This is a genomic window from Kluyvera sp. STS39-E, from assembly GCF_040932435.1.
GTDB lineage: Bacteria > Pseudomonadota > Gammaproteobacteria > Enterobacterales > Enterobacteriaceae > Kluyvera.
Window position 1 is genome coordinate 345,487 of record NZ_JBFQGA010000005.1, and the last position, 56,712, is coordinate 402,198.

Below are 56,712 nucleotides of genomic sequence, written 5' to 3' on the forward strand. Positions count from 1 at the left end.
AGTTGCCCACCCGCCGACGGATTCAGCGAAAATTCACTGGTTGAGAACTTCAGACTCAGCGTCGTATTACCGTTGCTGTCCGTGCCCGCGCTCAGTTGCCCGGCTGTTTTACCGCTCACCAGCGGCTGACCGTTGCTCATCGAAACGGTGTAGCCGCTACTGTCATCCGTCACTTTGACATCCGCCATCGAGCTCAGCTGCTTAACCAGCTCATCGCGCTGATCGCGCAGCACGCTGGCGTTGCCGCCGGTGGCTTCCATCTCAACGATTTTCTTGTTGTAGTCCGCGATACCGCCGCTCAGGGTATTTATCTGAGAGACCATCGCTCCGCGCTGGGTGGTGATGGACTCTTTTTGGCTGGAGATAAAATCATTCATGCTGTTGAAGCGGGTCGCCAACGATTTGGCCTGGTTCAACATCTGCTGACGCATGGCCTGTGATTCGGGCTGCTGCGTCAGGGCGCTCATCGCGCTAACAAAATCATCAAGGCCGGTGCCCAGGCTGCTCGTGTCGGTGCCAATTACCTTCTCCAGCGAGCTGATGTACTGGTTGCCCATGCTGTAATAGTTGGTCTTGGTGTTGGTCTGCCAAACTTGGTTCACCAGATACTGACTGGAAATACGGCGGATACTGTCAACGCGTACGCCGCTGCCGGGAGAAATTCCCGCTTCGCCCATCGGGCCAATCGCACTTTGAACGATACCCTGACGGCTGTAGCCAGACGTCAGGTAGTTGGCGGTATTCATCGACGTCACGTTCATGCCCATCTGGGCTGCCTGCAGACCACTGAAGGCAATATTAATCATACTCATGGCTTACTCCTGCCCTGCGGCTAACGGGGACGACGGGCGTTTTAAGTTCTTGCGGTTGTCCCTGTATAGCGGCCGCATCCGCTTCATTCTTAAGTGGCGTCGCGATTTGCGGTGAAAGCTGATTGATGATCATTTGGGCAATGCCGGTGCTGCGCTGAGAAGCCAGTTCGGACGCCATCTTGTCATCATAGAAATCACGCATCATGCGCTGCTGCTTGCTGTTAAACGGGTTATCTTCGCCCAACACATCAGCGGCTTTACGCATCTGTGAAAGCATGGAACGCAGCATCAGCGCCTCAAACTGCTCGGCGGCCTGTTCAAGGTTCTGCGCTTTGACCTGCCCGGTCATATCGCCGGGCAGAATAGCGGTTTGTCGATTAATCGCGTCTAGCATTACATCACCACCAATTCGGCATCGAGGGCACCGGCTTCGTGCAGCGCCTGCAAAATAGCCATCGTGTCATCCGGCGAAGCGCCTAGGCTGTTCAGGGTATTCACGATGCTGCGCAGGCTCGTTCCGGCGGCAATCGTCACCATCTGACCGCGGCCACGGTTAACGCTGACGTCGCTCTCCGGCGTCACCACCGTCTGGCCCTGACCGAAGGCGTTCGGCTGGCTGACGTTTGCGGACTCACGAATGGTGACGGTCAGGTTGCCGTGGGAAACCGCAGCGGCACGCACAATCACGCCGTCGCCGATAACCACCGTTCCGGTGCGGGCGTTAAACACCACCCGTGGCGCTTGCTTCGCAGCATTCACTTGGACATCTTCCAGCGCCGACATAAACGCCACGCGAGCACCGGCCCCCATCGGGGCACGCACCGCCACGTTGGTCGCACTCTGCGCGGTTGCCGTACCTGCACCAAATGCACTGTTCAGCGCAAGCGCCACGCTATTGGCCGTTTTAAAACTTGGCCGTTTGATGTTCAGCATCACCACCGGTTCTTGCTGGAAATCGCTGGCAATTTCACGTTCCACCGAACCACCGTTTGGCACACGCCCAACCGTCGGCGTGTTAATGGTCACGCTAGAGCCGCTGTTGCCTTCAGCTTTCACCCCGCCGACGACCACGTTGCCCTGCGCCAGCGCGTAAACCTCACCGTCGGCCCCGCGCAGCTGAGTTAATAGCAGCGTACCGCCGCGCAGGCTCTTGGCATCACCAATCGAGGAGACGGTCACATCAATGCTCTGCCCGAGCGAGTAGCCCGGCGGCAGCGTGGCACTAATCGCAACGGCTGCCACGTTCTTCACCTTCGGGTCAATTTTTGCCGGCAGTTGGACACCAAACTGGCGCAGCATATTGGTGACCGATTGGCTGGTGAACTTAACCTGATTTTTATCCCCGGTGCCGTCCAGACCGACCACCAGGCTGTAGCCGATAAGCTGGTTTCCACGAACCCCCTGAATATCCACCACATCGCGCAGCGGTTGCGCCGCCGCCACGGTGCTGCAAAGGCACAACAGCAACAAAATACGTTTAAACATCATGGCCTCCGTCAGATTGGGAACAGTGGATGGTTGAAGAAGCGCACCAGCCAGCCTGCGGCGTTCGCATCACTGAGCGCACCGCGTCCGGCGTAAGAAATACGGGCGTTAGCAATGCGCTGCGAGGAAACAGAGTTATCGCGTTCGATATCGTCAGCTCGCACAAGCCCGGTGACGCGCATATATTCGTCCCCCTGATTGAGGGTCAGCCACTTCTCGCCGCGGATCGCCAGCACGCCGTTGGGCAGCACTTTGTAAACGGCCACGGTAATGGCCCCACGCAGGCTGTTTTGCTGCTGCGATGTGGCGCTGCCGTTGAAGTTACGGCTGCCGTCAACCGATCCCGACAGCTTATCGACCGAATGGCCAAAGGCCTCCGGGATGCCCATCGAGACATCATTTTTCTTGCCGAAGTTGGTCCGCGCCTGCTTGCTTGCCTGAGTAGACTCATCGAGCTTCACGGTCAGAATGTCACCAATGCGATACGCACGGCGGTCTTGAATCAGCGACCAGTTATAGCCGCTGTTGTAGACGCCGCCGCCGCGCACTTTGGTATCCGGCATAGCGAAATCTTCCGGCGGCGCGTACGCTGCATCGTCCTTTTGCACCAGCAGTGCCGGGCTTTCACAGCCCGACAGTGCCAGCATCAGCAAACCTACTGCTACCTGCTTTTTCATCTCTTTCACTTCACTGCTCGGCCATTACATCGACTGCGTGACAAACTTCAGCATGTCGTCTGCGGCAGACACCATTTTGGCGTTCATTTCATAGGCACGTTGAACGGTGATCATGTCGACCATCTCTTCAACAACCTGCACGTTAGAGCCTTCCAACGACCCCTGTTCCAACTGACCAAACGCTTCTTCACCCGGTACGCCTTCTACCGCTTCACCGCTCGCCGCCGTTTCGAGATACAGGTTGCCGCCAATCGCTTCCAAACCGGCCGGATTGACGAAGTTCACCAGCGTCAGCTGTCCCAGTTCGACCGCATCAGTCTCCCCGGCGACGGTGGCGGTGATGGTGCCGTCTTTGCCGATTTGGATATCTTTGACGTTATCCGGCAGCTCGATTTGCGGGATAAGCGGCAGGCCCTGCGCGTTGGTCAGCACGCCTTCCGGCGTTTTCTGCAAATTGCCTGCGCGGGTATAGGCGATATCGCCCGTGGCGGTTTCGACCTGGAAAAAGCCCTGCCCGGAGATCGCCACATCCAGGCTCTGCCCGGTGTTTTGAATGCTCCCAACGGTGAACTCTTTTTGGGTGCCAACAATTTTGACGCCGGTTCCGTACTGAATACCGGTTGGCGAGACGTTGTTCTGATCAAGCTGGCCGCCGGGCGTCCGCTGATTCTGATAGAACAGATCGGCGAACATGGCGCGATCGCGTTTAAAACTAGTGGTGTTGACGTTCGCCAGGTTGTTGGAAATGGCGGTCATTTTGGCGTCCTGCGCCGCTAACCCAGTTTTGCTGATCCATAAAGCGGGATTCATCTGTGTTCCTTAATCGTTTTATCAGGAGCCGCGCATCAGGCGGTTACCGGCGGAGGCAAGGTCTTCCGCCGCCTTCATCATTTTGATCTGCGCTTCGAACTGGCGGTTTAATGCAATGCTGGAAACCATCTCATTGATGGCCGACACATTGGCCGACTCGAGATGCCCGGCAGCCACCGTGACATCTTCATCACGCGGATTGACCACAGCGTTGGTGACCAGGTAGCCCGCTTCGTTTTTGCTCAGCTCACTAGCGGGGATATTCACCAGCTTCACGCGGTCAACGTCCATCGGCGCGGCAATATCACCGTCATCAGGGACGATGGTGATAACACCATCCTCGCCAATCGCCACGGAGGAGAAAGGCGGCAGAACGATCGGGCCGTTATCACCTTCCAGCGGCAGACCATTTACCGACAGCTCACCGTCGGCGCTAACGTCAATCTGCCCGTTGCGGGTGTAGACCTCGCGGTTACCGCTACGCAGCGTAATCAGGCCATCGCCCTTAACCGCGATATCAAGGTCACGTCCGGTTTCCCGCACCGCGCCCTGGGCCATATTCACCGCACCCTGCGTTGGCTGAGCCAGGTAACGGGAGGCATAGCCTTCCCCGTTGACCTGCTGGGTTAGTGCGTTATCGAGATCGCTGCGAAACCCCTCGGTGTTGACGTTCGCCAAGTTGTTGGCATGGATCTCCTGCTGTGACAGGCTCCGCGATGCGCCGCTAACGGCGGTAAAGATGAGACGGTCCATTAATTACGCAGCCTGGAACAGCGCGTTCATCATGCTATCGTTGGTACTGATAACTTTGGTGTTCGCCTGGTAGTTACGCTGGGCGGTCATCAGGCCCACCAGCTCGGAGGTCAGATCGACGTTCGATGACTCCAGCGCCCCGGAAACGATAGAGCCCAGCAGGCCAGAACCCGGCGCGCCGGTCAGTGGGGTACCAGAGCTGGCGGTCTGCGCCCAAGTGGTGCCGTCTTGTGATTGCAGCCCATTAGGGTTGGTGAAGTTCGCTAGCACCAGCTGGCCCTGCAACAGACGTTCACCGTTAGAGAAGGTGGCGTAAACGCTGCCGTCTTCATCGATGGCCTGGCCGGTACGTTCGCCGGAAGCGTAACCATCACCTTTGTTTTTGCTCACCGAGAATTCAGAACCGTACTGGGTGGTGCCGTTGTAGGTCAGGTCGATAGTCATGGCATCGGCGCCAGGGATAGCAGCGTTCAGCGACACCGAACCGGTTGGCGCGGTGAGGATACCTTGGGTGTTGAAGGTTAGAGCCTGAGTCGAGCCTGGCACTTCCGCATCATCCATGTAGTAGTGCACTTCCCAGCTGTTATCGCCGGTTTTGACAAAGTATTGGTTTAGCGTGTGTTCGCGGCCCAGTGAGTCATAGATCTGGGTGGTGTAAGAGTTGTTGTAAGACGTATTGTCTTTCGGATCGAACGGTGAGGTTGCCGGAGTTTCTGCACGCGCATCCAGGTTAGCCGTAAAGTCGATGCTCTCGGTGGCTTTTGCCGGAATGGAGCCGCTGCTAATGCTCAGGTTGCCAATGCTGCCCACCTGCAGCGTTCCGTTGGCATCCACCGGATAGCCCTGCAGATACATGCCCTGATCGTTGACCAGATTACCGTTGCTGTCGGTACCGAAGTAGCCTGCACGCGTATAGGCGGTGGTGCCCGCGCTATCGCGAACCATAAAGAAGCCGTTACCGTTAATCGCCAAGTCCAGCGCGGTACCGGTGGAAGTGATGCTTCCCCCTTTGGTAATACTCTGCGTCACGCCGGTCACGCCCACGCCCAGCGGCTGGCTTTCGGCGTACAGCGCAGAGAATTGCGCGCGGCCAGATTTAAAACCCACGGTGCCGGAGTTGGCAATGTTGTTGGAGATAGCGTTCAGCTGTTCGGTAACGGCGTTCAGACCGGAAGTTGCAATACTAAAACTCATAAATCATTCCTGTTAAATTTTTATGCCTGATTCACTTCAAGCTTTATTTTTCGAGCCAGAGCCAAACTGGGTAATGTTGTTGTAGGCAATTTCGCCAAGGCCGCTGATGTTCAACACGGTGGAGCTGCCATCCAACGGAATACGCACGTTGTTGACCACGCCGCCGATTTCAATCGGCACGTTCTCTTCGCCGGTATCGGTGACGACGCTCAGGGTATATTTACCTTCGCTAAGGCCCATTTCTTCCGGGTCGATAGTGAAGTCAACCTGTCCCGCTTCCTGCTTGCCCAGCTCAATCTTGTGCTCAACGCCCGCAGAATCTTTCACGATGACCGTCACCACGTTAGCGGCGTGATCCAACGTCACGCGACCATCCAGCGAGGTTTCCCCATCGCTGTTAATGGTGTCGGTTTGCACCATGACGTGCTGCCCCACCAGATTGCCGGTGGTCAGCGTTTGCAGGTTGTCCATCAGCACGGAGCTATTTGCCATCAGCTGCGACATGGTTTCCATCGACTGCACCTGAGTCAGCTGCGCCAACTGGCTCACGTATTCCGTACCGTCGGTAGGGTTCAGCGGATCTTGGTTTTGGATCTGCGCCACCAACAGCTGCATAAACATTGTGTTCATACCTGAAGCCGTACTGTTGCTCGCGATGCCGCTAACTGAGCTACCGTTACGGCTGTCGTTATACGAATTGTCTACGTTCATGCTTATGCTTCTCCAAGTCGCAGCAGGCTCTGCTGCATGCTTTTAACGCTGTTGAGGACTTCCACGTTGGTTTCAAAACCACGTGATGCCGACATCATGTCGGCCATCTCTTCCACCACATTCACATCCGGGTAGTAGACGTAGCCATCATCGCCCGCCATCGGGTTGTTGGGTTCATAGCGCTGCACCGCTTCACCGGTTTCGACGACATCCATGACCTGAACGCGTGCGCCGGTCAGGGCACGGTCATTCATCAACTCATCGTTTTTATAAACCGCTGCGAATACCGGGCGACGGGCTTTATAGGTGCCGGTTTCAGTCGCGGAAGCGGTTTCCGCGTTAGCGAGGTTGCTGGCGATGGTGTTAAGACGAACGGTTTGCGCCGTCATCGCCGACCCTGAAACGCGGTAGATATCTGAAAAAGCCATATTCCGTGGTTACCTACGTCGATTACTTGCCTTCAATGGCCTGCTTCAGACCAGTGAATTTCATGTTTAAAAATGCCAGGCTCATCTGATAGTCCTGGGTGTTTTTCGCAAACTCGGCCTGTTCAACGTTCAACGAAACGGTGTTGCCGTCCGAGGAAGGTTGGTAAGGCACGCGATACATTTCTTCCGGTGCCGATGGCATCGCTCCCATTGAAAAACTCGAACGTGAACGTTGCATCTCGGAGGCAAAATCAATATCTTTAGCCTGGAAGTTGGGGGTATCTACGTTCGCCAAGTTCGCTGAAAGCAACTCTGCTCGGGAAAGTCGAAGTGCTACAGCCTGTGGATGAACGCCCAATGCTTTGTCAAAAGTAATACTCACAATTCACACCCTCGTGATGCTAAACCTGCATGATCTGCGATTTCTTATAGCAACATTCATGCCAAGGTTTTAATTACATGATTAATAACAATTTTGTGTCTTTTATTCGCGTCAGGGTGAAACGGTATTTCCGCTTTTTTATCGGCCTTTTCCTGCTCGTGTTATGCGCAACACCACCGGCATCCGCCAATGCCATCAATCCCGCCAGCGCACGTAAACAAATCTATGTTGCGGTTCAGCTTCACGCGGCAGACATCATCCGCCAGGAAGCCAAGCGCCGTCAGTGGCCTGACTACCAAGCGAAGATGAACTTATTTATTCCTTCCGAAGCGTCGCAATATGCCCCCTGCCAGCGGGAGCTTGCCGTGACGATCCCCGGCGGCGACCGTCTTGATGTCAACCGGCTGCGCTTTGATGTGCGCTGCGAAGCGACAAACGGCTGGGATATTTCCGTGACCGTCAAACCGGATATCTATTTGCCGGTCATCGTCGCCAGCAACACGCTCGAACGCGGGCAGGTGATTTCCGCCAACAGCGTCACGGTCAAAAAAATCAATATCAGCAGCATCCGGGGCGACTACATCACCCAACCAGACGAAGTGATTGGCATGACGGTAAAACGCCGCATCCGCGACAGGCAGCCGATTATGACCAACCAGCTCGACTCCCCAACGCTGGTCGACCGCGGGCAGCGGGTACTGATGATTGCTGAACAAAACGGCGTCGAAGCGCGCACGATGGGTGAAGCCATGAAGAAGGGCCGTAAAGGCGAGATAATTAAAGTGAAGAATGAGAGCAGCGGACGCATTGTGAGCGCTATCGTCGCCGATACCGGCGTGGTGAAAATGGTGTATGCCAGTGGTCAGTAAAAATCTTTCATCACCGTTTAAGTTGCCCGTATCTCTGGCCGCTCTTTACTGACAAGAGCATAGGAAGTCGGTCTTCCGCATGGCACGGTTCATACGCCACCACAACAAAATATGAGAACGAGGGCGAAGCGATGAAAGTAGCAGCAACACAGTACAACCTGACTACCGCGATTAATAAAGCCAGCAGCGCGGAGCAAACCCGCACCGTGGCACAGGAAGGTACCAGCGTGACGCGCAGCGCCGCCATCGATCCGGTTCTGGGCAATGCGCAGACCCAGCTAAGCATGTTGCCAGAAGTCGATATGGCACGCGTGGCCGAAATGAAAGACGCGATCGCCAGTGGCAAAATCGCCGTAAACATAGATTCGCTAACTGACGCGATGCAGAAGTATTTTCAGAGGTAATATATGACTAACGCCGCACAGCGCGTTAAAACCCTAATTCAGGATATGGCTGAAGATCGTAAGCACTACCATACCCTGGCTACGCTACTCGAAAAACAGCGCCATCACATTGTCGCCCGCGATGCGGCGGCGCTGGACGCCCTCAACGTGCAGCTAATGGCACTGTATCAGCAGTTGTCCCAAAGCAGCCAGCAGCGCTACCAAATTCTCAGTCAGTTGGGTATCGACGCCGATACTGAAGGCATGAAAACGCTTATCGCCCGCCTGCCAGACGCCCATCGACCTTCTATTTCCGCCCTGTGGCAAGGACTCCAGCAGCAGGCCGCAAATTGCCAAACCGCCAATGAATATAATGGCGCGCTGCTCAGCATGCAGCAGGATATTTTGAGCAATGTGCTTAACAGCAGTGAGCCGGAGAATTGGCTGTATCAGCAGGGGTAGTCTCTCTATCCGGCAACCCAATGCCGGATATGGATTCATCTTGTTGATTCTTTTATAAAAATATATATTTTTATGATTTATCATAGCTGATGCCCAGCTCTCTCGTATGAAAACATTTTTCATAGACTGGGCTATCACATCAATTTCATTAAATAAGGGCCATAAACTTTTACATTATTTTCCTGATCGCAAAACTTCTGTTTTCAATCGTTTCCGCGGTGATAAAAATCAACTCCCAATCAAAGGTCGCGCAGAACTGATGGACAGCCTCAATAACACCATAGCGATACCATTTTATAAAATTCCCCATATTATAATCGTGGCCAGTAATAATCCCACCAGCTTTTAGCTTTGGTGCATAAAGGCAAAGTTCACGAATCGTTGTCTCATAGGAATGATCGGTGTCGATATATATCCAGTCTAATGACCGATCGGCAAATTCACCTGCCATATCAATAGAGAGTCCCCTTTTAATTTCAAGCTTGTCACAATCAATTTCCTGGTGAAACCTATCGACAACCTGATTAAAAAGGCCATCATGGTAGCGTTCAGAGTGCCATGCATCAACTAAATAGAGCTTGCTTGGTGTACAAACATTGAGTATCTGTTCGCTAAAATCACCCTTATCAACCCCTATTTCTGCAACAATTGCATCTTTAGGTAAATTACCAAGTAACGCTTTCCGATCGAGCAAGATTTGACAATTCGCGATATTTTTTTGTTCTAATTTCATTTTTGGAATTGTTTGCTCATATTGCGACTTCTGTTGCTGAGCCATTGCCATATATTGCTCAACTATATTATTGATTAACTTTTGATTATCAGTAATCAAGATTCTCGCTCCTTTTTTTAGCGCAATTACACAGCACCAATGATGATTGAATAATTTTCATAATCCGGAGTTTCCGATATTTATTCAGTGCCTAATCCGTTTACTCTATTACCCGCCGAAAAATATAAAAATCGGCAAACGATGTATGACTTTGATTATGAATATCAAAAGGATATTTGTTAGGAATAAGATCGTGAAAATCCCAATTATCGGACACGTTACTGACAATCCAATCGGTAAATTTCCGGTGGCGGACATGCTTAACATGCCCACTAAGCAACTCATTCAATGCCTCATCATTAGAGCTATAAATAATGACGAATCGCTTTGCAGCGTCAAACAATGTTTCCATGTATTTATCAAAAACACTTTCTTCAATAAGGTGATAAAGAACATCGAGCGAAATCGCTAATTCAGCCTGTTGACCATCCCATTGACGCACAGAGTGAAAGTCTTTCGTTATATCGCTAGAGAACATCTCTATACAACGTTGTAATGCGTGTTCAGAAACATCAAAGCCAGTGTACCGCGGATATTTTGAGAGCGACAGTTGATTACCGTCCCCGCAGCCGAATTCGATTACCGATTGGACATTATTCGCAGCAACAAAATTATTTATGGTTTCTGCTTTAAAATCAGCAAGGCAACCATACGAGCCTGCACCAGAGTTTCCTTGTAAACGATAGCGATCGTCCCAATATTGTGCAGAATGTTCAAAGGTTAATGATTCATTTGTCATTATTCGTTCCGACTATTTAAAATTGAATGTGGCGGAAAGGAGCCGAAATATCGGCATCGTGTAGTACTTCATGTTTTAGAACAGAAATCAGCGCTGTGCTTGCTGAAGAGGTTTGTTGAAGTATAAATGCACGGTGATAAATACCTGGAAAACATTTATCCAGATAGCATCTTAGCTGTTTGCCATCAAGAGAGTCGGCAAGAAAAACAGGAAGACTGGAGAGAGGGAGTTCTTCTTTCGCCACCACCAGCGTGTTGAATTTTTTGTCATCTTGGATGCCTAGGACCTGGATCTGCTCAAGAAGAACATCCAGCGGTGAGTTTATTGCATCAATAATAATCGTCAAGCGATCAATCCCAGTGTCTGCATATAGCAACTTTCTGCGTTCTTGAACAAATATATCTATTTCTTTGCGCGTCTTCCCTGGGAATAATTTATCAAAGCGATAGCGTTTCAGAATATTTTCAAAAATACGATATTCATAGGTTGTATTGGTTGGTTTGCCCATGCCCGTAAGATTGTCGTCGTGCAAACGATAAGATATATTACAATACGGGGTAAATGTTATTTTGGCATTGCCCACCGCGCGTGACCAGAACTCATAGTCATGAGCGCGCAAATAGGTAATATCATATCCACCAACATCGTCATAAAGTGAACGACGAACACAACTTCCTGGATTAGCAATAAAATTACCATGAGGTAATTGAGAGAGCCAGTTCGCTGGCGCGTAATTATAAATAGAGTAATATTTCTTCTCACCATCAAGCGATTCCATTCCGCAAGAGATAACATCTGTTTTGGGGAAGCGCTGCAAAATTTCCCGATAGTGAGAAAGCGCATTTTCATGAAGAAGATCATCGCTGTCTAACCATACCAGAAACTCTCCGCGTGCTTCAGCAATACAATGATTACGTGTATCCGGAGCATTGGTATGCGGTTTAGTGACAATATGTAATCGGGGATCGCTAATGCTCGCCAGTAGCGCCAAACTAGTATCAGACGAACCATCATCAACAACGATAACTTCAAAATGATGATCGCGCTGATTAAGCGCTGAACTGACCGCCGAAAGAATATATCTTTCTCTGTTGTAACAGGGGATCACAATAGAAAAAAGTGGTGATGGCGTTTTTAACGGCTGCCATATTTTAATATATTCTTCTGGCAATTCTTGCCGGCATAACAGCGTTTGCGCCTCATGCACATAGGCATCTGGATTATTATTCCCTTCACTTATATAAGTGACCGCTTCATCAATAGATTTGAATAGATATTCAGCGGGTAAATACTCACTTAACCCACCTGGGGCATGGAAGGCAACGGGTTTTAATCCCGCGAGCATAGCCTCAAATATCCCCATTCCCTGAGATTCGTTATAACTTGTCGATAGCAAGAATGTCTTGTCTGAATACCACGCAGCCATCTCTAATGGTGCGATATCTCCACAAATAACAACGTTTTTCTTGAGGCCATAAATATCAATTAATTGACTAAAACTATCATACAGACATAGATCTTCAACCCGTCCAGCAATAAATAACTTGTAACGTAGATCCTCTTTTACCAGCTCTTGCAAAATAGGCAGGAGCATCACCAAGTTCTTTTGCGGTGCAAAACGGGCTACACAGGCAATGTAAAATGGATTACGTTTTTTGGATACCCGTGAAACAGGTTGATGATCCGTCAGGTTGGCGAGCACGGTTAATTTAAGATGCTGAGGAAGTTTTTCCCCTAATAGCGACTTAAAGCGTTTCTTCATTGCCTGGCTGACTAAAATAACTTCATCAACATTGTCCCAATTTGTCTGCACAACGGTATTGCCGTAAAGTTCATAACGATGGATTCGGCAAACAATTCGGCAATACTTAGGAAGTTTGCTGGCGGCAATGATCGCTGAATCGCCCCATTCAAACCACGCAATATCACAATGGCGTAATGCCTTAATTAACGCATCCTGGTTGAGATTCACGTTTGAAAGTTCGGTGACGACATGCCCATTTTCACGCATCAGTTGCATTACTGGCTGCATAAAATGGAAGTTATCATTGGTGGCATGAACCACAATGCGTTGTTTATCCGCACCTAATGCGACAAAAAGATGAGAGTGCGTTAATTCCCCAATACAAACATACCCTTTATTATTCAAATACCTTGAAATGATAGAAAACTTATCCGGGTCTGCGCCTTCAAGCGTCAATGGCCCCTTCTTTTCCGCATTCTCATCAATGATGGCGAGTATGGATTCGGTCGGCATGTCAGCCGTAATAACGCTTTGTAAACTCATAAACTTGGCCAGATTTTTATTTGCTAATAGATGATTATTGATACTTTTTATCTGTTCATTAGGCGTAGCCATGGCACGACGCGTCTCGCATTAAACGCATCGGGAAATGGCTACTGGACAAAGGTCAAAGCGATATTCCATCATATTCAAGATGGAGAAAACGTATGTCGGCAAAACTATTACAGCAGCGACAGTCCGCTCAGTAGGCTGTAATCCGAAGTATTTACCACCTCAGCGCTAAACGGATTTTGCTGTTGCCAGCCGCGCTTCGCGCTCACCAATAGCGCCACGTCATCCTCAGTTAACGCCCCTTGCTCGGCGCGAATCGCACACAGCATTTTTAGCTGGAAGAACTGACGCGCCAGACCCAGCAGCGCTTCACCGTAGTTTTGGCAATTCACGCCTGGGAAAACGTCGCTATACAGCTGATAAATCAAAATATTGCGCAGCGTATGCGGCTGTTCGTTAAACAGGGTGACGCCTGACCAGACTGATTCAAGCGTCTGTAAGCGCTCCGCTAGGCGGGCAGCCGGCATGATTGACAGTTCGCTCAATTTCAACGCCAGCCCCATTTTCTCCACCATCGGCAAATTCAGATTCAGGCGCATCGCCCCCATCTCTTTTAATGCGGCAATCCGACTCTCAACAATCGGTGGCAGCATCGCGAACTGTTGCTCCAAAACCCCTTGCTCAGCGAGTGCGGCAAGCTGCTCGGTCATGGCTATCAGCAACGCGGGGTCCGTTTCCCCGTTATCCAGATGCTGCTGCGCTTTGCTCAGCAGAATGCCGATAGCATAAAGGCTGACTTCAAGAGACAACGCCGGATGCACGGCCAGATTAATACACTGCTGATTCAGCACCTCGCTCCACATCGGCAGCAACTCTTCGCTCTGCGGCGCGGCCTGCTTAACGTGCAAAATGAACGCCTCAGGGTTGAACAGCACCTCTTTGGCTGCTGTTTCACAACCAATATCCAGGCTCTCACGCTGCTGGTTTTTCATCTTTACGCTCATGCGCGGCCATGCCTGCTCGGCACTCTGGCACGCCGGGCAAGCGCATGGCGTTTCGCGTGCATCAAAACGTGAAACGAATTCAGGTTGGTAATGTTCAATCAGTTCCATAAGGGTTCTCTTTAGGCAGCCGCTGGCCCACGGTTAGCGATTTTTCGGAAAAACCAGTGCGTACAATCGAAGTGTTCGCCGTTTTTCGGGTTCAGATACGTTTGCAGGAAGGCGAAGCTCGGGCTGAAGCCCAGCCACATCGCTGCGCGCTGATGCATCAGTGCAGTCCAACAGCGGTCAAGACTGACCGCCTGTTCGATAGCCTGGCGATAGCCATCCAACAACACGTCGTAATAGTTGGCATTCACCGCATAGGCGCACGCACAACCTGCATCATGAATACGCGCCACCCCTTGTAGCGCCTGGGTTGGCGTGAAGTTTTCGTAGCGCCCACCTAACAACAGCATCTGCCAACCCACCTGGTCTAGGCCGTTTAGCAGCTTGTTGATGTTATTGACCACGTTCTCTTTTTTGACGAAGCACAGCGCTGAATCCAGCAACAAGACGTTCTTCCAGCCCTGCGCTTTAGCCTGTGCAACCACCTGATGATGAGTGCTCACCGAGTCGACCGACGCGCTCGCTACCGGCCAGATTTGCCCGGCCTGTACGCCCAGCGCCAACAGCGCCTCACAGCGTGCAGCCAAGGTCGCCTCGTGTTGAGGCTCATAGATAACGGCGATTTTCTCAAATACCGACCAGTTCACCTGGACGCTCATCGGCGCGGTGCTCAGGCGGCGATAGTGCGCCAGCAGATTGGCATCGCTGACAAAGTCCTCCAGCGTTAAATCCACCGGCGTGGAGCTGTCGAGAATAAAATCCTTGTCGTAGGTGTTGCTGCTGTGCGAAATGCACAGAATGGTCTGTTTCGGGTCAATCTGCTGTACCGGCGTGGTGAATCCCTTCAGGAATCCCTCTTCTTCCGCCTTCGTGGCCTCATCGTCATAGCGATGTTTTTTCAACAGATTGCGATGGTAAGCAAAGGTACCGTTTAGCGCATGGCGCTCACCAAACGGGTGGGTCAGGTAGATTTTATCCAGATGGCTGTACCAGATATAAATCCGATCGCTCCCCGAAAACAGGGCGTTATTCACCTGCATCTCAGCCACCTGGTGGGAAATTTTATTCGACGCATAGTAGTCATCATCATCAAAACAGATGATGTATTCGCCGGTCGCTAGGTCGTTTAGCATGTTGCGCTTTTGCCCGAGCGCCAGCCGTTGTGGGCTATGGATGTAGCGCACGTTCGCCGCGGCAGGGTCGATCATCATCTCGATAATGTCGGCGTTGCTGGCTGGCGAATCGTCAACAATGATCAGCTCACGTTTATCCGCCGGGTAGTCTTGGTACTGCCAGATGTAGAGCAGATAAGGGAGAAACTCGCGGCGGTTATAGGTCGGGCAGACCACGCTGACAAACGGCGTCGGCAAGGGTTGCGCACGCTTCTGGCGTTGCAACAGGGCTGACATCAGCGAAGGTGGCGTTTTCTTTTGGGTCGTCTTCATAGCATCTATCGTTGGCGGGCGGCGGACAGCTGTTGGCGCAGCCAGCACTGTGCAGAAACAGAATCGGTCATCTTTTGCTCCCGGCGGTTTATCTCCATCCGGCGGTCGCTGCGTTTGACGTCCAGCACCAGTTCAAGGCTTTTCTCGCGCTTGGCTTCCGCCAGCAAATTGCCCTGAATCTTCTTTTCCTCCAAGCTGGCTAAAGCCTGCTCTTGCTTCTGCCAGTTGATAACGCGTTGAATATTTTGCTTATATTTTGACTGATTGATCATCATCACCGCGTTGTCAGCGGTCTGCGTCGCCAGGCCAGACGCCAGCGAAGTCAGCGCATCAATGTTCTTTTCAAAGCGCTGACAGACCTGCTTTTGCGAGGCCAGCTTCAGGCTGAGATCGTCCACTGCGCGGGTGCGCATCAGGTGAAGCTGTTCAAGTGTCGAAATGAGTTTGCTCATGGTGCATTACCCTGCTTGCGCTAACGTCCGCAGATCGTTAATGGTGGCATCAATCAACGCCGCGTCCTGAACTTCCTGTTGTAAGAACTGAGTCATTGCTGGAGAAAGGCGCACGGCTTTATCGGCCAGCGGATCGGCCCCGGCAACATAACCCCCCAGCGGGATCAGCGGTTTAATACTTTGGTATTCGGCATACAGCTGCTTTATGGTTCGCGCGGCAAGCTGATGCTCGCGGGCCGTAACTTGGCTCATGCAGCGGCTAATTGACTGGCCGATATCAATCGCCGGATAGTGCCCGGCTTCTGCCAAGTGGCGTGACAACACGATGTGGCCATCGAGAACCGCGCGCGCACAGTCCACTATCGGATCTTGCTGATCATCGCCTTCCGCTAGCACGGTATAAATCGCCGTCATCGATCCACTGCCTTCGCTGTTACCCGCGCTTTCCACGAGGCGAGGGATCATGCTGAACGCCGAGGGCGGATAGCCTTTGGTCGCCGGTGGCTCGCCTAAAGAGAGGGCAATTTCTCGCTGCGCCATGGCGTAACGCGTCAGGGAATCAACCAGCAGCAGGACGTCTTTGCCTTTATCGCGGTAGTAGCTGGCGATGGTGTGGCACAGTTCGGTGGCCTTAATGCGCATCAGTGGCGATTCGTCCGCCGGGGCGGCAACAATCACCGATTTCGCCAGACCAGCTTCCTGCAGTGAGTTCTCAATGAACTCCCTGACCTCGCGCCCACGCTCACCAATCAGCCCCACCACCACCACTTCGGCTTGGGTATAACGGGTTATCATGCCTAGCAGTACGCTTTTGCCCACGCCGCTACCCGCCATCAGACCCACACGCTGGCCTTTGCCGATGGTCAGCAAGCCGTTAATCGCGCGGACGCCCACGTCCAATGGTGCTTCCACCGGCTGGCGTTTGAGCGGATGTACCTGCGGCAGTTGCTGTGGCAGCAACGTGTCGCCGCCAAGTTTGCCTTTACCATCCAGCGGTTCGCCAAGGCCGTTAACCACGCGCCCCAGCCAACGATCGCCAATCATCACCCCTTCGCTTTTCCCCGCAGGAAACACGCGAGCGCCGGCAATCAGGCCGGACGGCTGCTTAAACGGCATCAGGTAGGTGACTTCACGGTCAAAGCCCACCACCTGAGCTTCCATCATCTCTTGTTCGATGCTTTCGACGTGGCACAGCTGGCCAATTGCCAGCCGACAGCCAACGCACTCCAGCAAAATGCCGTTCACTCGCACCAGGCGACCGGCGACGCGCGCCAAATCAATCTGTTCGATGGAGCGTAACGCCTGCTCGAAGTCGAGATTACTCATGGACATCTTCCGGCAGCAGAGTCTCTTTGAGCACCGCGACGCACTGGTCGAGTCGATGCTGACAGCCCACGTCCATCTCGGTGGTATCGGTCACCACGCGGCATTCACCCAGCGCCAACGCCGGGTCTGCGGACAAGCCCCATTCACGGGTTTTTTCCGGATCAGCCTCGCTAATACGGCGGAACTCCTCGCTGTTGAGCAACACGCGGATCTGTTCCGGCGGCTGCGGCAAGCTGGTCAGCGCTTCTTCAACCAAAGCCAGCAGCTGCGTTGGGTGCAGCGACAGCTCGCAGCGGATCACCTGCCGCGTCACTTTCTCTACCAGTTGCATCAGCTCTTCACGACGACGCTGCTCATAGCTTTCGAGAAAACGCTGCACATCGGCGGTCACACGCTCAAACGGCTCTGCGGCGTTGAGGAACTGCTGGCGCGCCTGCTGTTTTCCTTCGGCAAGCCCTTTGCGCATCCCCTCTTCATAGCCGAGACGCGCGCCCTCCTGATAGCCTTCCTCTTTGCCTTCTTCTAAGCCCTGCGCGAAGCCTTGGTTTACACCTTCGCGAAAGCCTTCTTCCAACTGCTGCTGGTACTCCACCGGGGAAGCGGCTGCAACCGCCTCGTTTTCAGCTGGCTCATGAGTTGCCGCCCAGCGATTACGTAACGGAGGAAATTTATGTGGGCGTGGTTTGACGACGCCCTGGCGGCGGGAGGTCAGCGCCTCCAGCGGGAGGCTTCGTTTCTTAAACATGGTTTATTCCACCGTCTGCTCGGCAAACAGCTGCACCTGAATCTCGCCTTCGTCCACCAGTTGGCGCAACGTCTGCATGATCTCTTTGCGTACCTGTTCGATACGGCTGACCGGTAACGGTCCCAGACGTGTCGTGGTGCTTTGTAGCAACGTAACTTGGCGCTTTGGCATCACGTCGAAAATCGCCTGACGCAGCACCGGCTCGGTGCCTTTGAGCGCAATGGCCCATTCGTCAATCGGGATTTCGTCCATCAGTCGCTGCAGCGTCACCGGCGTCTGGCGGCTCAGGATAAAGAATTCGTACATTTCATCCTGTAGCTCATCGACCACGCTTTCATCACGTTCACGCAGTTGATCCAGCAACTCTTGCTGGTTACTCGGAATACGGTTGACGATATTAGCGGCATGCTTGATGCCCACAACTTTAGAACCGTGTTCGGAAAGCACCGCGATACCGCGATCGATCAGACGGTCCAGTTCATCAATCACATCGCGGTTGATGTCATCCAGACGCGCTACGCGATAGATGATTTCATCCTGACGTTCACGCGGCAGCACGCTCAGCACGCTGGCGGCGATATCCGGCGGCAGGAACGCGAGGAAGACCGCCTGTAGCTGTAAATGCTCCTGATCGATAAGCGCCGCCAGCTGCGGGGTATCTACCCACTGCAGGCGCGCCATGCGATAGCGGATCTCGTCGCCATAAATGCCGTTAATCACGCTGCGGGCAATTTCACCGCCGAGGGCTTTTTCCAAAATGCTGCGCAAATAGGAGCGTGATGCGCCGTTGATGCCGCTCTGCTCGCTGTAGTCGGAGAAGAAGTTGTTCATCGCCTGACGCGCTTGGTTAACTTTGACGTCATGTAAACGCGCCATCGTTTCGCTCAGCAGCACCACCTCTTCACGATTGAGCTTCTGCATCACCTGTGCGGCAGCCTGGTCACCGACGCTCAGCAGCAAAATAGCCGCCTGCTCCAGGCGACTGCGGCCCGCTGAATTATGAGTCCTGCTTGCGGTTGCTTCGGTCATTGCTGTTAATCCATTGTTTCAGAACTTCTGCTACACGCTCGGTTTCGTTTTGGGCCAGAACCTGGAGGTACTCCACTTTGGTTTCTAGACCCGAACTCTGCGGTGGCAGCATCTCGTCATTAGTGTTGAAGCCGATGCTCGGCAACGTGGACAGCGCTTCTTCTTTCTCGGTCGCGGCGGCGGTCAGCAGATCTTTTTCTTGCGGCTCGGCTTCATTCACCACGCGTTCACGACGGCCAAAGCGCTGTGCCAGCGGACGGACGCCAAACAGCAGCGTTAGCAAGGCCAACAGGCCAATACCGCCGTTTTGTCCCCAATATTGCATATCCGGATCTTTCCACCACTGCGGCGGCAGCACGCCATCATTCGCCGGCACGCTAAAGGCCAGCACGTCCAGCGTGAGCGCATCGCCACGCTGCTTATCGATGCCAGCGGCGCTTTCGACCAGACGAGTAATGGAGGCCAGTTGCTCAGGAGTCATATTTGCCAGCGCTGGCGCGGTCTGGTTAAGCGCCACGGCGACGTTGAGTTTTTCCAGCTTGTAGCCCGGATGACGGATATGGCGGATGTCGCGGTCAAACGCATACTTGCGCTGCGATTGGCTGCGGCTAGTGAGCGCGCGTGGGTCGCTGGTTGCGCCGTTGGCAGCAGCATTGTCCACCGGCCCAGCGGCAGCAGGTTGGCCTGCCGCTTGCGCGGCGGCAGCCTGTGGCGCCTGATTTACCGGGCGATTGCTCAGGGAGCCTGGGATGCCAAACGCCATTTCGTTGGTGGTATTTTCCTGGCTCAGCTGTTCATCGCTGATGCGCGGATCGTTGCCCAGGCGTTCCTGAGTCTCTTCCACGCGGCTTAAATCAACGGTCGGGGCCACGCTAATACGATAGTTACCGGCACCCACCAAAGAGGTCAGTAGGCTGGAGATATTTTGGTTGGTATCTTCACGGATACGCTGCGTCACGTCTTCCCCCAGACGTTTACCCGCGAGAGTACCGTCTGGACCTGCCACACCATCGGACAGCAGGTTGCCCATCTGATCGACCACGCGAACGCTGCTGGCGTTCATCCCCGGTACAGAACCAGAAACCAGTTGGATAATGGACGCGACCTGCTGCTCATCGAGCTGTTTGCCATAACGCAGTTGCAGCACTACCGAGGCGCTGCTATTAGGCTTGTTCGTTAGGACAAAAGAGCTGGCCTCGCTTAACCCCAGATGCACGCGGGCGCTTTCCACCGGATTTAACGCCATGATGCTTTTCGCCAGTTCGCCTTCTAGGCTGCGCTTGTAGCGTACGTTCTGGATGAACTGGCTACTGCCCAACATCTCTTCTTTGTCCATCAGCTCGTAGCCGTCCGGCACTGCGGCGGTAATGCCTTTCGCCGCCAGCGCCATGCGCGCCTGCGAGAGTTTGTTTTCGGTAACCAGCACCTGTCCATTGTCCGGGTTGATACGGTAAGCGATATTTTCCGCCCCCAGCACTTCCACGACTTGGGAAACCGGAATACTTTCCTGCGCGCCGTACAGCGCGACATATCCCTGATTGCTTTTCCACAACGAGGCGACAATCGCCAACGCCAATACCACGCCGCCGGCAATCGCCAGCAGTTTAGGGTTCATAAGGCCAGCAGGCATCGGGAGGGCGGGGAGACGATCTTTGATTTTGTTTAACACGGTACAGACCTTACAGCGAAATATTCATCACTTCGTCCAGCGCGCTATTGAGCTTATTGCGCACCTGCATCATGGCCGAAAAAGCCACGCTGGCTTTTTGGCTCTCAATCATCGCGCCGGCTAAATCGTCACTCTGACCCATCTCAATGGCGGTCTGTTTTGCCCCTGCGCTGCGCTGCAACGCATCAACATTGTCGATGGCGTTATTCAACACGCGTGAGAAAGAGACCGAATCCGTCGCACTAAACGCGGAGTTCGCCGGCGCAATGGTTGGTGAAGCGTTAACCGAACCGGCAGACGCCAGCGAGGCCGTCTGTTGCATACGATTGAGCATCGCCTGTTGCGCGGTGTTGATACCTGCGGCAGCTATCTTGTCCATAAATTCTTCCTTCCTGGCCTCAGGAATAACATTCGATATCAATGCCTTCATCACGCATTGATGCAAGGCGGTAACGCAGTGCGCGCGGCGTAATCCCTAAAAATTCTGCGGTCCTAGATTTGTTGCCCTTGTGGCGTTTTAACAGGTCGATGATGTACTGGTATTCCGCCAAGCGACCGTGCAATTTCACATCGCGAATGGCTGAGCTGCCGCTATCTTGTTCACGGTAGGCCGGCATCATGCCGACTTCTGGGGTTTCCGGCAGCGGCACGCGCGCCACCAGGCCAAAATCGGCGGCTTTAATTTCGTCGCCATTTTTGAGGATCATGCCTCGCTGGATGACGTTCTCCAGTTCACGTACGTTGCCCGGCCAGTCGTAGCCCAGCAGCGCATGGCGTGCATCGTCGCTTAGGCGAACATCACCCTTGTGGAATGCGCGGTATTTGGCGATGAAACGCTGCACCAGCGGCAAAATATCCTGCTTGCGCTCGCGCAGCGGCGTGATATGAATCGGCACTACCGAAATGCGGTAGAACAGATCCTGACGGAAACGTCCTTCGGCAATTTCTTGCTGCAGGTCTTTATTGGTCGAGGCGATCAGCCGAATATCCAGCGGAATGCGTTTATGACTTCCCAGACGTTCAACTTCCTGTTCCTGCAATACACGCAATAATTTCGCCTGTAATGCCAAAGGCATATCACCAATTTCATCTAATAACAGCGTCCCGCCGTTTGCCTGCTCAAATTTACCGGCCACGCTAGCGACCGCTCCGGTAAATGCGCCTTTTTCATAACCAAATAAAATCGCTTCCAGCATACTCTCTGGAATAGCCGCACAGTTCACTCCAACATACGGAGCGTCGCTGCCACAGGCATGCTCATGAATATATTTGGCAACGCATTCCTTTCCGGTTCCCGTTTCACCTGTGACCAAAACTGAAACATTATATTTAGCAACGCGGCGGGCTAATGAAATGACGCCCATGCTGGCAGGGGAGACGGCAACAAAGCCATCACCATTACGGTCTTCACGTTCAATGATAATGTTCATTTTGCGGTACCAGTAAAATATGACGAAAAGAAGAATGCGCTAATCTTTATTAAAGACGCGTTCAAACCACATTGCTACATGAAGGATTAAAGGCACTTATATAACGTTAATAAAAATTAAAGACAGCAGTATTATCACGAGGAAAAAAACCTTCCGTGAAAATATGCCGCCTAGTATACGCACAGACTAGGAATTGTCTCATTTTTAATGGATATTAAAATATTAACCATTATAAAACAATAAGTTACTGAAGTTCTTAATCGTGATGGACGCGGAAAAATAATGGATTAATAACCGTTTCCCTCTTGCAATAAAAGAGGCACAAAGGTTTAATCCACATCCTAAATAAAAAGGTATTCGAGTTTTCATTCGCTGAAGAATCTTCGCTGTTGATGTAAAGCGTCACAACGTTTTCAAAACTCAAATGCTTCTTGGAAAAAATTATCGTGAACGTTCTCGATTAACGAAACGCGCACGCTGTGGTCTTATCAGGCATTTATAGCAAACCGGAATAATCATGTACCCTGCTTCACAGCGAATCAGAATCCATCAGCAGGATAATCTTCCTGAACTGGTAAAACTTGATGTCAGCAAACTCGGTCGCCCGTGGCACAAACTGCCTAAGCTAATGAATGACAGCTTTGACATTCTTGATGCGCGCTTGGGTATTTACTTTCTAAAAAAGCTGCGCGTTAACGCCGCGTTAGAATCGATGACCTTTGCTATTGACCAGCATTATAAAAATGCCCAAATATTCTCAACGCCTTACGGGAATATCGCATTTGTCATCGACAGAATATTATTGCTCAATATTCTTCATGATTATTATGGTCTCAGCAAAGACAGTAATCATATTGAACCCGATGACTCTTTACCGGTCACCAAAACGGAAGAACGGCTGAAAAGTAAATTAGGCCAGGAACTGACTTCACTGGTGATTTGCAAGGAAACGTTTGGTGAAGACCTAGACATTAAAGTGGATCACTCCACGGTGATTAACCAGTGGTCGTGGTGTATCACCTTCACGCTCGAAGGATATAGCCACGGCAGCTTTACCATCCTGCTCGATAACCACCATGTCGACCAGATGCTGGCTGCGCTGCGGACGCCGGATGCCAACGATCGCGCGATTGAGAAAGGCACCACCTTAAGCCCGGGACAAATAGAGCGCCTGTTCGACAGCCTGCCGCTGAAGCTCAATGGCCGCCTCGCCAGCCTCAATTTAACCGTCGCACAGGTCGCCGATATCAAACCTGGGGACATCATCCCTATCGCGATTAACGAGCCTTTACCGGTATTTATCGGCAAAGAACAGATTTTTGAAGCGGCTATTGCCGAAGATCGCAGCAAGCTTTTCTTGTGCGATATCCATGACAAGACAACCGAGAAGCAATATGAGTGATTTACAACATGAGCTGAACCAGACCCTGGATCTGGACGACCTGAATCTCAGCGATTTGACGCATGATGAAGCCGTTGAAGGCAATATTCGCCTCGATTTACAGCCGGAAACGCGCAATGCACCGCTGACCGACGTCCGCCGCATGGCGCTGTTTAGCCGTATTCCGGTAACGCTGACGCTGGAAGTCTCCTCGGTGAATATCTCCCTAGCCGAGCTGATGGCGGTGAACAGTGATTCTGTTATCGAGCTGGATAAGATGGCGGGCGAGCCGCTGGACATCAAGGTCAACGGCATTGCATTCGGTAAAGCCGAAGTCGTGGTTCTGAACGACAAATACGGTCTGCGTATTATTGAGTTCAATGCAAAAGAGCTGGGTGAGCTAACCCGATGAACCGCGCGTTTTATCGCAGCGGTATCACGCTGCTGCTGTTGATTGGCCTGCTGTTCGCCCAGCCTGTTCTGGCGGCGAACGGCGACATCACGCTGTTTAGCACCACCGCCCACGGTGCGGGCCAGGATTACAACGTCAAAATTGAAATCCTCATCTTGATGACCCTGCTCGGCCTGCTGCCGATCATGGTGCTGATGATGACCTGCTTCACCCGTTTTATCATCGTCTTGGCCATTTTGCGCCAGGCGCTTGGGCTGCAGCAAAGTCCGCCAAACAAAATCCTCACCGGCATTGCGCTAGCGCTAACTCTGCTGGTGATGCGCCCCGTTTGGATGACGGTGTATAGCGATGCCGTAGAACCTTTCCAGAACGACCAGATTACGTTGAAACAGGCGCTGGTTAACGCCGAAGCGCCGCTGAAGAAGTACATGCTGGCGCAGACCAATAATAAAGCAATGGCGCAAATCATGACCATTGCGGGGGTCGAAGGCGACGCGCGTGAGCAGGATTTAACGATTGTCACCCCGGCCTATCTACTGAGTGAACTGAAAACCGCCTTCCAGATAGGCTTTATGATTTACATCCCGTTCTTGGTTATCGACCTGATTGTCGCCAGTATTCTGATGGCAATGGGGATGATGATGCTGTCACCGTTAATTGTCTCGCTGCCGTTTAAGCTGATGCTGTTCGTGCTTTGCGATGGTTGGACGCTGATTGTCGGTACGCTCACCTCCAGCGTGCAAGGATTGTAGCGATGATGAATATGGACACCGCCGGCGACATCATGGCATCAGGCATTCATCTGGTGCTGCTGATTTCCGCTGTCGCGATTATTCCCAGTCTGCTGGTTGGCCTGTGCGTGAGTATCTTCCAGGCCACCACCCAGATTAACGAACAGACCCTGAGCTTCCTTCCGCGTTTGGTGGTGACACTTGGGGTGCTGATCTTTGCCGGGAAGTGGATGCTGACACAGCTGGTCGACTTTACGGTGCAGATTTTCCATCAGGCGGCGGCGCTGGTCGGTTAAGCCATATGGGAATCGATATTCAGACGTTGTGGACGCCGCTTTTGGCGCTGGTGCTGCCATTCTTCCGCATCCTCGCCTTTTTACAGTTCGTTCCGGTGCTCGATAACCGCGTCTTTTCACGACGTATTAAAGTCGGCACCGCCATCGCGCTGGCCCTCGTTATCACCCCGATGCTGCCGAACAACGTGGTGCTCAATGAGCTTCTCTCGATGCGCTCCATTTTGCTGATTGGCGAACAAATCCTGTGGGGCTTTCTCTTCGCCACCGCGCTGCAGCTGGTGTTTATCGCGCTGCAAACGGCGGGGAATATTCTGTCGATGAATATGGGGCTAGGGATGGCGATGATGAACGATCCGGTCAACGGCAGCTCGACCACGGTCATTTCACAAATAATCTATGTCTTCTGCGCGCTGCTGTTTTTCATCATGGACGGGCATCTACTGCTGGTGACCATTCTGTTTAAGGGCTTCAGCTACTGGCCCATCGGCCAGGCCATTAACCAGCCGACATTGATGCTGGTCGCGCAGGGTTTGGGCTGGATTATGTCTGCCGCCACGTTGATTGCACTGCCGACCACCTTCGTCATGCTGATAGTACAAGGCGGCTTCGGCCTGCTTAACCGCGTATCGCCAACGCTAAACCTGTTTTCACTGGGCTTTCCTATCAGCATGCTGTTTGGCCTGCTGTGTATTTCGATGCTGGTCACCAACATTCCTGACCACTACATCCATCTAACCAACGAAATTCTGGCGAAACTCGACGCCATTAGGGTGCAGTAATGTCGTCCTCTTCAAGCGGTGATAAAAGCGAAAAACCCACCCCCGGAAAACTGCGCAAAGCGCGGGAAAAGGGGGATATTCCCCGTTCAAAAGATTTAACCATGGCGGTAGGTCTGGTGGCCTCGTTCTTTACGATGGCGACTTTTTTGCCCTACTACCGCCAGCTTATTGGCGAGTCATTTGCGGCGGTTGGCGAGATGGCGAAGGATTTGGATAACCCGAATATCCTTAATCAGTTTTTGATGCAAAACCTATGGGTGCTGCTGCGCTTTATTGCCACGTTAACGCCGATTCCCGTGGCCTGCATTATTGCAAGCCTGGTGCCGGGAGGCTGGATTTTCACGCCCAACAAGCTTAAGCCTGATTTTAAAAAGCTCAGCCCTATCAGCGGCGTAAAGCGCATGTTCTCCGCCAGCCACTACACCGAAGTCGGCAAGATGATGCTGAAATGCGCCACCATCCTCGCCGTTATCTACACCATGGTGCACGGCGAGATGGACAACCTGTTGCACCTACAACGGCTGTATTTGAATCAGGCCATCAATCACGGCTTTGCCATTTTCAAGCACGTTATTAGCTATTTCGTTGCCGTTATCGTCATTTTTGCTCTTTTGGATGTACCGCTGAGCAAATTTATGTTCACCAAAAAAATGCGCATGACCAAACAAGAGGTGAAGGAAGAGCATAAAAACAACGACGGTAACCCGCAGATTAAAGGACGCATTCGCCAACTCCAGCGCCAGATGGCGATGGGGCAGATCTCGCGTACCGTCCCGGAAGCAGACGTCATTATTACCAACCCGACCCACTACGCCGTGGCCCTGAAATATGACCCGCTAAAGGCAGAAGCACCCTATATCGTCGCCAAAGGTATTGACGACGTGGCGCTGTGGATCCGTGAAGTCGGTGCCAGCCATCATGTTGAAATCGTAGAGTTTCCGCCGCTGGCGCGCGCCGTTTACTACACCACTCGCGTCAACCAACAAATTCCGGCGCAGCTGTTCCGCGCCATTGCCCACGTGCTGACCTACGTGATGCAGCTGAAATCTTGGCGTAAAGGCCAAGCTGAGAAAAAACCAAGCCTGAACAGGCATATAGACATTCCTCAAGAGGTATTAAAAGCCAATGGCGAACAGTAAGACGCGCAACGCGCTCGGCGTGCTCCGCAAGGGGATTGCTGTACCTATCCTGCTTCTCTGCGTGCTGGCGATGGTTATTCTGCCGCTGTCGCCGCTGATGCTGGATATTCTGTTTACATTCAACATCGTGTTGGCAGTTATCGTACTGCTGGTCGCGGTCAACATGCAGCGTCCGCTGGACTTTGCCATCTTCCCCACCCTGCTGCTGATAACCACGCTGATGCGCCTGACGCTGAACGTTGCGTCAACGCGCGTGGTGTTGTTAAACGGTCATGAAGGGGAAGGCGCCGCCGGTAAGGTTATCGAAGCCTTCGGTCAGGTGGTGATCGGCGGCGACTTCGTCGTCGGCTTCGTGGTGTTTATCATCCTGATGATCATCAACTTCGTGGTGGTTACCAAAGGTGCGGAGCGTATTTCTGAGGTATCCGCACGCTTTACACTCGACGCGCTACCGGGTAAACAGATGGCGATTGACGCCGATCTCAACGCCGGGTTGATTAACCAGCAGCAGGCGCGTACCCGCCGTCAAGAAGTGGCCAAAGAGGCCGACTTCTACGGTTCGATGGACGGGGCGTCGAAATTTGTTCGCGGTGACGCCGTCGCGGGGATCATGGTGCTTATCATCAACGTGATCGGCGGTATCTGTATTGGTATCTTCAAATACGATCTCGATGCCGGACACGCCTTCCGTCAGTACGTGCTGCTGACCATTGGTGATGGCCTGGTCGCCCAGATCCCGTCGCTGCTGCTGGCTACCGCTGCCGCAATCATTGTGACCCGCGTCAGCGAAGGTAACGACGTTAGCGACGAAATTAAAACGCAGCTGCTCTCCAAGCCAAAAATTCTGTATACCGCCGCGTTCGTGATGTTCATCCTCGCCATCGTTCCGGGCATGCCGCACATCGCTTTCCTGAGCTTTACCGCCCTGCTGGTATTTGCCGCTTGGCGTCAAAGCAAGGCGGTGCAGCCTGCGCCACAAGAGACGGATATGGAGGCCATTACCGACGCGCTGGCCCCGGATGCCAATCCGGCGATCACCTGGGATAGCATTCCGCTGGTCGAGCCGATTGGCTTGAACCTCGGCTATAAGCTGGTGACGATGGTCGATGAAGCCAAAGGCAGCCCGCTGTCGCTGCGCGTGCGCGGGGTTCGGCAGGTGATTTCCGAGCTGTGCGGTGTGCTGCTACCGGAAATCCGTATCCGTGAAAACTTCCGCCTGAAGCCCGCGCAATATGCCATTCACATCAACGGCATCCGTACGGCAATGGGCGAAGTGAACGCCGAAAAACTGATGGCAATCCCTGGCACGGAGCTGTACGGAGAAATCGACGGCGTGCTGGATACTGACCCGGCTTACGGGATGGCGATTGTGTGGATTGACCAAGAGCAAAAAGCCAAAGCCCTGAACCTCGGCTATCAGGTGGTGGACTGCGCAAGCGTAGTGGCAACGCATGTCAACAAAGTGGCCCGCGAGCATTTGCCAGACCTGTTCAACTACGACGATATTACCCATCTTCATGCTCGTTTGGCGCTACAGGCACCAAAACTGGCGGAGGATTTAAACGCCGCGCTCAACTACAGCCAGCTGCTGCGTATTTACCGCCAGCTTCTGCTGGAACAGGTCTCGTTGAAAGATATCGTCACCATCGCCTCCACGCTGCTGGAAAGTTCCGCAGTGACCAAAGATCCGGTGCTGCTCACCGCCGACGTGCGTTACGCGCTGCGCCGCGCCATCGTGCACAACATTAACGGCGATCGCCCGCAGCTTGCGGCCTACACCATCGATAATCAGTTGGAAAATATGCTGCTGGGTGCGCTCAATCAGGCGCAACAGGCAGGCAAAGTCGCGCTGGACAGTTTCCCGGTTGACCCGAATATTCTGACCCAGCTGCAAAATACGATGCCGATGATTTATGAGCAGATGAAAGCGAACAGTCTGCCGCCGCTGCTGCTGGTAACTCCGCAGCTACGCCCGGTGATCTCGCGCTACGGTCGCCTGTTCGCCAGCGGACTGCATGTGCTTTCTTACAATGAAGTGCCGGATGATGCCGACCTGAACGTGGTGGGAACGCTGGCTTAACAGCGCCGCGCTTAACGGGCCGGGATGAAATGGCCCGTTAAGCGCGTTTTCTTACTGGTCGAGGTAGCGCAACTTCCAGCCCGCCAGCGTCCGTGGCATTTTCGCCACATCATTACCCCGCGTACTGAAGTAGGAGAAAACCAGTTTGCCAGAGGCATCCGGTTCAACGCGCGCGGCCCAGATATCGTTAGCGGTATACATGATAATGGCAGTGTGGGCATTCGCCGCACCACGAACCCACATCGAGACAACCGTGGCGCCGATATTATCGATATCTTCCTGATAGATATAAACATTCGCCGTATCGACAAACTTCTGATAATCCTCGCCCACCAGCGTACGGAAGCGTTCATCCATTTTCGGGTCGGTGAAAATCGCCAGCGACAGCAACGTGGCTTTTGGTCGCGGATCGACATCCGATTTTAAATAGCGACCGTCAATAAATGCGCCATTGGGTAACGACAGACGGCAGCCAAAGTCGGCGTTGCTATAGGCCTGAATGGCCCCGCTACTGCGCGGAATAAACAGCACCTTGCAATGTTTGCTATCGATCATGTTGTCGATAAGCACCATCCCGTTGAGCTTGCGCGCCTCGGCGGTAAACTCGTCTTTATTCAACCCGGCCCAAATACGGATATCGGCAGTAATCGACCAGTCGGCACTGTGGCTAAACTGAATCTCCCCACCGCTCATATTGGCCGCGCTGGAGTTCCACCAGCGCCCTTCCCATTGAAAGCCCGGCGGCACCTCGGCAATCTTACTGATGCCGGCGTAATAGGCTCGCTCAATGCATTCATCCGATGAACAGCTTTCCAGCGACTTTTCCCACGTTTTGTATTCCTGATGCACCGTGCTCGCCCCGCGACGAACCAGCATCGCGCGATAAACGCTCGCCATGGTGTCATCCAGCCAGTTTAGGTTGTCATTACCGCAAATGGTGTTTTCAAGCGGCGTTGCGGCACGCTGACATTCCACAGCAAAGGCGCTGGCGGACGTCAATGCCATAATAAGAATGCATGAATTAATCAGGTGCTTAATCATTTAGAATACTTTTTGAGCGGTACGGAGGCTTATTTTGGCGAAAACGGCGTTTTATTGCAATCAAACGCTCTAAATTATTCGTTTAATAAATATTTAAACCAACGCTTAAGTTGTAGCGGAATATTGTCGCTTGTTTATGACGTGTGTTCATTTTTGGATTATCACGTTATGAAGATAGATAGTAGCAATTACACGCTTTCGGTACTCTCTTCGATGACCGCAACGGAAAACACCGAGCGCAAACCGCTAGGCACCATCCGCAGCAGCGGTCAGTACAGCCCGCAAGCGGGATACTGGCAGCTCTCTGAAAGCGCGGTATCGGCGGTAATAAGCCTTCGACGAGGGGATATTATGCCTTATTACCAAGGCAAACCGGCGGCGTGGGCGTTAATTGAATATGATTTAACTCAGGAAATTGAGATCTAATATTTAACGATAATTTCGCTCGTTTATTCTTTCTTATCGATGGAGCAACAATCGCGGTGGGAATAATATCTCTCACCGCGACAGAATGGTTAACAATTATCAGCCAAGGCAGAAACTGATGCAGGCCCAATCCCTTGCAGCAGCACCGCCAGCGCATTGCTGACAATAATTTCCGGCGTCAACATTCCCAGTCGCTCATCGTTACGCATACGAGAAAACGGCACCAGCACTAAGCTCAGCAGGGTCGTAAACAGCAATTCCGCCGTCAAATTTGGGTTCACCTTGCCTGCTGCCTGCCAGCTTTTCACTCTCGCCAGCGTCGCGTGATATTTCTCATCCCCAAAGCGGGCGTGCAGATGCTGACGCAGTACCGGCATTTCGCCAATCACCTCCTGCATCCATAGCGGCGCGAACCACTCATGTTGCGCGGCAACGACGGCCAGTGTCTTGACCATCTCACTCAGCGCCTGCACCGGATTGTCGGGATAGTCGCCAAATACGCGGGTGATTTGCTCACGCAGCGGTAAGAACCGCTCTTCAATCATGACGTCGAGCAGCTGCTCTCGTGAATTGAAGTAGTAGTGCAGCATCGCCGGCGTCACGCTGGCCTCACGCGCAATGGCGTTCAGCGAGGTTTGCGCAATGCCCTGACGGGAAAACAGCCGCAGGGCGATGTCGATAAGCTGTTCGCGGTTGGCAGTATTAGGCTTGCTGCCGCGCGGGCGTCCTGGCTTACGGGGTTGCGGATGGTCTTTTTGTGCTGACATAGGTACGGGATCCCTTGACCTCTGAATGATCTTCAATAAATATTAATTATGCATTTAATTAATTTCAAGTGAGAACACAATGGCGTCCGAAATTTCGACGACCGCGCAACCCGCAGGCGTGACCTCAATCCGCCTGCTGTTCAGCGCACTGCTGCTGGTGATGCTGCTCTCGGCGCTCGACCAGACTATCGTCTCGACCGCGCTGCCGACCATTGTCGGCGAGCTGGGCGGCCTCGACAAGCTTTCATGGGTGGTGACGGCCTATATCCTCACCTCGACCATCGTGGTGCCGCTATACGGCAAATTTGGCGATCTGTTTGGCCGCAAGCGGGTGCTGCAAATCGCCATTATCCTCTTCCTTGTCGGCTCCGCGCTGTGTGGGCTGGCGCAAAACATGACCCAGTTGGTGCTGATGCGTGCGCTGCAGGGGCTTGGCGGCGGTGGCCTGATGGTCATCAGCATGGCGGCCGTGGCGGACGTCATTCCGCCCGCCGATCGTGGCCGTTATCAAGGGCTGTTCGGCGCGGTGTTTGGCTTAGCGACGGTGATTGGGCCGCTTATCGGCGGATTTATTGTCCAGCACGCCTCGTGGCGCTGGATTTTCTACATCAACCTGCCGCTGGGGCTGTTTGCGCTGTTCGTTATCGGCGCGGTATTCCACTCCAGCAACAAGCGCAGCCAGCATGAGATTGACTGGCTTGGCGCGCTGTATCTGACGATGGCGCTGGTCTGCATCATCCTATTCACCACCGAAGGCGGCACGGTACGCGAGTGGAGCGACCCGCAGCTATGGTGCATTCTGGCCTTCGGTCTGATTGGGATTGCCGGGTTTATCTATGAAGAGCGGCTGGCGTGGGAGCCGATTATCCCGCTATCGCTGTTCCGTAACCGCAGCTTCCTGCTGTGCAGCCTGATTGGCTTTATCATCGGCATGTCGCTGTTTGGCTCTGTGACCTTCCTGCCGCTCTATTTGCAGGTGGTGAAAAACGCCACGCCGACTCAGGCGGGGCTACAGCTGATACCGCTAATGGGCGGCCTGCTGCTGACCTCAATTGCCAGCGGTCGGGCTATTAGCCGTACCGGCAAATATCGTATCTACCCGATTGTCGGCACCCTGCTGGGCTTTATCGGTATGCTGCTGCTGACGCGGATAACCATCGATTCGCCAACCTGGCAGCTGTATCTGTTTACCGGCGTGCTAGGCATGGGACTGGGGATGGTTATGCAGGTGCTGGTGCTGGCGGTGCAGAACACGGTGAGCGCTAACCTCTACGGCGTGGCGACATCCGGGGTGACGCTATTCCGCTCGATTGGCGGTTCTATTGGTGTGGCGCTGTTTGGCGCGGTGTTTACGTCAGTCCTGCAATCTCGCCTGACCAGCCTGCTTCCGGAGGGGGCGGGCATTCCCAAAGGAATGAACCCGGTGGCTATCCACCAGCTTCCCGAGGCGATTCGCGCCGATTATCTCACCGCATTCGGCTCGGCGATTCACGCGGCATTTATGATGGCGGCGGCGATTATGGTGCTGGCGTTTGTGCTTTCATGGCTGCTGAAGGAAGCGCCGCTGAAAACGCGGCACGAGTGAAATATGCCTTGCCGGATGTCGCTGCGCTTATCCGGCCTACAAAACGGAGCAGCCCGGATAAGGCGCACAAAACGGAGTAGGCCGGATAAGGCGTAGCCGCCATCCGGCACCCCTCACAGCATTTTCGTAAGATAATGGCGCGCCATGCCCGCCTGCGGAAAATTCTCTAGCGTATTCACCAACTGATATCCCTGTTTTTGATAAAACGGCAGCGCCTGAAAACTGATGGTATCCACCAGCGCATGCAGGCAACCTTTCTCCCGTGCAACCGCCTCCGCACGGTTGATAAGCGCGCTGCCAACGCCATCGCCGCGCACAGTTTCACACACCCAAAGATAGTCGATGCTCAACCAATCGCCCTTACGCTGCCCAATAAGGCCGCCGCGCATCGTCCCTTGAGAATCGCGCAGGTAAACGCAGATATCGCCCCATTCGCTGGCGTCGATAAACTGGCGGTTATAGGCCCGCAGTCCGGTGAGTAATTCGGCTTTGTCATCTTCAGTTATTATATCTTTAATTAATAGTTCCAACTTATCCCGCCTTATTTCGTGCTATCGACAGCTTAATTTCACAGAAAATCCTTATTTCCTCCACTATTTTCTGCGAGAACAAGCGGCGGTAGAAATATTCCAGATAATGCTTTTCATTGACGATTGAAAACGTATAATTGACGAAAAATGAGAACGATCATTCTCATCATCTAAAACGGCGGAGATAAGCAATGAGCAGCAAACTGGAAGCCCGGCAAAAAGCCCGCCGGGATGACATTCTTAACGCCGCGCGCCGTTGTTTTCTCCAGCGCGGTTTTCATGCTGCCAGCATGTCGCAGATCGCCGCCGAAGCAAAGCTGAGCGTGGGACAAATCTACCGTGAATTCAGCAATAAAGACGCCATAATCGAAGAGATGATCCGCCGCGTTATCGATCTGCGAATCGCCGGAATGGAAGGCAAGACGCAGACCCACCTGATGCCGCATATGCTGGCGTGGCGCATGACGCTGAACGAAGAAGACGACGCGCTGATGCTGGAAATGTCTGCCGAAGCCAGCCGCAACCCGCAGGTTGCCACTTGGCTTAAAGAGGCCGATGAACGCATGTTCAACAACGCCTGCGACCACCTGCGTAAAACCTACCCGCAGCTGAGTGAAACGCGCGTTCGCTGCTGTGTTGAAGTGATGGCGGTGATGGTAGAAGGCACCATTTATCGTCGTCAGGTACCTCAACACGTTGCGTCAGAAGAGATGGAAAATATCTATCAGGACATTATTAATATGCTTGTAACTGCAAAATAATTAATACCGCTTAAACACCAGGGGAATATTTTCCCCCTTTTGCCGTTTCCGACTTTCCGGAAGCATGGGCCTGCTTACCCTTAAAATCCTCGCGTTAATTGGCGAGGAGGACTTTGTTCACCCCGAGAAAAATATGAAATACATCACAACCACCATCGCTGCATTATTTCTCCTAAGCGGATGCGATAATGCCCCCACTGACGCTTCGCAGCGTCCCGCGCAGGAAGTTGGCGTCGTGACATTAAAGAGCCAGCCCGTGTCCATCGTCAGCGACTTGACCGGTCGAACCGCCGCCGCCATGAGCGCAGAGGTGCGCCCGCAGGTCACCGGAATTATTCAGAAGCGACTTTTTACCGAAGGCGATAACGTTAAGGCCGGACAGCCGCTGTATCAAATAGAGCCAGATAGCTTCCGCGCGACCTACAACGAAGCCGCTGCCGCGCTGAAACAGTCCCAGGCGCTGGTCGCCGCAGACTGTGCGAAGTCCCAGCGTTACGCGCAGTTAGTCAAAGAGAACGGAGTTTCCCGTCAGGATGCCGACGATGCGGCCTCAACCTGCGCGCAGGATAAGGCCAGCGTGGAGTCGAAAAATGCCGCGCTGGAAAGCGCACGCATCAACCTGAACTGGACCACCATTACCGCACCGATTGCCGGGCGTATCGGGATTTCCTCGGTGACGCCGGGGGCGTTGGTTTCCGCTGAGCAAACCACCGCGCTAGCGACCATTCGCGGGCTAGACACCATGTACGTTGATCTCACCCGTACCAGCGTTGATCTGCTCCGTCTGCGCAAGCAGTCGTTGGCCACCAATAGCGACACCATGAACGTGGCGCTAACGCTTGAAGATGGTTCAACCTACGCTGAAAAAGGTCGCCTAGCGCTGACCGAAGTGGCAGTGGATGAGTCCACCGGCTCCGTCACCCTACGCGCGGTCTTCCCCAACCCGAAACAGCAGTTGCTGCCGGGAATGTTCGTTCGCGCCAAAGTGGACGAGGGCATCATGAACGATGCCATTCTCGCCCCGCAGCAGGGCGTCACCCGCGATGCCAAAGGAACCGCCACCGCCCTGGTTATCGGTGCTGACAGCAAAGTCGAGCAGCGCGAACTGGAAACCGGTGAAACCTACGGCGACAAATGGCTGGTATTAAAAGGCCTGCAGGCCGGCGATAAATTGATTGTCGAAGGCTCGGCAAAAGTGATGGTTGGGCAGCAGGTTAACCCCGTTGAAGTGAAAAGCAACGGAGGGAAAGCCTGATGTTTTCCAGCTTCTTCGTGCGACGCCCGGTCTTCGCTTGGGTTATCGCCATTCTGATCATGCTGGCTGGGATGCTGGCCATCAAAACGCTACCGGTGGCGCAGTATCCTGACGTCGCGCCGCCGTCAATTAAGATTTCCGCAACCTATACCGGGGCATCGGCCCAAACGCTGGAAAACAGCGTCACCCAGGTGATTGAACAGCAGTTAACCGGGCTGGATAACCTGCTCTACTTCACCTCCACAAGCAGCTCCGATGGTTCGGTCAGCATTAACGTGACCTTTGAACAGGGTACCGATCCGGATACCGCACAGGTGCAGGTGCAAAACAAGGTCCAGCAGGCGGAGTCTCGTTTGCCAAGCGAAGTTCAGCAGGCGGGGGTTACCGTCGTCAAATCCCAGAGCAACTTCCTGCTCATCATGGGGGTTTACGATACCACCGATAAAGCCAGCAGCTCGGATATCGCCGACTGGCTGGTGAGTAACATGCAGGATCCGATGGCCCGTATTGATGGCGTCGGCAGTCTGCAGGTGTTTGGCGCGGAATATGCGATGCGCATCTGGATGGACCCGGCGAAGCTGGCCTCTTACTCGCTGATGCCGTCCGACGTGCAGACCGCGATTGAAGCGCAGAACGTGCAGGTCTCTGCGGGTAAAATTGGTGCGCTGCCGTCACCCGACACTCAGCAACTTACCGCCACCGTCCGCGCGCAATCACGCCTACAGACGGTTGATCAGTTCAAAGACATTATCGTAAAAAGCCAGTCGAACGGTGCCGTGGTACGCATTGGCGATGTTGCCCGCGTGGAGATGGGCAGTGAAGATTACACCGCCGTCGCCAAACTGAACGGTCACCCGGCGGCCGGGATGGCGGTGATGCTGGCCCCGGGCGCGAACGCGCTGAGCACCGCAACGCTGGTCAAAGATAAAATCAACGAATACAAGCGCAACATGCCTCAGGGCTATGATGTTGCGTATCCAAAAGACAGCACCGAGTTTATTAAAATCTCCGTTGAGGACGTGGTTCAAACGCTGTTTGAAGCCATTATCCTCGTGGTGTGCGTGATGTATCTGTTCTTGCAAAACATCCGCGCCACCCTGATCCCCGCACTGGCGGTGCCCGTGGTGCTGCTCGGCACTTTTGGCATCCTGGCGCTGTTTGGTTACTCCATCAACACCTTAACGCTATTTGCGATGGTGCTCGCCATCGGGCTTCTGGTGGATGACGCCATCGTGGTGGTGGAAAACGTCGAACGTATCATGCGCGATGAGGGGCTACCCGCCCGCGAAGCCACTGAAAAATCGATGGGCGAAATCTCCGGCGCACTGGTTGCCATTGCGCTGGTGCTGTCAGCGGTGTTCTTGCCAATGGCGTTCTTCGGCGGCTCTACCGGCGTTATTTATCGCCAGTTCTCGGTCACCATTATTTCGGCCATGATGCTGTCGGTGGTGGTGGCGCTAACCCTAACGCCCGCGCTGTGTGGTTCGATTCTCAGCCATACGCCACCGCATAAGAAAGGCTTCTTCGGCGCGTTTAACCGCATTTATGCAACCAGCGAGCGCAAATACAAACACAAGGTTCTCAACACGCTCAGCCGCTCTGGGCTGGTGATGGTGATCTATTTGGCTATCTGCGGCGGCATGGCGCTGGCGATGTGGAAACTGCCCGGTAGCTTCTTGCCGGTCGAGGATCAGGGCGAAATCATGGTCCAGTACACTCTGCCTGCCGGGGCGACTAACTCGCGCACCGCGGAAGTCAGTCAGCAGGTGACCAACTGGTTCCTTAATAACGAGAAAGACAATACCAACGTTATCTTCACCGTGAACGGCTTTAGTTTTAGCGGCAGCGGCCAGAACGCCGGGATGGCGTTTGTGTCGCTGAAAAACTGGTCTGAACGTAAGGGCGAGGAAAACACTGCCCAGGCCATTGCCCTGCGTGCCACCAAAGAACTGGGGGCGATTCGCGATGCCACGCTGTTTGCCATGACGCCGCCATCGGTGGATGGGTTGGGCCAGAGTAACGGCTTTACCTTCGAACTGCTGGCCAGCGGCGGCACCGATCGCGCCGAGTTGATGAAAATGCGCGATCAGCTTATTGCGAAGGCCAACCAAGACGCCACGCTGCACGCGGTGCGTGCCAACGATATGCCGCAAACACCACAGCTGCAGGTGGATATCGACAACGGCAAGGCGGTCTCGCTGGGGCTGTCGCTAAGCGATGTTACCGCCACGCTGTCCAGCGCGTGGGGCGGCACCTACGTGAATGACTTTATCGACCGTGGACGCGTGAAGAAGGTTTATATCCAAGGCGATAGCGATTCCCGCTCGGCGCCGTCCGACCTCGGCAAATGGTTCGTGCGCGGAAGCGACGACAGCATGACGCCGTTCTCCGCTTTCGCCACCACCCGCTGGGAATATGGCCCGGAAAGTCTGGTGCGTTACAACGGTTCTGCCGCCTATGAGATACAGGGGGAAAACGCCACCGGCGCCAGCTCCGGTACCGCGATGACCACCATGGAAACCCTCGCCAACAATCTGCCCGCAGGTTCTACCTGGGCATGGAGCGGCCTGTCGTTGCAGGAAAAACTGGCCAGCGGTCAGGCCATGAGCCTCTACGCCATCTCGATTCTGGTGGTGTTCTTGTGCCTAGCGGCGCTGTATGAGAGCTGGTCGGTACCGATCTCCGTCATCATGGTTATCCCGCTCGGCCTGCTGGGCGCGGCACTGGCAGCGTGGATGCGAGGCCTGAGTAATGACGTCTATTTCCAAGTGGCACTGTTGACCACCATTGGGCTGTCGTCGAAGAACGCCATCTTGATTGTCGAGTTCGCTGAAGCCTCCGTGGCCGAAGGCTATTCGCTCTCCCGTGCTGCGCTGCGGGCAGCGCAAACCCGTCTGCGTCCGATCATCATGACCTCGTTGGCGTTCGTCGCCGGGGTTACGCCGCTAGCGATTGCTACCGGTGCAGGTGCAAACAGCCGTATCGCCATTGGTACTGGGATTATCGGCGGTACGCTCACCGCAACGCTGCTGGCGATTTTCTTCGTTCCACTATTTTTTGTACTGGTGAAGCATCTGTTCGCCGGTAAACGCCGTCAGGGGTAAGTTATGTTTCGTCTTTCTGTTTTATTTATTGCATTCCTCGGCGTTGGCTGTGTCTCACTTGATCCCAACTATCAGCGCCCCGATGCGCCAGTTCCAGCATCATTGCCGGGTACACAGGGGCAGGCAAGCGTCGTTATCGGCGATTGGCAGCAGGTGGTGAACGATGCTCGACTAAACAAAGTGGTCAGCATGGCGCTGAACAGCAACCGCGATGTGCAAAAGGCGATTGCCGATATCGACGCCGCTCGAGCGCAGTTTGGTGAAACCCGCGCATCGCTTTTACCAGCGGTTGATGCAGAACTCACCGGCAGCCGTAGCCGCACGCTGGCTAACGGCGTCGCCACGACCGCCCAGGCTGACGGCGCGGTTTCCAGCTTCGAGTTGGATCTGTTCGGACGTAATCAGAGCCTTTCCCGCGCCGCGAGGGAGACCTGGCTTGCCAGCGAATACACCGCGCAGAATACGCGCCTGACGATGATTGCCGAACTCTCTACCGCATGGATTACTTTGGCTGCGGATAACAGCAATCTGGCGCTGGCGCAGCAGACCATGACCAGCGCCGCCGACTCGCTGAAGATAGTCAAACGCCAGCAGCAGATTGGCACCGCCGCCGCAACCGACGTCAGTTCGGCCATGAGCGTCTATCAGCAGGCGCGCGCCAGCGTTGCCAGCAATCAGACGTTAGTGATGCAGGATAAAAACGCCATCAACTTGCTGGCAGGGCAAACCGTCCCGGATGCTCTGCTGCCGGGCACGCTGGAAAGCCTGAGCAATAACACCATCACGCTGGTTCCGGCAGGGGTCTCGTCATCGGTACTGCTCAAGCGGCCGGATATTCAGGAGGCCGAGCATAACCTGTTGAGCGCCAACGCCAATATTGGCGCCGCGCGGGCCAATTTCTTCCCCAGCATTTCCCTCACCGCCAGTGCAGGCGTTGGCAGCGACTCGCTGTCATCGCTATTCAGTCACGGTATGAGCGTCTGGTCGTTTGCGCCGTCGATTTCTTTGCCGCTGTTTACCGGCGGCAGCAATTTGGCGCATCTCCGCTATGCACAGGCCGAGAAGCAAGGGCTGATTGCGACCTACGAGAAAACCATTCAGAGCGCGTTTAAAGATGTCGCCGATGCGCTTGCGCGGCGTCAGACGCTGGATGAGCAGCTTGATGCCCAGCGCCAGTATGTGGCGGCGGAGCAGCAGACGTTGGACATTGCGATGAAGCGCTATCAGGCCGGAGTTGGGGATTACCTGACCGCACTGACTGCACAGCGCACCCTGTGGTCGGCACAGCAAACGCTGATTGCACTCCAGCAGACCGAGTTGAATAACCGCATTACCCTTTGGCAGTCGCTGGGCGGCGGGGCGTAGGCCGGATAAGGCGTTTCGCCACCATCCGGAAATGTGCCCGCAATGCCTGATGGCGCTGCGCTTATCAGGCCTACAGACGGTGCAGTTTTTTCCCCTAACCCTCTCCCTCCAAGGAGAGGGCCGGGGTGAGGGTGTAACCACACCGCGCCCTTCATTGATTATGAAATATAAAAAGGAGCATTCATGCCGCGCATCTCCCCTTCCTGGGTCGTGGTTCTGGGCCTGCTAACCGCGATTGGCCCACTGTGTACCGACTTTTATCTCCCGGCGCTGCCGGAAATCACCGAGCAGCTTCGCGCGACCGGCACGCAAACCCAGCTATCGCTGACCGCCGCGATGATTGGCCTCGGCCTCGGCCAGCTGTTTTTCGGCCCGCTCAGCGACCGTATTGGCCGCCGCAAGCCTCTGGCACTATCGCTGCTACTGTTTATCTTCTCATCTGCCATGTGTGCCATCACCCACGATATTCATATGCTAATTGCCTGGCGCTTTTTGCAGGGCTTCGCCGGAGCAGGTGGCTCGGTGCTCTCACGCTCCATCGCCCGTGACCGCTATCAGGGCACACTGCTCACCCAGTTCTTCGCGCTGCTGATGACCGTCAACGGCATCGCGCCGGTTATCTCACCGGTGCTCGGCGGCTACATCATTACCGCCTTCGACTGGCGCATTCTTTTCTGGGTGATGGCCGGGATCGGTGTGCTATTGCTGGTTTTAAGCCTCGTCGTGCTGCATGAAACCCTGCCGACAAAAAGCGCCAACGCTCCGGAACAGCCTGTGGGTACGCCGGTACTGAAGAACCGCCGCTTTATGCGCTACTGCCTGATTCAGGCCTTTATGATGGCCGGGCTGTTCTCCTACATCGGATCATCATCCTTCGTGATTCAAAGCGAATACGGCATGAGTGCGATGCAGTTCAGCCTGCTGTTCGGCTTAAACGGTATCGGGTTGATTATCGCCGCGCTGATCTTCTCCAAACTGGCGCGCCGCGTCGCCGCTGAAACCCTGCTGCGCCGAGGCCTGCTGCTGGCGGTAGCCTGCGCGGCAGTGACCGTGCTGCTTACCGCTCTGCACCTCGCCATTCCTGCGCTGGTTGGCCTGTTCTTTACCGTCTCGTTTATGAGCGGTATCAGTACCGTCTCCGGCTCAGAAGCGATGAGTGCCGTCAGCCATCAACAATCGGGGACGGCTTCGGCGCTGATGGGGACGCTGATGTTCGTCTGTGGCGGCATTGCCGCACCGCTAGCCGGATTGGGCGGCGAAACCATGCTGAAAATGAGCCTCGCGATGGTTATTTCCTATTCTATCGCCCTGTTTTTCGGCCTTAAGAAATCCCACACCGCGCAGTAAAAATACCGTGGTAATAAAATATTCCAATTCTATTACCACCACTTACCCCGCCATTCCTACAAAATAGCGATTACCCTTGCGTACTAATCGTGATAACCTTCACATGAAAGGAATAAATAATTCCTTATACTGCCCGCCACTGTGAATGATGAGGTTTTCCGATGAGTATCGACCTGAGCAAGCTGCTGACCGAACGACGTAACGCTAACAGCACCAATATTGACACCCTGTCCACCGAAGAGATGCTGACGGTGATTAACAAGGAAGATCAGCTGGTTGCTCACGCAATCACGCCATATATCCCGCAGATTGCGCAGTTGGTTGACGCGGTCGCGGCAGCCTTCCAGAAAGGCGGTCGCCTGATTTACAGCGGCGCGGGCACCTCCGGGCGCCTGGGAATTCTGGATGCCAGCGAATGCCCTCCGACCTTCGGCACGCGCCCGGAACAAGTGGTTGGCCTGATTGCGGGCGGCCATAAAGCCATCCTCAGCGCGGTTGAAAACTCGGAAGATAACGTCGCCCAGGGCGCGGAAGACCTGAAAGCGCTGAACTTTACGGCCAACGATATCCTAGTGGGTATCGCCGCCAGCGGACGTACACCGTACGTGCTGGGCGCGATGGACTACGCCAAACAGCTCGGCGCTCTGGTCGCCATCGTGAGCTGCAACCCGCAGGGTGAAATGGCGCAGCGCGCCGATATCGCCATCACCCCAGCGGTCGGCCCGGAAGTGGTTACTGGTTCAACCCGTCTAAAGGCTGGGACCGCGCAGAAGCTGGTGTTGAACATGATTACCACTGGGGCGATGATCAAAAGCGGTAAGGTTTACAGCAATTTGATGGTCGACGTGGAAGCCACCAACGCCAAGTTGATTGAACGCCAAGTCTCCATCGTGATGGAAGCAACAGAATGTGACCGCAGCACCGCGCAAACTGCGCTCAACGCCTGCGGCAGCCACTGCAAAACCGCCATTGTTATGGTGCTGGCGAACCTCAGCGCTGAAGAAGCCAAAACGCTGCTGGCGGATAATCAGGGTTTCATCCGCCAAGCGTTACAAAAATAATCCGTCAAACAGGTAGAGTGAAATGGCAAAAATAAATAAAGAGATGATAGCGCGCCTCCTCGCTCTGGTTGGCGGGGCACCAAACGTGGTACAGGCAGGGAACTGTATGACTCGCCTGCGCCTGACGTTACGCAGTGAAGAACATGCCGACGTTGCCGCCATCCGCCAGGTTGAAGGCGTCATGGGCGTGGTGGTTAGCAACGAGCAGTTCCAGATAATCCTTGGGCCAGGCAAAGCGCAAACCGCTGCTGAACTCATGAATCAGCTGCTGGAAGATGCGCCGATGGTGTCCGAAGAAGCGGTGCCTAACGCCTCTTTGGCGGATATCGCCAGCGCGAAAAAACAGGAGCTGAAGGGCAAGCAGACCGGCAGCGTGCAGAAGTTTTTGGCGAAGTTCGCCACCATCTTCACGCCGCTGATCCCCGGTTTTATCGCCGTCGGCCTGCTGTTAGGTTTTGCAACGCTTGCTGAGCAGCTGTTCGTGCTGGAAAACGCGCACCCTAACGCCACGCTGGTCGATGTCATCAGCTATATGAAAGTGTTCAGTAAGGGCATGTTTACCTTCCTGAGTATTCTTATTGGCTATAACACTCAGAAGGCCTTTGGCGGTTCCGGCGTTAACGGGGCGATTATCGCAGCCCTGTTTATTCTGGGCTATGACCCGCACGCGACGGTCGGTTTCTACTCCGGGATCACCGACTTCTTTGGTCACGGTATCGATCCGCGCGGCAATATTATCGGTGTGCTGATTGCCGCAATCCTCGGCGCATGGGTAGAAAAACAGGTTCGCCGCATCATGCCGGCTAACCTCGATATGATCCTCACCTCGGCGGTCACGCTGCTGATTATGGGTGCCATCACCTTCGTGGTGATTATGCCTATCGGCGGCTACCTGTTTACCGGCATGTCTTGGCTGTTCCTGCATCTGAACGGCAACCCATTTGGCTCTGCGGTGCTGGCTGGGCTGTTCTTGCTCGCGGTAATGTTTGGTGTCCATCAGGGCTTTGTCCCGGTCTATTTCGCGCTGATGGAAGCGCAGGGATTCAACTCGCTGTTCACCATTTTGGCGATGGCGGGAGCGGGCCAAGTTGGGGCCGCGCTGGCTCTCTACTACCGCGCAAAACAGGGTTCTCTGCTGCGCACGCAGATTAAAGGGGCCATCATTCCCGGTCTACTGGGCGTCGGTGAACCACTGATTTACGGCGTCACCCTGCCGCGCATGAAACCGTTCATCACCGCCTGTCTTGGCGGCGCCTGCGGCGGTTTCTTCATCGGTCTGGTAGCCTGGATGGGCCTCCCCGTCGGGTTAAATACGGTCTTTGGTCCTTCTGGCCTAGTGGCAATTCCGCTGATGACCTCCGCAAACGGCATCTACGCCGGGATGGCGGTCTACGTGGCGGGGCTTGCGGTCGCCTACCTCTTCGGCTTCCTGCTGACCTGGCTGTTCGGCAGCAAAAACGTCGATTTAAGTTAACCCTTTTGCCCCCGGCGCACCGCTGGGGGCAAGCCTTTCGCCATGCTATGATGCCTGCCAAAATAAAATCATATGACAGGGTAGAGGCAAAATGGGCACCACCAGAAAAGGGATGCTAAACGTACTGATCGCTGCAATATTGTGGGGAAGTTCAGGCGTTTGCGCGCAGTACATTATGGAAAACAGTCAGATGCAGTCGCCTTTTCTGACTATGATTCGCCTGCTCTCCGGTGGTTTTATCCTGCTGACTTTTTCCTTCCTGCACGGCGACGGTATTTTCCGCATTCTGAAAAACCGTAAAGATATTGCCAGCCTGCTGCTGTTCTCGCTGGTCGGCGCGATGACGGTGCAGCTCACCTTCCTGATGGCGATTGAAAAATCGAACGCGGCCACGGCAACCGTTTTACAGTTCCTGTCGCCGACCATCATCGTGGCTTGGTTCGCTCTTGTGCGTAAAGCGCGGCCGGGGGCGTTTGTCTGTGCCGCCATCGGTACCTCGCTCGTCGGCACCTTCCTGCTGGTCACCCACGGCGACCCAACCTCGCTGTCTATCTCTGCTGCCGCGCTGTTCTGGGGCATTGCCTCAGCGTTTGCCGCGGCGTTCTACACCACCTATCCATCAACGCTAATTGCCCGCTACGGCACGCTGCCTATCGTGGGTTGGAGCATGCTGCTGGGCGGTGCGATGCTGCTGCCGTTTTACGCGGGCAAGGGCGCAGAGGTGGTCATTACCGGCAATTTACTGCTGGCCTTTTTATACCTGGTGGTGATTGGCACATCCCTCACCTTCAGCCTGTATCTCAAGGGAGCACAGATGATTGGCGGGCCGAAAGCGAGCATCCTCAGCTGCGCTGAGCCGCTGAGCAGCGCATTTCTTTCGCTGCTGTTGCTCGGCATCAGCTTCACCCTGCCGGACTGGCTGGGCACGTTACTGATCCTCTCTTCGGTGGTGCTGATTTCACTGGACTCACGGCGCCGGACGAGAACGGCGTAATGCACGGTGGCCCGATAACGTGCTGCTATCGGGCGCCATTTCAGTGGTGCATTGACGCCAACTCTTCAGCAGAAAGACCGGTTATTAACTGCACCATGCTGCTATCAATACCGTTTTCAAACATCATTCGGGCGATACGCAGCGCCTCTTCATGCTTACCTTGTTGTAGTCCTTGTTGTAGACCACGCTGAACGCCAGCCTGCATTCCTTCCCAATGCCCTTCTTCCCTTAACCTATCTGCAATGGTCATCAACCTCTCCTTTTGTTCCGGTGAACGTCTGATTGCCGCCTGTAAAAATTCGTGAAAACGAACCGCATCACCAGACCGCAGCAGATAATTAAACAGCGCTTTCAACTGACTGTCATTAGCGCATCCGCTCATCAGCAGATGAGAAATGTTTTCCACAAGCCCGAGCAGATCGCGCTGGCGAATATGCTTTTGAATCAGTTCCAACAGCGCGACCCGGTGGTGCTGCATGATTTCATCATCAGGCACCACCGTAATATCCACCAGCGGGAATGCTGCTGCGTAAAGCTGGCGAGCGGTGACACCATCAGCAAACTCATCCAGCCAGCACAGCGAAAAGGGATAAGGACTTTGCATGCCATGGTAGAACAGCATCGGGATCACCAGCGGCAACTTTTTATGCCCTGCGTCCAGATGGCGCTGCATAGCGGCCAATGCATAGCGCATTAAGCGAAATGCCATATGCGCATCCGCAGTGCTTTGATGCTCAATCACCACATAGATATAACCTTCGCCATCTGCTGTATTGAGCGACCACAACACGTCTGAATAACGAGCACGTAGGTCACTTTCAATGAAGCTACCTGACTCCAGTTTTAACGTCTGCAGGTCACAAATCGTCTTGAGTGATGCAGGCAGGTGGATAGAGAGAAAATCCCTCGCCGTATCTGGATGACCCAAAAACTGTTTAAAGACCGCGTCATGCGGCGTAGATGTTGTGCGTGTTCCCATGGTCGTCCGTCATCCTGAAAGCCGATGCCAGAACTGTACTCGCCAGATAAACGGTGGACAGCCTGTAATTTTCAGCTTCACGAGCCGCTACCAGAGATATCGTCGCACGCTGGCAACATGTTCATTTTAATGGAAACCGTTACGCAAAATGACGCACACAGCAATACGGCTTATAGTTAACTCATCGCATTGACCATAAGGATATCCATGATGAAAAAAATGACGCTTGCCGCTTCGCTGGTTGCCAGCTTGATGCTACCGGCCATCGCCGTGGCCGCACCGCTGGAAGGGCTAAAGTTTGAGCAACAAAAACAGCAGGTGGTGAAGGACGTGAAGATGAATTGCCCGGCCACTAGCGGGCTATCTGATACCCAGTTTGCCAACCGAGTGCTGGAGTCTGCGGAGAATAAAACCGCGGTGCAGAGCGCTACGCGAGCACTCGAGAAGAACGATAAAGCAGGCTATCAGCAGGCGATAAAGCGCATCCACTGCCCAGCCCAATAATCCATCAATCCATGGCCGGATAAGGCAATGCCATCATCCGGCCTCGTTCATTAAAAAGTGTGCCAAACGGTCAGAACAAATCAATAAAATGTTGATTATTAAACGAATCTAACACCACGCAAGCTATCACCACCCCCCGATTTATCTACGACTCCACTGACCGCTGCGGGTCGTAAACCCATTCCCTTCTTGGTGCCAACCCGGTGGTGATTTGCTTTGCGTCGCTTCCTAAGCGCTACAAATTGTGTGAGCTAGGACAAAATAATTAGACCCATAAGCAGGAGAAATTGATGGGTATCACACTTCTACTTTTTATGAATAGAAACCGGTTTCAGTTTCATATCAAATTAAACTCGCAACAAGTATTTACATTTAGAAGAGGGTCGTCGATGTACAAGATTATGCAATGCAGTGCTATTACGTCGATATGTCAGCCCGCCCTTTCTCTGACATCGTAAATAACACCGGCACCGTTCAACATTTTCTGAACGGCGAACTGGACATGAGGATTGCTCATTATAGGAATTATTTTTAGATTGATTTCTGTCGCTATGAACTTACCGTTTCAGCGCAACGAAAAACAGTTACGAACGAAAATGAAAATGCAGAAATCAAAAATAGTCGCACCATTATCTGAGGCCAAAATTTAAGACTAATAAATTATCAATTACGCAGTGAAATATATTTCTGACCCTTTTTGAATAATGACTCTAACGAGTCGTTAGGCCTTGTTACGGTTGGATGAGAAGACGCGCCAATGGCTATCACCATTAACGCTCATCAGTCACGCCTTATGCAAATTGGCATGATGCTGGCGCAGCCGCATCAAACCATGACATGAGATATTACGCACACTCTGAATCACTTGATTTTCTCTTTACTCACGCTTGAGTTATCTAAAGAGATTATCCGTATTGATAATGCACTTATATTTATTTTATCTGGCTATGGAGACATTCATTACGATAATTATTTAACAGTACCCTACGAAACAAAAATAAAATCAGCTTGTTTTGGTGATGTTCATGCATTCTCACCGGAACGGGATGGTTATTGTCTGAAAATATAATAAATTAATTTGAGATAACCATGAAAACTGTAAAAAAACTTCCATTAGCCATGGCGGTTGTGGCCGCGCTTTGCCCGCTTTCTTCAGCCCTGGCACAAGAATTTACTCAGGAACAAATCGACGCCATCGTATCGAAGGCCGTCGATAAAGCACTGGCCGATCGCCAAGCCAAAATGGACGCTGCGGCGGCCAAGAAGGTGGATCTGCAAACCAACCCACAAACCGCCGCGCAGACACCGGATATGGCGGTTCCTTTCGGTCTGAAGTTCAGCGGCTACGCACGCTACGGCGCACACTTCCAGGCTGGCGATCAGAAATACGTCGGCGTGGACGGTTCCTATAACGGTGCCTCGGCGATTGGTCGTCTGGGTAACGAAGGTAACGGCGGTGAATTCCAGTTAACTAAAGCCTTTAAGAGTGAGAAAGGCGCGATCTGGGATATCAACGTCATGTTCGACCACTGGAGTGACGAAGTTAACCTGAAAAAAGCCTACGTCGGCGTGACCAACGTGCTGGAGTCGAATCCTAACGCCTACATTTGGGCGGGCCGTGACTTCCACCAGCGTCCACAACAAGGCATCAACGACTACTTCTGGATGAACCACGATGGTCAGGGCGCCGGGGTGAAAAACTTTGATATCGGCGGCGTACAGTTCGATGTGGCAACGGTATCGCAGGTGAAATCCTGTAGCCCAGAAGTGATGGCCGATGAATCTAACCCATCGCGCATCACCTGTACCGGCAGCTCCGATACCGGGGATGACGGCCATTACGCGTTAACCACCAAAACCCACAACATCAAGGCTGGCCCAATCGACGTTGAGGTATACGCCAACTACGGCTTTGATTCCAAAGCCGTGGATAATGACGAGCAGCTTGATGCATGGCAGGGCGGCCTGCTATTGAGCCACACCAACGGCGACGGCAGCGGTGTGAATAAAGTCATCCTGCGCTACTCCGATAATGCAGATAACAGCGTCTACAACAAAACGGATGGCCTGACCGCTATCTACGCCAGCTTTGAAGGTAACTATAAGTTTACCCAGCAGGCGCAGGTCGAATACCTGCTGGCCTTCCACGACTATGACAACAGCAAAGACAACACCGACAACCGTAAAAACTACGGTGCGATCGTGCGCCCAATGTACTTCTGGAACGATGTTCACTCCACTTGGCTGGAAGCGGGCTACCAGCGCGTAGATTACTCGCAGGGCGGAGATAACCACGGCTGGAAGCTGACGCTGTCGCAGAACATCGCAATTGGTATGGGGCCAGAGTTCCGTCCAATGCTGCGCTTCTACGTGACCGGTGGTCAGGTTGATAACAAGCGTACGGCGAAGGTGAACGGGACGCAGGACGAGCAGTTGGATTCGCTGAACGTCGGCGGGATGTTTGAAGCGTGGTTCTAAGTTAGCGTGATACCCCCTCTCTCCCTTTTTACGGGGAGGGTTGGGGTGAGGGTTTGACTTTCGAGCCAACATACACCCCTCACTCTCACCTTCTCCCTAAAGGGGGATAGGGGGACCTTCTTTGGTTATGTGCCCTCTTTTTCCCCTCACCCTAACCCTCTCCCCAAAGGGGCGAGGGGACCGTTTTGTGCAGGATTTTCCTGCCGAGCTAATCAGCGGCACTAATGTGCTCCCTCTCCCTTTTTAAGGGAGAGGGCTGGGGTGAGGGTTTTTATTTCTGCCCCAACCGCCTCGCCACGCGCTCCAGCTTCATCATCAACAGCAGCGTCATCGCCACCAGCACGATGGTCAGCGCCGCGCCGTCAGCGATATTGCCGCGATCGGTCAGGCTAAAAATAGCCACCGGCAGCGTGGTCCAGCCCGGCGGATAAATCATCATCGTCGCGCCCAACTCCCCCATCGATAGCGACAGACTCAACGCCAGCGCCGAGACCATCCACGGCATCAGCAGCGGCAGCGTGACGTGGCGCAGGCGATACCACGGCGATGCGCCAAGACTTGAAGCGACGTTTTCAATATCCGCAGAAACCCGCGCCAGCCCGGTGGAAACGTTACTAAAGGTGAACGCGGAGATCAGCACAAAGTGCGCCACCAGCACAATCCACAGCGTGCCGTTCATCTGCAAGGGCCCCTGACTGAAGGCCACCAGAATGCCAAGCCCGACGGAGACCGAAGGAATAGCACTCGGCAAATAGAACAGCATACTCAGTCCCTTTTGCACCTTGCCGCCGTACTGGCGCAGCGCCAGCGCCGCCCAGACGCCGCATAGCAGCGCAAACAGGCTGGCGCAAAAACCGATAATCAGGCTGGCGAGTAGCGCATCCCACGCCGCACCGCGAAAAGCATTCACAAAGTGGTTCAACGTGAAGCCGCTCGGGAGAATGCCGTTCCACTGCTGGCTCAGACTGGACATTAAAATTACCGCCAGCGGCAGGAAAAAGAAGACGCTGGCAAGCGCGGTAGCCACCACGCCTGCTGCGACGCGCCCTTTGCGCGACCAAATCAACATGGTTAACCCCTTACCCCCGTGCGCGCGGCCGCTAGGCGATAGAGCGAGAATAGCCCCAGCGACAGCACAATGTTAATCAACGCAATCATACAGGCGACGCTGTAGTCAGACTCCAGAATCGCTTTGCTATAAACCATCATCGGCAGTGTATTGACCCCTTTCGCGCCGATAAACAGCACGATGCCGAATTCATTGGTGGTCAGCAGCAGACACAGGCTGCCACCCGCCATCAGCGCCGGTAGCGCCGCCGGGAAAATCACCTGCGCAATCACCCGCAGCGGGTGCGCGCCGAGAATACTGGCCGCCTCAAGCTGGCTTTTATCAATCTGGCGCAGCGCCGCCATCAGCGGGCGCATCACCAGCGGCGTGAAGACGGTGATCTCCGCCAAAATCACTCCCTGCATCGAATAGAGGAAATCGACCGGCGGCAGGTCGAAGGCGAACAGATGCATCAGCGTGCCGTTGAGCAGCCCCGCCGAGCCATAAATAAAGGTGAAGGCCAAGGTAATCAGAAACGTGGGCAGCGCGATAAAGGTATCCACCACCCGGCCAATCAGTTCGCTGCCGGGAAACGGGATAAACACCAGAATCAGCGACAGCACGCTGCCCAGTAGCAGGCAGCCTGCGGTGGCGGTCAGCGCAATTTGCAGGGTGTTCATCAGCGCGCTGACAAAGCGCCGGGATCCCACCACCTGCCAGAAGGTGTCCATACCGACGTTGCCGTTAGCGTCGCGCAGCGCCTGCTCCACGATAAGCGACAGGGGCCAGAAGAACAGCGTGGTCAGCACCAGCAGCGGCAGCAGCAGCCACAGCAGTGGGCGCAGGTTGGGTAGCGGTTTGGTCTGGGTCAGAGAGAGCGACATCGTTATACCTCAATCAAAACCGCATCATCGGGTTCGAACCACAGCGCCAGCTTGTCGCCTGGCTTCGGCAGCGGGTCTACGTGCGTCAGCACAATACGCACCGCTTCGCCTGCCACATCGCACAGAAGATGGGTGAGATCCCCCTGCCAGTGCAGCGATTGCAGCGTGGCGTTAAAGCAGTTGCTGGCGGCGGAACGCGGTGTCAGGCTCAGGTGCTGCGGGCGAATGCACAGCAGCTTGTTATAGCCGTGATGGCTGCCTTGGCTGAAGGCGCGGATTACCGTGCCGCCGCAGCTCACGTCCACCAGCCCTGGCGCATCCGTGATGCCCAGCGCGGTGGCGGTGAGAATATTGGCGCGCCCTAAAAACTCGGCGGCAAAGCGATTCGGCGGATGACGGTACAGCGCGCGGGTTTCGCCGTGGGCGATCATCGAGCCGTCCTTCATGATGCCGATTTTATCCGCCAGGGTGAGCGCTTCCGTCTGGTCGTGGGTAACGTAGAGAATGGTGAGTTCCGGCAGTTCGCGGTGCAGACGGGCGATTTCTTCCACCATGTTGTGGCGAATCTGCGCGTCCAGCGCCGAAAGCGGTTCGTCCAACAGCAGCACCCGCGGACGCACGGCAATGGCGCGGGCAATCGCCACGCGCTGCTGTTGGCCGCCGGAAAGCTGATGCGGATAGCGGGTGGCATAGTCGCTCATGCCGACCGTTTTCAGCGCCTGGGTCACGCGTTCATTAATCAGCGCCTTGGGCTGCTTTTGTGCCCGCAGGCCGAAGGCGACGTTATCTTCCACCTTCATATGCGGGAACAGCGCGTAGTTCTGCACCACCATCGCCAGCCCGCGCTTGTAAGGCGGAAGCTGGGTCACATCCGTATCGCCGATGAGAATGCGACCGCCCGCAGGCTGGACAAAACCCGCCACCGCGCGCAACACCGTGGTTTTTCCGGAGCCGGAAGGGCCTATCAGCGCCAACACTTCGCCGGGTTCAATCGTCAAAGAGAGCGGTTTAAGCACCACGTTACCGTGGTACGCAACGCGCAGCGAGTCGAGGACTATCCCCGAGGTCCCCTGCATGGCAGGGGCCGGAACAGCGGTCGTTTTCATCAGCATCAGGTTTACTCGCTATCGGTCACTTTATGCCAGCGGGAGATGTCTGCCGACAGCGAGACGGCAACGTCATCCCAGTTTGGCTGCCAGCTCTGCACGCCCGCCATCGCGGCGGTAGCTGCTTTGTAGTGATCGTCACTCGGCGTCACGTCGCTACGCACCGGCATGCCCCAAGAGAGCGCGCTGACGCTGGTTTGCGCCTCTTTACTCAGCAGGAAGTTAATCAGCTTCTTGCCATTTTCACTCTCCGGCGCGCCCTGGACTAAGCCAACCACGTACGGGATAGCCAGCGCGCTGCGCTCGCCTTTGTCGTTGGCTGGCCAGAAGATTTTCACGTTCGGGTTACGTTCCATCTGCGCGAGGTTCATCTGCAGGTCGCCGTTGGCCACATACAGTTCGCCTTTATTGACCAGCGCGGTCAGTTTGCCGGTGGAAGCAGATGGCCCGACGTTGTTGGCCTGTAGCTTACCGAGGTAATCAAACCCGGCATCTTTGCTGCCGAAGCTGTGGAAAGCTTGCAGCATCACCGCCGTGCCGTCAGCGGCCTGGCCTGGAGTGGAATACTGCAGTTTGTTTTTGAACTGGCCGTCGAGCAGGCTCTGCCAGGTGGCCGGGGCGGTTTTCAGCGCCTTGCCGTTGTAGATAAAGCTCAGGTAGTTCTTCACCAGCGGCGAGTAGAAGTCGTTTGAGTCAGGAATCACGGTGGCGGCATCAGTTTTAAAGCTCGCCAACAGTTTTTCAGATGCGGCACGCTGAATGAACGGCGGTGCGGTCACCAGCACGTCGGCCTGCGGGTTGGTGCGCTCTTTCGCCAGGCGCTCAACCACCACGCCGCCGCCGCCTTCAACGTAGCGTACGGTAATGCCGGTCGCTTTGGTGAACGCGTCGAACTGCGCCTGATACCAGCTGTTGTCGCCATCGTGCAGCCCATCGATGGAGTAAACCGTGACCACCGATTCCGCCCATGACGGGGCGCTGGCGAGGGCGAAAACAGACAGCAGAGCAAGTCGGGAAAGTTTCATCGTATTAGCCTCATAGCGTGCGTTTTGTGTCTCTGGCCTATACCAGATTTGCTTTTTACGCTAAACGGCTTTTGTGACAATACGATGAAGGATTTGTTGAATGCCGGATGGCGCTGCGCTTATCCGGCCTACAGGACGGTGCAATTTGCATGGCGGCGCGATATGTAGGCTGGATAAGGCGCGCAGCGACGCCATCCGGCAAACAGGGCAGTACAATTTGTACGAGCGGTGCGATTTGTAGGCCGGATAAGGCGCATCGCGCCGCCATCCGGCAAACAGGGCAGTACAATTTGTATGAGCGGTGCGATTTGTAGGCCGGATAAGGCGCGCAGCGACGCCATCCGGCAAACGGCGGCTAGTGGGTATCCACCTCAATACGCAGGCTATCGTGACGCCAGTATTCGATATCCAGATCGAGCACGCGCCCGTGCTGATCGTAGTTTAGACGGCGCAGCAGCAGCGCCGGGCGCCCTTCCATCACCCCCAGCGCCTGCGCGGCCTGCGCGGGCATAGCGGTCGGATAGAACGACAGGTGCATGCTGGTATAGACAAGGTTGTAGTGCGATTCGTACACCTCGGTCAGGCTGCCGTTGAGATCGTACTGCAACAGTTCCGGTACGCGGGCAGGCAGACAGTGGTTTTCGCTGTAGCAGACCGCGCGACCGTCGGCGTAGCGCAGGCGGGTCAGCAGGTAGATCTGGTCAAACGGCTGGAGCTGCAACGGCTCCATAGCCTCTACCGGCACGGTGGTCAGCACGCCGCTTAACAGCGCGGTTTTCGGCTCACGGCCCTGCTCGCGGCACAGCTTGTGGAAGTTGGTGTTCTGGGTCGGGTCCAGCCACAGGCGTTCCGGCGTGACAAACCAGCCGCGACGATCAGCGCGCCAGATAAGCCCGCTGGCCTCCAGCTGCGCTAGGCTTTCGCGAATGGTAATACGCGTGGTGTTGAAGATAGCGCAAAGTTCCCGCTCAGAAGGCAGCTTATCGCCGCTTTTCAGCGCACCGCTTTGTATACGCGCCTGAAGCTGCGCCTTGATCAACAGGTACTGTGGGACATCGCCCGGAATCGCTTTCATAGTCACTCGCTGTCACTTTTCTCTGCCGCCATTATACAGACACAGATGAATTTTTTGTTGCAGAGCCATTTTCCCTTTGACCCTTTGCCGAAAAGATCGTCATGATAAAGGCAAATCTGGTATAGACCAAAGGTAAATAACATGACTTCGCGTAACTATCTGCTGCTGACCCCTGGCCCACTGACCACCTCTCGCACCGTGAAAGAAGCGATGCTGTTCGATAGCTGCACCTGGGACGATGATTACAATATCGGCGTGGTGGAATCTATCCGCCAGCAGCTGACCGCACTGGCGACGGCCGCTGAAGGTTACACCTCTGTGCTTCTGCAAGGCAGCGGCAGTTACGCCGTGGAAGCGGTGCTGGGTAGCGCGCTCGGCAAGCAGGATAAGGTGCTGATTGTCAGCAACGGCGCTTACGGTGCCCGTATGGTGGAGATGGCGGGAATGATGGATATCGCTCATCACGCCTATGACTGCGGCGAAGTTTCCCGCCCGGACGTGCAGGCGATCGCAGAGATCCTCAAAGCCGACTCGGCGATCACCCATATCGCGATGGTACATAGCGAAACCACCACCGGGATGCTCAACCCGATTGACGAGGTTGGCGCGCTAGCCCGTCAGTACGGCAAAACCTACATTGTGGATGCGATGAGCAGCTTCGGCGGCATTCCGATGGACATTGCCGAGCTGAATATCGATTTTCTGATTAGCTCCGCCAACAAATGCATTCAGGGCGTACCGGGCTTTGCCTTCGTGATTGCCCGCGCGGACAAACTCGCCGCGTGCAAAGGCCGCTCCCGCTCGCTGTCGCTGGATCTCTACGCCCAGTGGCGCTGCATGGAAGATAACCACGGCAAATGGCGCTTCACCTCGCCAACCCACACCGTGCTGGCGTTTGCTCAGGCGCTGAAAGAGCTGGCGGAAGAAGGCGGCGTGGCGGCACGTTATCAGCGCTATCAGCAAAACCAGCGCAACCTAGTCGCCGGTATGCGGGAACTGGGCTTTACCACCCTGCTGGACGATGCGCTGCATTCGCCGATCATCACCGCGTTCTATTCACCCGAAAATCCGCAGTATCGCTTTAAAGAATTTTATAGCCGCCTAAAAGATCAGGGGTTTGTTATCTATCCGGGCAAAGTGTCGCAAAGCGACTGCTTCCGCATCGGCAACATTGGTGAGGTGTACGACGCCGATATCGCCGCCCTGCTCACCGCCATTCGCAATGCGATGTACTGGACAAAATAAGGAGCCATCATGAACCGCATTAACGCTGTTATTCTCGATTGGGCGGGTACCACCGTCGATTTTGGCTCTTTCGCACCGACGCAGATTTTTGTTGAGGCTTTTCGTCGCGCATTTAGCGTGGAGATAACGCTTGCCGAAGCCCGCGTGCCGATGGGGCTTGGCAAATGGCAACATATTGAGGCGTTGGGTAAACTGCCGTCCGTTGATGCCCGCTGGCAGGCGAAGTTTGGCCGTGCCATGAACGCGGCGGATATCGATGAGATTTATGCCACCTTTATGCCGCTGCAAATTGCCAAAGTTGTCGATTTTTCCGCGCCGATTGCCGGGGTTATCGACACGATTGCCGCACTACGCAACACCGGTATCAAGATTGGCTCCTGTTCCGGCTACCCGCGTGCAGTGATGGAACGCCTAGTGCCTGCCGCCGCCGAGCACGGCTACGCGCCGGATTGCTGGGTCGCTACCGACGATCTCGCGGCGGGCGGGCGTCCGGGGCCGTGGATGGCGCTACAAAACGTGATTACGCTGGGTATCGATGCGGTCAGCCATTGTGTGAAGGTGGACGATGCCGCGCCGGGCATTACCGAAGGGCTTAACGCCGGAATGTGGAGCGTGGGTCTTGCGGTGTCGGGCAATGAGTTCGGGGCGACGTGGGAGGAGTATCAGGCGATGTCCGTTGCCGAGATTGCCACCCGCCGCGAGCGCGCCGCCAGCAAACTGTATGCCGCCGGAGCGCACTATGTGGTGGATTCGCTGGCGGATTTACCGGGTGTGATTGCCGAGATTAATGCGCGTTTGGCGAAGGGCGAACGCCCGTAAATAGGTAGCCCGGGCGAGGCTTTATGCCGACCCCGGGGAGGCACCCATGCCATTCCCGGCGGCGCTCCGCTTGGCCGGGCTACGCGGATATTCGACAACGGCGTTATCTAATCCGCACTTTCACCGTCACCAGCAGCGCCGTTAACAACATCAGTGTGCCCGACAATACTAACGGCGACGTCAGGCCAATATGGTCGAGAGCCAAACCGCCAATCGCCGCCCCACAGGTATTCGCTAACTGTATAACCGCTACTTGAATAGAACCGGCCTTTTCTGCCTGATCGGCCAGCGAACGGGTGATCCATGTAGACCAGCCTACCGGCACCAGCGCAAACGCCAGTCCCCAGATAATCGCAATGCCTGCCGCCACAATTTTGTCATTGCCCCACAGCACCAGAACCAGCGCGCTAAGTGCCAGCACGAACGGCGCGCCGGCCAGCGCCAGCTTAACCGAGCGTTTCAGGATAACCGACGAGAATGAAGTGCCAACAAAACTCGCAATGCCAAAACTCAGAAGCACCAGCGTCAGGCCATCAACGTCAAATCCAGCCAAATTCATATACACCGGGCGAATGTAGGTGAAGAAAGCAAATTGCCCGGCAAAAGACATAAAGATGGCAATCATCCCCGCCGTCACACCGGGGCGCTGCAACAGACTGCGCATATTCTGCTTCTGGTGCGCCGGTTCACCTGGCAGAGAAGGCAGGGCTTTGAGCACCCACAGCGTGCACAGCAGCCCCATCACCGCTGCGCCGTTAAACACATGACGCCAACCAATAATCCCGCCTAAAAAACTGCCCAGCGGTGCGGCGATCACCAGCGCAATCGACACGGCGCCAAAAATCACCGACAGCGCTTTCGGCACCGTACGCGCCGGCACCAGACGCATAGTCAATGACGCCGACATCGCCCAAAATCCACCCAGCGCTAGCCCAAGACAAGCTCGGCCTAACAGCAACAACGTAAAGGAGTTAGAGAACGAG

Annotated in this window: 56 protein-coding genes (2 of these 56 cut by a window edge); 24 read left to right on the forward strand and 32 right to left on the reverse strand. The window is 54.4% G+C overall.

The features are described 5' to 3' along the window. The 10 genes in view from flgK to flgB are tightly spaced (at most 36 nt apart) and all read right to left on the reverse strand, a layout consistent with a single transcriptional unit that may run on beyond the window. Positions 1-812, reverse strand: partial view of a flagellar hook-associated protein FlgK gene (flgK, locus tag AB4K05_RS13310; protein WP_368480435.1) — the 5' portion only. It extends 556 nt beyond the left edge of the window; only the first 812 of its 1,368 coding nucleotides appear in the window; it begins with the start codon at positions 810-812; its stop codon lies off the left edge, out of view. Next, entirely contained in the window at positions 799-1,206 is a 408-nt protein-coding gene (locus AB4K05_RS13315) for a rod-binding protein (RefSeq protein ID WP_368480436.1), read from the reverse strand. The genes flgK and AB4K05_RS13315 overlap by 14 nt, the downstream gene beginning before the upstream one ends. Beyond that, positions 1,206-2,297 (reverse strand): flagellar basal body P-ring protein FlgI, encoded by a 1,092-nt coding sequence (locus AB4K05_RS13320; RefSeq protein ID WP_368480569.1) that lies wholly within the window; start codon positions 2,295-2,297, stop codon positions 1,206-1,208. The genes AB4K05_RS13315 and AB4K05_RS13320 overlap by 1 nt, the downstream gene beginning before the upstream one ends. An 11-nt stretch (positions 2,298-2,308) precedes the next feature. After that, positions 2,309-2,974 (reverse strand): flagellar basal body L-ring protein FlgH, encoded by a 666-nt coding sequence (flgH, locus tag AB4K05_RS13325; protein WP_368480437.1) that lies wholly within the window; start codon positions 2,972-2,974, stop codon positions 2,309-2,311. A 24-nt stretch (positions 2,975-2,998) separates the two neighbouring features. After that, on the reverse strand, positions 2,999-3,784 hold the full coding sequence (gene flgG, locus AB4K05_RS13330; RefSeq protein ID WP_368480438.1) for a flagellar basal-body rod protein FlgG: 786 nt from the start codon (positions 3,782-3,784) through the stop codon (positions 2,999-3,001). Between the two features lie 21 nt (positions 3,785-3,805). After that, positions 3,806-4,537 (reverse strand): flagellar basal body rod protein FlgF, encoded by a 732-nt coding sequence (locus AB4K05_RS13335; protein WP_368480439.1) that lies wholly within the window; start codon positions 4,535-4,537, stop codon positions 3,806-3,808. Positions 4,538-4,540: 3 nt separating this feature from the next. After that, positions 4,541-5,731 carry a flagellar hook protein FlgE gene (gene flgE / locus AB4K05_RS13340; RefSeq protein ID WP_368480440.1) on the reverse strand — a complete coding sequence of 397 codons (1,191 nt, stop codon included), beginning with the start codon at positions 5,729-5,731 and terminating at the stop codon, positions 4,541-4,543. 36 nt (positions 5,732-5,767) lie between these two features. Continuing rightward, entirely contained in the window at positions 5,768-6,442 is a 675-nt protein-coding gene (flgD, locus tag AB4K05_RS13345) for a flagellar hook assembly protein FlgD (RefSeq protein WP_368480441.1), read from the reverse strand. A gap of 2 nt (positions 6,443-6,444) precedes the next feature. Next, positions 6,445-6,870 (reverse strand): flagellar basal body rod protein FlgC, encoded by a 426-nt coding sequence (flgC, locus tag AB4K05_RS13350; protein ID WP_368480442.1) that lies wholly within the window; start codon positions 6,868-6,870, stop codon positions 6,445-6,447. Positions 6,871-6,892: 22 nt separating this feature from the next. Further along, positions 6,893-7,252 (reverse strand): flagellar basal body rod protein FlgB, encoded by a 360-nt coding sequence (gene flgB / locus AB4K05_RS13355; protein WP_052285047.1) that lies wholly within the window; start codon positions 7,250-7,252, stop codon positions 6,893-6,895. A gap of 77 nt (positions 7,253-7,329) precedes the next feature. Between flgB and flgA the strand changes: the two genes are divergently transcribed. The 3 genes from flgA to flgN all read left to right on the forward strand — a co-directional run bounded on the left by flgA (position 7,330) and on the right by flgN (position 8,966). Beyond that, positions 7,330-8,121, forward strand: coding sequence for a flagellar basal body P-ring formation chaperone FlgA (flgA, locus tag AB4K05_RS13360; protein WP_368480443.1), 792 nt, complete (start codon positions 7,330-7,332; stop codon positions 8,119-8,121). 131 nt (positions 8,122-8,252) lie between these two features. Continuing rightward, positions 8,253-8,525, forward strand: a complete 273-nt coding sequence (gene flgM, locus AB4K05_RS13365) for a flagellar biosynthesis anti-sigma factor FlgM (RefSeq protein ID WP_368480444.1) — start codon at positions 8,253-8,255, stop codon at positions 8,523-8,525. 3 nt (positions 8,526-8,528) lie between these two features. Continuing rightward, on the forward strand, positions 8,529-8,966 hold the full coding sequence (gene flgN / locus AB4K05_RS13370) for a flagellar export chaperone FlgN (RefSeq protein WP_368480445.1): 438 nt from the start codon (positions 8,529-8,531) through the stop codon (positions 8,964-8,966). A 169-nt stretch (positions 8,967-9,135) separates the two neighbouring features. Here flgN and AB4K05_RS13375 read toward each other — a convergent pair whose 3' ends face one another. The 12 genes from AB4K05_RS13375 to AB4K05_RS13430 form a co-directional block, all read right to left on the reverse strand. Continuing rightward, positions 9,136-9,798 (reverse strand): class I SAM-dependent methyltransferase, encoded by a 663-nt coding sequence (locus AB4K05_RS13375; RefSeq protein WP_368480446.1) that lies wholly within the window; start codon positions 9,796-9,798, stop codon positions 9,136-9,138. 100 nt (positions 9,799-9,898) lie between these two features. Continuing rightward, the gene (locus AB4K05_RS13380) at positions 9,899-10,537 is read right to left on the reverse strand and encodes a hypothetical protein (RefSeq protein WP_368480447.1); all 639 of its coding nucleotides are present in this window, start codon (positions 10,535-10,537) and stop codon (positions 9,899-9,901) included. A 16-nt stretch (positions 10,538-10,553) separates the two neighbouring features. Beyond that, a complete protein-coding gene (locus AB4K05_RS13385; protein ID WP_368480448.1) occupies positions 10,554-12,896 on the reverse strand; it encodes a glycosyltransferase in 2,343 nt (780 codons plus the stop codon). A gap of 107 nt (positions 12,897-13,003) precedes the next feature. Further along, positions 13,004-13,945: a hypothetical protein gene (locus AB4K05_RS13390; protein WP_368480449.1), complete on the reverse strand. Its 942-nt coding sequence runs from the start codon at positions 13,943-13,945 to the stop codon at positions 13,004-13,006. A gap of 11 nt (positions 13,946-13,956) precedes the next feature. Further along, positions 13,957-15,387, reverse strand: coding sequence for a glycosyltransferase family 2 protein (locus AB4K05_RS13395; protein WP_368480450.1), 1,431 nt, complete (start codon positions 15,385-15,387; stop codon positions 13,957-13,959). Positions 15,388-15,392: 5 nt separating this feature from the next. After that, a complete protein-coding gene (gene fliJ, locus AB4K05_RS13400) occupies positions 15,393-15,839 on the reverse strand; it encodes a flagellar export protein FliJ (protein WP_368480451.1) in 447 nt (148 codons plus the stop codon). A gap of 6 nt (positions 15,840-15,845) precedes the next feature. Beyond that, positions 15,846-17,165, reverse strand: coding sequence for a flagellar protein export ATPase FliI (gene fliI / locus AB4K05_RS13405; RefSeq protein WP_368480452.1), 1,320 nt, complete (start codon positions 17,163-17,165; stop codon positions 15,846-15,848). After that, positions 17,158-17,910 carry a flagellar assembly protein FliH gene (fliH, locus tag AB4K05_RS13410; protein WP_368480453.1) on the reverse strand — a complete coding sequence of 251 codons (753 nt, stop codon included), beginning with the start codon at positions 17,908-17,910 and terminating at the stop codon, positions 17,158-17,160. The genes fliI and fliH overlap by 8 nt, the downstream gene beginning before the upstream one ends. A gap of 3 nt (positions 17,911-17,913) precedes the next feature. Beyond that, positions 17,914-18,939, reverse strand: coding sequence for a flagellar motor switch protein FliG (locus AB4K05_RS13415; RefSeq protein WP_368480454.1), 1,026 nt, complete (start codon positions 18,937-18,939; stop codon positions 17,914-17,916). Next, the gene (gene fliF / locus AB4K05_RS13420) at positions 18,908-20,608 is read right to left on the reverse strand and encodes a flagellar basal-body MS-ring/collar protein FliF (RefSeq protein WP_368480455.1); all 1,701 of its coding nucleotides are present in this window, start codon (positions 20,606-20,608) and stop codon (positions 18,908-18,910) included. The genes AB4K05_RS13415 and fliF overlap by 32 nt, the downstream gene beginning before the upstream one ends. Before the next feature lie 10 nt (positions 20,609-20,618). Next, positions 20,619-20,987 (reverse strand): flagellar hook-basal body complex protein FliE, encoded by a 369-nt coding sequence (gene fliE, locus AB4K05_RS13425; RefSeq protein ID WP_368480456.1) that lies wholly within the window; start codon positions 20,985-20,987, stop codon positions 20,619-20,621. 19 nt (positions 20,988-21,006) lie between these two features. Further along, on the reverse strand, positions 21,007-22,038 hold the full coding sequence (locus AB4K05_RS13430) for a sigma-54 interaction domain-containing protein (RefSeq protein WP_368480457.1): 1,032 nt from the start codon (positions 22,036-22,038) through the stop codon (positions 21,007-21,009). 517 nt (positions 22,039-22,555) lie between these two features. On the opposite strand from AB4K05_RS13430, the gene AB4K05_RS13435 reads away from it, so the two are divergent. From AB4K05_RS13435 to AB4K05_RS13465, 7 genes are read left to right on the forward strand one after another with little or no spacing between them, the layout of a single operon-like run. Further along, positions 22,556-23,440, forward strand: a complete 885-nt coding sequence (locus AB4K05_RS13435) for a FliM/FliN family flagellar motor C-terminal domain-containing protein (RefSeq protein WP_368480458.1) — start codon at positions 22,556-22,558, stop codon at positions 23,438-23,440. After that, complete coding sequence (fliN, locus tag AB4K05_RS13440) at positions 23,433-23,831, forward strand: flagellar motor switch protein FliN (protein WP_368480459.1); 399 nt, start codon at positions 23,433-23,435, stop codon at positions 23,829-23,831. Before AB4K05_RS13435 ends, fliN begins: the two co-directional genes overlap by 8 nt. Then, complete coding sequence (gene fliP / locus AB4K05_RS13445) at positions 23,828-24,583, forward strand: flagellar type III secretion system pore protein FliP (RefSeq protein ID WP_368480460.1); 756 nt, start codon at positions 23,828-23,830, stop codon at positions 24,581-24,583. Before fliN ends, fliP begins: the two co-directional genes overlap by 4 nt. A gap of 2 nt (positions 24,584-24,585) precedes the next feature. After that, a complete protein-coding gene (fliQ, locus tag AB4K05_RS13450; protein ID WP_061280600.1) occupies positions 24,586-24,858 on the forward strand; it encodes a flagellar biosynthesis protein FliQ in 273 nt (90 codons plus the stop codon). 5 nt (positions 24,859-24,863) lie between these two features. After that, the gene (gene fliR, locus AB4K05_RS13455) at positions 24,864-25,637 is read left to right on the forward strand and encodes a flagellar biosynthetic protein FliR (RefSeq protein ID WP_368480461.1); all 774 of its coding nucleotides are present in this window, start codon (positions 24,864-24,866) and stop codon (positions 25,635-25,637) included. After that, positions 25,637-26,776 (forward strand): flagellar biosynthesis protein FlhB, encoded by a 1,140-nt coding sequence (gene flhB / locus AB4K05_RS13460; protein WP_368480462.1) that lies wholly within the window; start codon positions 25,637-25,639, stop codon positions 26,774-26,776. Before fliR ends, flhB begins: the two co-directional genes overlap by 1 nt. Then, on the forward strand, positions 26,763-28,856 hold the full coding sequence (locus AB4K05_RS13465; protein ID WP_368480463.1) for a flagellar biosynthesis protein FlhA: 2,094 nt from the start codon (positions 26,763-26,765) through the stop codon (positions 28,854-28,856). The genes flhB and AB4K05_RS13465 overlap by 14 nt, the downstream gene beginning before the upstream one ends. Before the next feature lie 51 nt (positions 28,857-28,907). Here the strand turns inward: AB4K05_RS13465 and AB4K05_RS13470 are convergent, their stop codons facing one another. Then, entirely contained in the window at positions 28,908-29,861 is a 954-nt protein-coding gene (locus AB4K05_RS13470; protein WP_368480464.1) for a lysozyme inhibitor LprI family protein, read from the reverse strand. A 204-nt stretch (positions 29,862-30,065) separates the two neighbouring features. On the opposite strand from AB4K05_RS13470, the gene AB4K05_RS13475 reads away from it, so the two are divergent. Further along, a complete protein-coding gene (locus tag AB4K05_RS13475; RefSeq protein WP_368480465.1) occupies positions 30,066-30,323 on the forward strand; it encodes a hypothetical protein in 258 nt (85 codons plus the stop codon). A gap of 89 nt (positions 30,324-30,412) precedes the next feature. On the opposite strand, the gene AB4K05_RS13480 is transcribed toward AB4K05_RS13475, so the two are convergent. Continuing rightward, complete coding sequence (locus tag AB4K05_RS13480; protein ID WP_368480466.1) at positions 30,413-31,090, reverse strand: TetR/AcrR family transcriptional regulator; 678 nt, start codon at positions 31,088-31,090, stop codon at positions 30,413-30,415. A gap of 79 nt (positions 31,091-31,169) precedes the next feature. Here AB4K05_RS13480 and AB4K05_RS13485 point away from each other — a divergent pair, with 79 nt between their 5' ends. Beyond that, a complete protein-coding gene (locus tag AB4K05_RS13485) occupies positions 31,170-32,675 on the forward strand; it encodes an MDR family MFS transporter (protein WP_368480467.1) in 1,506 nt (501 codons plus the stop codon). Between the two features lie 113 nt (positions 32,676-32,788). Here AB4K05_RS13485 and AB4K05_RS13490 read toward each other — a convergent pair whose 3' ends face one another. Further along, complete coding sequence (locus tag AB4K05_RS13490) at positions 32,789-33,205, reverse strand: GNAT family N-acetyltransferase (RefSeq protein ID WP_368480468.1); 417 nt, start codon at positions 33,203-33,205, stop codon at positions 32,789-32,791. Positions 33,206-33,396: 191 nt separating this feature from the next. Between AB4K05_RS13490 and AB4K05_RS13495 the strand changes: the two genes are divergently transcribed. The 8 genes from AB4K05_RS13495 (at position 33,397) to AB4K05_RS13530 (ending at position 44,566) form a co-directional block, all read left to right on the forward strand. After that, positions 33,397-33,966 carry a TetR/AcrR family transcriptional regulator gene (locus tag AB4K05_RS13495; RefSeq protein ID WP_368480469.1) on the forward strand — a complete coding sequence of 190 codons (570 nt, stop codon included), beginning with the start codon at positions 33,397-33,399 and terminating at the stop codon, positions 33,964-33,966. A 133-nt stretch (positions 33,967-34,099) separates the two neighbouring features. Beyond that, on the forward strand, positions 34,100-35,221 hold the full coding sequence (locus tag AB4K05_RS13500; protein WP_368480470.1) for an efflux RND transporter periplasmic adaptor subunit: 1,122 nt from the start codon (positions 34,100-34,102) through the stop codon (positions 35,219-35,221). Further along, entirely contained in the window at positions 35,221-38,325 is a 3,105-nt protein-coding gene (locus tag AB4K05_RS13505; protein ID WP_368480471.1) for an efflux RND transporter permease subunit, read from the forward strand. Before AB4K05_RS13500 ends, AB4K05_RS13505 begins: the two co-directional genes overlap by 1 nt. 3 nt (positions 38,326-38,328) lie before the next feature. Then, positions 38,329-39,690 carry an efflux transporter outer membrane subunit gene (locus AB4K05_RS13510; protein WP_368480472.1) on the forward strand — a complete coding sequence of 454 codons (1,362 nt, stop codon included), beginning with the start codon at positions 38,329-38,331 and terminating at the stop codon, positions 39,688-39,690. 183 nt (positions 39,691-39,873) lie between these two features. Further along, complete coding sequence (locus AB4K05_RS13515; protein WP_368480473.1) at positions 39,874-41,037, forward strand: multidrug effflux MFS transporter; 1,164 nt, start codon at positions 39,874-39,876, stop codon at positions 41,035-41,037. Between the two features lie 161 nt (positions 41,038-41,198). Continuing rightward, positions 41,199-42,098, forward strand: coding sequence for an N-acetylmuramic acid 6-phosphate etherase (gene murQ / locus AB4K05_RS13520; RefSeq protein ID WP_368480474.1), 900 nt, complete (start codon positions 41,199-41,201; stop codon positions 42,096-42,098). 22 nt (positions 42,099-42,120) lie between these two features. Further along, complete coding sequence (gene murP, locus AB4K05_RS13525) at positions 42,121-43,572, forward strand: PTS N-acetylmuramic acid transporter subunit IIBC (RefSeq protein ID WP_368480475.1); 1,452 nt, start codon at positions 42,121-42,123, stop codon at positions 43,570-43,572. Positions 43,573-43,663: 91 nt separating this feature from the next. Then, on the forward strand, positions 43,664-44,566 hold the full coding sequence (locus AB4K05_RS13530; RefSeq protein ID WP_368480476.1) for an EamA family transporter: 903 nt from the start codon (positions 43,664-43,666) through the stop codon (positions 44,564-44,566). 40 nt (positions 44,567-44,606) lie between these two features. Here AB4K05_RS13530 and AB4K05_RS13535 read toward each other — a convergent pair whose 3' ends face one another. Next, positions 44,607-45,545, reverse strand: coding sequence for an Rpn family recombination-promoting nuclease/putative transposase (locus AB4K05_RS13535; protein WP_368480477.1), 939 nt, complete (start codon positions 45,543-45,545; stop codon positions 44,607-44,609). Between the two features lie 210 nt (positions 45,546-45,755). On the opposite strand from AB4K05_RS13535, the gene AB4K05_RS13540 reads away from it, so the two are divergent. Continuing rightward, entirely contained in the window at positions 45,756-46,049 is a 294-nt protein-coding gene (locus tag AB4K05_RS13540) for a YicS family protein (RefSeq protein WP_368480570.1), read from the forward strand. Positions 46,050-47,138: 1,089 nt separating this feature from the next. Next, positions 47,139-48,527 (forward strand): carbohydrate porin, encoded by a 1,389-nt coding sequence (locus AB4K05_RS13545; protein WP_368480478.1) that lies wholly within the window; start codon positions 47,139-47,141, stop codon positions 48,525-48,527. A gap of 271 nt (positions 48,528-48,798) precedes the next feature. Here AB4K05_RS13545 and phnV read toward each other — a convergent pair whose 3' ends face one another. The 5 genes from phnV to phnR all read right to left on the reverse strand — a co-directional run bounded on the left by phnV (position 48,799) and on the right by phnR (position 53,665). Then, a complete protein-coding gene (gene phnV, locus AB4K05_RS13550; RefSeq protein WP_368480479.1) occupies positions 48,799-49,596 on the reverse strand; it encodes a 2-aminoethylphosphonate ABC transport system, membrane component PhnV in 798 nt (265 codons plus the stop codon). A gap of 2 nt (positions 49,597-49,598) precedes the next feature. Beyond that, entirely contained in the window at positions 49,599-50,459 is an 861-nt protein-coding gene (gene phnU, locus AB4K05_RS13555) for a 2-aminoethylphosphonate ABC transporter permease subunit (RefSeq protein WP_368480480.1), read from the reverse strand. A gap of 2 nt (positions 50,460-50,461) precedes the next feature. Further along, positions 50,462-51,571 carry a 2-aminoethylphosphonate ABC transport system ATP-binding subunit PhnT gene (phnT, locus tag AB4K05_RS13560; RefSeq protein ID WP_368480481.1) on the reverse strand — a complete coding sequence of 370 codons (1,110 nt, stop codon included), beginning with the start codon at positions 51,569-51,571 and terminating at the stop codon, positions 50,462-50,464. 5 nt (positions 51,572-51,576) lie between these two features. Further along, positions 51,577-52,590, reverse strand: coding sequence for a 2-aminoethylphosphonate ABC transporter substrate-binding protein (phnS, locus tag AB4K05_RS13565; RefSeq protein ID WP_368480482.1), 1,014 nt, complete (start codon positions 52,588-52,590; stop codon positions 51,577-51,579). A 355-nt stretch (positions 52,591-52,945) separates the two neighbouring features. Further along, on the reverse strand, positions 52,946-53,665 hold the full coding sequence (gene phnR, locus AB4K05_RS13570) for a phosphonate utilization transcriptional regulator PhnR (protein WP_035895042.1): 720 nt from the start codon (positions 53,663-53,665) through the stop codon (positions 52,946-52,948). Between the two features lie 141 nt (positions 53,666-53,806). On the opposite strand from phnR, the gene phnW reads away from it, so the two are divergent. Further along, positions 53,807-54,910: a 2-aminoethylphosphonate--pyruvate transaminase gene (phnW, locus tag AB4K05_RS13575; protein WP_368480483.1), complete on the forward strand. Its 1,104-nt coding sequence runs from the start codon at positions 53,807-53,809 to the stop codon at positions 54,908-54,910. Between the two features lie 9 nt (positions 54,911-54,919). Next, positions 54,920-55,729, forward strand: coding sequence for a phosphonoacetaldehyde hydrolase (gene phnX, locus AB4K05_RS13580; protein ID WP_368480484.1), 810 nt, complete (start codon positions 54,920-54,922; stop codon positions 55,727-55,729). Positions 55,730-55,832: 103 nt separating this feature from the next. On the opposite strand, the gene nepI is transcribed toward phnX, so the two are convergent. Further along, positions 55,833-56,712 carry the 3' portion of a purine ribonucleoside efflux pump NepI gene (nepI, locus tag AB4K05_RS13585; protein WP_368480485.1) on the reverse strand. It continues 305 nt past the right edge of the window, so only the last 880 of its 1,185 coding nucleotides appear in the window; its start codon lies beyond the right edge, outside the window; it ends in the stop codon at positions 55,833-55,835.

What these genes read in the sequence shown, in the direction of transcription:
- AB4K05_RS13435 (WP_368480458.1), top strand. Translation starts at nt 22,556, where the DNA reads ATGTACCCTGCTTCACAGCGAATCAGAATCCATCAGCAGGATAATCTT.
- phnV (WP_368480479.1), bottom strand. Translation starts at nt 49,596, where the DNA reads ATGTTGATTTGGTCGCGCAAAGGGCGCGTCGCAGCAGGCGTGGTGGCT.
- AB4K05_RS13385 (WP_368480448.1), bottom strand. Translation starts at nt 12,896, where the DNA reads ATGGCTACGCCTAATGAACAGATAAAAAGTATCAATAATCATCTATTA.
- flgN (WP_368480445.1), top strand. Translation starts at nt 8,529, where the DNA reads ATGACTAACGCCGCACAGCGCGTTAAAACCCTAATTCAGGATATGGCT.
- AB4K05_RS13500 (WP_368480470.1), top strand. Translation starts at nt 34,100, where the DNA reads ATGAAATACATCACAACCACCATCGCTGCATTATTTCTCCTAAGCGGA.
- fliE (WP_368480456.1), bottom strand. Translation starts at nt 20,987, where the DNA reads ATGGACAAGATAGCTGCCGCAGGTATCAACACCGCGCAACAGGCGATG.
- murP (WP_368480475.1), top strand. Translation starts at nt 42,121, where the DNA reads ATGGCAAAAATAAATAAAGAGATGATAGCGCGCCTCCTCGCTCTGGTT.
- flgM (WP_368480444.1), top strand. Translation starts at nt 8,253, where the DNA reads ATGAAAGTAGCAGCAACACAGTACAACCTGACTACCGCGATTAATAAA.
- AB4K05_RS13515 (WP_368480473.1), top strand. Translation starts at nt 39,874, where the DNA reads ATGCCGCGCATCTCCCCTTCCTGGGTCGTGGTTCTGGGCCTGCTAACC.
- AB4K05_RS13480 (WP_368480466.1), bottom strand. Translation starts at nt 31,090, where the DNA reads ATGTCAGCACAAAAAGACCATCCGCAACCCCGTAAGCCAGGACGCCCG.
- fliQ (WP_061280600.1), top strand. Translation starts at nt 24,586, where the DNA reads ATGATGAATATGGACACCGCCGGCGACATCATGGCATCAGGCATTCAT.
- AB4K05_RS13470 (WP_368480464.1), bottom strand. Translation starts at nt 29,861, where the DNA reads ATGGCATTGACGTCCGCCAGCGCCTTTGCTGTGGAATGTCAGCGTGCC.
- phnX (WP_368480484.1), top strand. Translation starts at nt 54,920, where the DNA reads ATGAACCGCATTAACGCTGTTATTCTCGATTGGGCGGGTACCACCGTC.
- flgD (WP_368480441.1), bottom strand. Translation starts at nt 6,442, where the DNA reads ATGAACGTAGACAATTCGTATAACGACAGCCGTAACGGTAGCTCAGTT.
- flgC (WP_368480442.1), bottom strand. Translation starts at nt 6,870, where the DNA reads ATGGCTTTTTCAGATATCTACCGCGTTTCAGGGTCGGCGATGACGGCG.
- AB4K05_RS13495 (WP_368480469.1), top strand. Translation starts at nt 33,397, where the DNA reads ATGAGCAGCAAACTGGAAGCCCGGCAAAAAGCCCGCCGGGATGACATT.
- AB4K05_RS13315 (WP_368480436.1), bottom strand. Translation starts at nt 1,206, where the DNA reads ATGCTAGACGCGATTAATCGACAAACCGCTATTCTGCCCGGCGATATG.
- AB4K05_RS13390 (WP_368480449.1), bottom strand. Translation starts at nt 13,945, where the DNA reads ATGGAACTGATTGAACATTACCAACCTGAATTCGTTTCACGTTTTGAT.
- AB4K05_RS13335 (WP_368480439.1), bottom strand. Translation starts at nt 4,537, where the DNA reads ATGGACCGTCTCATCTTTACCGCCGTTAGCGGCGCATCGCGGAGCCTG.
- fliP (WP_368480460.1), top strand. Translation starts at nt 23,828, where the DNA reads ATGAACCGCGCGTTTTATCGCAGCGGTATCACGCTGCTGCTGTTGATT.
- AB4K05_RS13430 (WP_368480457.1), bottom strand. Translation starts at nt 22,038, where the DNA reads ATGAACATTATCATTGAACGTGAAGACCGTAATGGTGATGGCTTTGTT.
- flgH (WP_368480437.1), bottom strand. Translation starts at nt 2,974, where the DNA reads ATGAAAAAGCAGGTAGCAGTAGGTTTGCTGATGCTGGCACTGTCGGGC.
- AB4K05_RS13530 (WP_368480476.1), top strand. Translation starts at nt 43,664, where the DNA reads ATGGGCACCACCAGAAAAGGGATGCTAAACGTACTGATCGCTGCAATA.
- phnT (WP_368480481.1), bottom strand. Translation starts at nt 51,571, where the DNA reads ATGCTGATGAAAACGACCGCTGTTCCGGCCCCTGCCATGCAGGGGACC.
- phnR (WP_035895042.1), bottom strand. Translation starts at nt 53,665, where the DNA reads ATGAAAGCGATTCCGGGCGATGTCCCACAGTACCTGTTGATCAAGGCG.
- fliN (WP_368480459.1), top strand. Translation starts at nt 23,433, where the DNA reads ATGAGTGATTTACAACATGAGCTGAACCAGACCCTGGATCTGGACGAC.
- murQ (WP_368480474.1), top strand. Translation starts at nt 41,199, where the DNA reads ATGAGTATCGACCTGAGCAAGCTGCTGACCGAACGACGTAACGCTAAC.
- fliJ (WP_368480451.1), bottom strand. Translation starts at nt 15,839, where the DNA reads ATGAGCAAACTCATTTCGACACTTGAACAGCTTCACCTGATGCGCACC.
- phnU (WP_368480480.1), bottom strand. Translation starts at nt 50,459, where the DNA reads ATGTCGCTCTCTCTGACCCAGACCAAACCGCTACCCAACCTGCGCCCA.
- phnS (WP_368480482.1), bottom strand. Translation starts at nt 52,590, where the DNA reads ATGAAACTTTCCCGACTTGCTCTGCTGTCTGTTTTCGCCCTCGCCAGC.
- phnW (WP_368480483.1), top strand. Translation starts at nt 53,807, where the DNA reads ATGACTTCGCGTAACTATCTGCTGCTGACCCCTGGCCCACTGACCACC.
- AB4K05_RS13545 (WP_368480478.1), top strand. Translation starts at nt 47,139, where the DNA reads ATGAAAACTGTAAAAAAACTTCCATTAGCCATGGCGGTTGTGGCCGCG.
- flhB (WP_368480462.1), top strand. Translation starts at nt 25,637, where the DNA reads ATGTCGTCCTCTTCAAGCGGTGATAAAAGCGAAAAACCCACCCCCGGA.
- AB4K05_RS13485 (WP_368480467.1), top strand. Translation starts at nt 31,170, where the DNA reads ATGGCGTCCGAAATTTCGACGACCGCGCAACCCGCAGGCGTGACCTCA.
- AB4K05_RS13505 (WP_368480471.1), top strand. Translation starts at nt 35,221, where the DNA reads ATGTTTTCCAGCTTCTTCGTGCGACGCCCGGTCTTCGCTTGGGTTATC.
- flgE (WP_368480440.1), bottom strand. Translation starts at nt 5,731, where the DNA reads ATGAGTTTTAGTATTGCAACTTCCGGTCTGAACGCCGTTACCGAACAG.
- AB4K05_RS13510 (WP_368480472.1), top strand. Translation starts at nt 38,329, where the DNA reads ATGTTTCGTCTTTCTGTTTTATTTATTGCATTCCTCGGCGTTGGCTGT.
- flgA (WP_368480443.1), top strand. Translation starts at nt 7,330, where the DNA reads ATGATTAATAACAATTTTGTGTCTTTTATTCGCGTCAGGGTGAAACGG.
- AB4K05_RS13535 (WP_368480477.1), bottom strand. Translation starts at nt 45,545, where the DNA reads ATGGGAACACGCACAACATCTACGCCGCATGACGCGGTCTTTAAACAG.
- fliR (WP_368480461.1), top strand. Translation starts at nt 24,864, where the DNA reads ATGGGAATCGATATTCAGACGTTGTGGACGCCGCTTTTGGCGCTGGTG.
- AB4K05_RS13540 (WP_368480570.1), top strand. Translation starts at nt 45,756, where the DNA reads ATGAAAAAAATGACGCTTGCCGCTTCGCTGGTTGCCAGCTTGATGCTA.
- AB4K05_RS13475 (WP_368480465.1), top strand. Translation starts at nt 30,066, where the DNA reads ATGAAGATAGATAGTAGCAATTACACGCTTTCGGTACTCTCTTCGATG.
- fliI (WP_368480452.1), bottom strand. Translation starts at nt 17,165, where the DNA reads ATGAGTAATCTCGACTTCGAGCAGGCGTTACGCTCCATCGAACAGATT.
- flgG (WP_368480438.1), bottom strand. Translation starts at nt 3,784, where the DNA reads ATGAATCCCGCTTTATGGATCAGCAAAACTGGGTTAGCGGCGCAGGAC.
- AB4K05_RS13395 (WP_368480450.1), bottom strand. Translation starts at nt 15,387, where the DNA reads ATGAAGACGACCCAAAAGAAAACGCCACCTTCGCTGATGTCAGCCCTG.
- AB4K05_RS13320 (WP_368480569.1), bottom strand. Translation starts at nt 2,297, where the DNA reads ATGTTTAAACGTATTTTGTTGCTGTTGTGCCTTTGCAGCACCGTGGCG.
- AB4K05_RS13465 (WP_368480463.1), top strand. Translation starts at nt 26,763, where the DNA reads ATGGCGAACAGTAAGACGCGCAACGCGCTCGGCGTGCTCCGCAAGGGG.
- fliH (WP_368480453.1), bottom strand. Translation starts at nt 17,910, where the DNA reads ATGTTTAAGAAACGAAGCCTCCCGCTGGAGGCGCTGACCTCCCGCCGC.
- AB4K05_RS13380 (WP_368480447.1), bottom strand. Translation starts at nt 10,537, where the DNA reads ATGACAAATGAATCATTAACCTTTGAACATTCTGCACAATATTGGGAC.
- AB4K05_RS13415 (WP_368480454.1), bottom strand. Translation starts at nt 18,939, where the DNA reads ATGACCGAAGCAACCGCAAGCAGGACTCATAATTCAGCGGGCCGCAGT.